Source organism: Streptomyces erythrochromogenes, assembly GCF_036170895.1.
In the GTDB taxonomy this organism is placed as follows: domain Bacteria; phylum Actinomycetota; class Actinomycetes; order Streptomycetales; family Streptomycetaceae; genus Streptomyces; species Streptomyces erythrochromogenes.
The window spans coordinates 907127-961423 of record NZ_CP108036.1 but is presented as its reverse complement, the minus strand read 5'-3'; the positions used below and the strand labels follow the sequence as shown (position 1 = coordinate 961423).

The following is a 54297-nucleotide window of genomic DNA, read 5'->3' as shown; positions in this document are numbered from 1 at the left end:
CGGAGACCACAGGCGGCCTTAAGGGCCGCTTGAACCGCCCTTAATGTTCGGCCGGACCTCATGGGCACGGCCTCTGGACACTCAGGTCGTTAGGTGCCATATTACTTGCATGGCGGAGAACGGGATCGACGGCGAAGCACCCACGCTGGACCAGGCCAGGCGGCAGGTCGAGCACTACGGCCTGGACGCCGACCCGCAGGCGGTGCTGGTCGCGGTGAGGTTGATCTCGGCGGGTGCGCGGGTCGGCCGGGCGGCCGAGGCGCACTTCGCCCGGTTCGGCCTGTCGACGGGCCGCTACCGCCTGCTCGCCGACCTCGAGGACCACGGCGGGGAGAAGTCGCCTTCGCGGCTCGCCGCCGACCTCGACGTCTCCAGGGCCACGGTCACCGGCCTGCTGGACGGCCTGGAGCGCGAAGGTCTGATCGCCCGGCGCCCGTCCGCGGAGGACGGCAGGGGTACGGTCGCCATCCTGACGGCGCGCGGTGCTCGGCGCCTGCGGGACATGGCGCCCGACCATTTCGGGCGGCTGGAGGCGATGGTGGGCGGGCTCTCCGTCGAGGAGCGTACGGTGTTCCTCGATCTGCTGGCCCGTGTGGTGCGCGGCAGTGAGGCCCTGGCCGCCGACTGATCCGCCGACTGATCCGCCGACTGATCCGCGGATCGATCCGCGGATCGATCCGACGCCCGGCCCGTCCGGCCCCGCCCCTGCGGGCAGGGCCTTTTTCTCGGGCCGATAGTTAGGTGGCTAATTATTTTGCCGGGGCAGCTTGCTCGCCCCGCCTGAGCGAGAAAGGGGCCACCATGCCCGCAACGAAGGACAGGGCCGGCCGCGGCCGTGCGACGCCCCGGCCGTTCGCCCTGTGGCGCGAGGTGCTGACCGCCTACGCCGCCCCCGCGCTGACGGCCGGCGCCGCCGCCGTCGCCACCGGGCAGCGGGATCTGGCCGTGGCCGCCGTCACCTCCATCGCCGGTACGTCCGCGGTGGTGGCGTTCCTGGTCGGCGCCTGGCTGCGGAACGGGGGCCGGCCCCGACGGTGGACCACCGACCTGCCGAGGGCCGTCGTGGCCGTCGTACTGGTGGTCGCCGCCGCCGGAGCTGCGGCGCTGCTGGGGTGGTGCGCCGCCCGGTGGCTGCCCGCGCACACCCTCGTGCCCTCCGGCGTCCGGACGGACCGCCTGCGCGTCGACCTGCCCACGTCCGCGGCGCTCGCCACCGCCGTCGTCACCCTCCGCTGGCGAAGCGCCCTCGCCCGCTAGACCGTCTCTTCCGGATCTTGCCGGGCCGACAAGATCCGGAAGTGGCGGCCCAGTGCTGTGACCCGGTGAACCCTTCCGGTCGCAGCACCAGACCACCATGCAACCCACCGGCAAGAGAGGACACCCGATGATCGTCGTCATGGGAGCGACCGGAGCGACCGGCAACGCCGTGCTCCACAGCCTCCTCGCGCTCGGCGCACCCGTCCGCGCGCTCACCCGTACCCCGCACCGGCCGATACCCGGCGTCACCGACGCGCACCGCCCGACCCTGGAGGTCCGGTACGCCGACGCCGCGGACCCCGACTCGCTGCGCACCGCCTTCGAGGGTGCGAGCCGCCTCTTCCTCGCCATGGCCAACGGCCCCGCACAGGTGGCATTCGAGACCCGCGCCATCGACATCGCCGCGCAGACCGGCATCGGACACGTCGTCAAGCTCTCCGCACCCGCGGCCGAACCCGACTCCCCGGTCGCCGTCTCCCGCGGACACCATGCCGTGGAGGAACGCCTGCGCACGCTCGGGATGCGGCACACCGTCCTGCGTCCCTACGCGTTCATGCAGAACCTCCTGCGGCTGGCCCCGGCCGTCGCCCAGGGCGTGATCCTCGGCGCGATGGGCGAGGCGCCCTGCAACTACGTCGACTGCCGCGACATCGGCGACGTCGCCGCCGCCGTGCTCACCGGGCCCGACATTGCGGGAGGCGCCCACGTCCTCACGGGGCCGGAAGCCGTCTCGCACCCCGAACTCGCCAGGCGGCTCAGCGTATTGACCGAACATCCGATCCGATATGTGGATCTCGCTCCGGACGAGCTGCGCGACCACCTCGTCCAGCGTGCGCAGATGCCCGCCTGGCTCGCCGAGCACGTGACGGAGATCCAGCAACTCGCCGTCGCCCGACCCGAATGCCCCACCGGCGACGTCGCGCGCATCCTCGGCCGCCCGCCCCGGACCCTCGATGCCTTCCTCCACGAACACCGTGACCGTTTCCGCAGGTAGACCGACGGGCCCCGGGGCAATACGGGTGAACCATGATCATGATGTTTGGAACACCACCCGGGAACGCTCGGACACCGAGATCGTCCAGCCGACCGAAGCCTCCTGGATCGACGCGCGGTCCGCACGCCGGCGCACCGAAGGGCTCCGGCCGTGTCCGTTCAGACGGGGCAGGGGCGGTATTCGAGGGCGAGCTCGCGGTCCACGGCGTAGCTGGTGCGCTTGGCGGCGTCGGTGACCTTCTGCCAGGAGCCGTACTTCGCGTAGAGCTGGTCGGCGGTGGGCCCGAGGGGGTTGCCGTACTTGGCCGTGTTGCGCTCCTCCAGGATCCGGACCTCTTCCGGGGACATGCCCGCGCGGGTGATCTCCTTCGCCTGATTGCGCATGTCGACGAGCTCCCGGGCGATCTCCTCGTCGGACGCGCCCGCTTCACGCATGTCGGCCTCGGTGCGGTGCATGGCCTCCAGCAGGTCGTGGTAGCGGATCCGGGTCCGCTGCGCCTCGACCTTTTCGTCCATGGGCATGACACGGATGCGGCACACGACCGGATCGGTGCTGGGGCAGGGATCGTCCGCCCGGACCGGCGGGGCCAGCGGTGCGGTGATGATCGAACCGCAGGCGTCCGCGGCGGTCACGGCGGCGGTGCCGCCGGTGGCCAGCAGGGTGACGGCGGCGACGAAGGGAAGGAGGACGCGGCGGGGCAGGGTCGAGGAGAGTCGCATGCGCGCATCCTCGACCTCGGCTCGGCGTCGGCAGCGCCGGGCGCGTCCCGCTCACCCGAAGGTGGGCAGGCGGAGCGTTTCACCATCCCGCCGAACGGGCCCCCGGCCCCGGACCGACGTGTCGACGGGGCCGTCGAGGAGACCGGGCCGGCCCTCGCGGCCCGTTCTACGCGCGTCGGATCGCCCGGAGCCTCGTCGGAACCGCCAAGCGGGCACGCCTGCGACTGGATCATCGGCCACACCTGCTCCCAGAGCGGAATCAATCACTCCCATCCCGGGAGATGATTCCGGCCACCGGGCCGCAGGGCACCCCCGGCAGGGTGCGCCGTGCGCGGCAACATCCAAGCGACATCAGGGGAATACGCTCGTGCGACGAAAGATCTTCGGTCCGGCCGCCGCCGCGGCCGTACTCGGCCTCCTGCCGCAACTCTCCGGATGCGGTGCTCCGGACGGCGGCGCGGGTGACAGCGGCACGCTCCGCCTGGTGGCCGCCGAGTACGGAGACACCCCGGCCACCAGTTCCAAGACCTACTGGGACAAGGTGACCGGCGCGTTCACCGACGCCAATCCCGGTATCAAGGTCGAGGTCCGGCTGTTGCCGTGGGCCGACATCGACCGTGAGGTCTCCCGCATGGTCAAGGAGGGCGAGGCACCGGACGTGGCGCTCATGGGCTCCTATTCGGACTTCGCCGCGCAGGGGAAGCTGTACTCGGCCGAGGAACTCCTCTCGGTCGGCGCCGAGGCGAACTTCCTCCAGCCGCTCGCTGACGCCGGCACCTTCGACAACCGCCTCTACGGCCTGCCCTTCGTGGCGAGCAGCCGCCTGCTCTTCTACAACGAGGCGCTGTTCACCAAGGCGGGCGTCAAGGAGGCCCCCAAGACCTGGTCCGACCTGAAATCCGCCGCCAAGGCGCTCAGGGACAAGGGCGTGAAGTACCCGTACGCCCTGCCGCTGGGGCCCGAGGAGGCGCACGCCGAGGCGCTGATCTGGGAGCTCAGCAACGGCGGCGGCTACGCCGACGGGCGGGGCAGCTACAGCCTGGACTCCGAGAAGAACATCCGGACCTGGCAGTGGGTCAGGGACAACCTGGTCACCCCCGGCCTCGTCGGGCCCACCGCACCGTCCAAGCTGAACCGCGCCGATGCGTTCGCCGCCTTCCTGCGGGGCGAGGTCGGCATGCTCAACGGCTATCCGTCGCTCGCCCACGAGGCGGCCGCGAAGGGCATCGGCGTCGGCACCGTCGCCATGCCGGTCTCGGACTCGCTGGGCAGTGGGGAGATCCCGCCCACGGTGGGCGTGGCCGACTGGATGGTTGCCTTCAAGCAGAACGGCAAGCGCGCCGAGATCGGCACGTTCCTGGAGTTCGTCTACCAGGACAAGAACCTGTCGGACTTCGTGGGCCGTTACCACCTGCTGCCGGCCACCGCCTCCGCTGCACGGACCCCGGCCGGCGGCGGGCTCAGCCGGACCGACGAGGACTTCCTGAACGCCCTGCGGACGGCCCGGCTCTACCCGGTGAACGACCCGTCCTGGGTGACCGTCAGCGACACCATCAAGCGCAACATCGGCCGCGCCGTCGAGCCGGGAGGCGACCCGAAGGCAGTCCTGGAGGACATGGCCGAGAAGGCCGAAAAGGCCGCCGCCAAGACCTGACCCCTTCGCCCCGCGACGCCTTCCCCCTCCCCAGCCATTCCGTCTTGCTAAGTACCGGTAGTCAGTAGCACTGAATAGCTGGGGGAGGAGGTGTGCGATGACCAGGCAGATGACCGAGATGCTCAAGGGCACGCTCGAGGGCATCGTCCTCGCGTCCCTGTCCGGCCGGCCCGCGTACGGCTACGAGATCACCGCGGGGCTGCGGGAGCAGGGATTTCCGACATCGCCGAGGGCACCGTCTACGCGCTGCTCGTGAGGATCGAGAAGCGCGGTCTCGTCGACGTGGAGAGGGTCCCGTCCGAGAAGGGGCCGCCGCGCAAGGTGTACTCGCTCAACTCGCAAGGGCGGGGGTACCTCGAAGAGTTCTGGGGGGCGTGGAGCTTCCTCGCGGAGCGACGGGAACAGCTCCGCGAAGGGGGCGAGCAAGCAGGTCCGATGTCGAAAGGAGCGGCTTCATCTCGAAGGTGATCGGGCCCAAGAAGCGCTGGTGGGCGTACAGGGCGCGGGTCAAGGAGCTTCCTGGGGGCCACCACGCGGCGGTCGAGGCGATCGAGCGCTACCCGATGCACTTCGTGCCGACCGACGGCGATGGCAACGCCGCGATGTTCGAGGACCTCGCCGACCTCTTCGAGCAGGCCGCGGCGGACGGGACGGCGATCCGCGCGATCGTCGGGGAGGACCCCGTGGAGTTCCTCGGAGCGTTCGCCCAGAACTACTCGGAGGGCGGCTACGTCCCCGCCCGCGCACGGAAGCAGCTGACCGAAGCCCTCGCTCGCGCCGAGGAAGCCGAGGCCTCGGCGTCATGACGGTCGCGATGGTCTGGCGCTTCGGACTGATCGCGCTCCCCGCCGCTCCGCCGAAGGCTGGAGACCCGGAAGGCCGGGCGGGCCGCGACCTCGACCTCACCGGCGAACCTGGGCGGGGTGGAAGCGGTGTGCCCGTGGCGCCGGAGCCGCGGGCCGCAGCCCCCGGCCGGTGACGCCGTAGCGGCGTGTGCGGGGCGGCCGCGGCTCCGGACGGCGCTTCGGCGCAACCAGTGCGGCGGCCGGTCGCTGTTTCCCGCCGATCCGGCCGTCTACGGTTCAGGTATGTCCTCTTCCCGTTCCACCGCAGACCGAACTCCCGGGCGCGCACCGGCCGGTGGCCCGGCCCCCTCCGGGCTGGACCGGGCGATCACCGGGTTGTCGCGGTGGTGGTGGATCGCCACCCCGCTCATCCTGTTCACCCCTGGGATCGCCCGCGCGATGGGTTTCCCGGAGGTGGGGCAGGAGTTCGGAGACAGGTTCGCACGGGCCGCCGCGGCCAGCGCGGTGGGCACCCCGGCCATCGGGTACGTGCTGGCGCACATCGGCGGTCGACGCCGGGCCCGAGGACGCTTCGCCGTCATGGCGGTGGTCTCCGCCCTCCCGGTGTTCTTCCTCTGGCTCCTCCTCGGCCCGCTCTCGGAATGCCCGGCCGGCCATCACTGCTAGGCGGTGCAGCTAAAATGGATCAAGGTGATGGCCGGTCATGCTTCGGGGGGCTGGGGGCTCACTGGCCTGGTGTCGATCCGAGGAGGCGGGCGAGTTGGCCGCTGTGGTTCTCGTTCACGGCTTGTACCACCGTCCCGAGCACTTCGCCGTGCTGGCGCAACGATTGCGGACCGCGGGAACCGAGGTCGTCGTTCCCGAACTCCACCGGGGCTCATTGACCGCTGACACAGCCGCCGTCCAGGCTGTCATCGAGGCACTGCCGGAGCCCCCCCATCGTGCTCGGTCACTCCTACGGAGGGGCAGTGATCACAGGAGTGCACGGAGCGGGGCACCTGGTATATCTGGCGGCCTTCGTACTGGATGTCGGCGAGAGCGCGGCCGGTCTGGGCGGTGCGTCCCCGCAGCTCCGCGACGCGATAGTCCCCGAGGCCGACGGCTCGACCAGTCTGCACCCCGAACGGGCCGTCCACACCCTCTACGGCGACTGCCCCGAACCCCTCGCCGCCCGGGCGGTCGGCCTCCTGCGTGCGCAGGCCCCCGGCTGCGGACGGGGAGTCCCGGAGCGCCACAGCTGGAAGCACACTCCATCCACCTACGTCGTCTGTGCACTGGACCGGGCCGTCGACCCGGGCCTCCAGCGGAGGATGGCCTCGCGCTGCACCGACGCGCGTGAGTGGCAGTCGGGCCACTCCCCGTTCGTGGGACAGCCCGATCTCATCGTGGAACTCGTGCTGGAACTGCTCGCAACCCGCACCCCGCCCAGGCGAAACGAAGGAGTCACAGCCACGCGCTGACGGCTGCGATGAGAACGATCGAACTTCGGCGGTCGGCACAGTTCTTCCGCGAGGCGTGAGCCGACGACGCAGTCGGTGCCCCGCTCGATCCGGCGGTGCGCCTCGGACAGCATCGCGTAGGTCTTGCCGACGCCCGGCACTGCGCGCCGAGGTGGATGCGGAGCTTGCCGCGCCCCATGATCCGACTCTTCTTCTCTGCCGATTGCCGATTGCCGATTGCGTTGGCCGATGGTGTTGCTGGTACCGGGCGCGGATGAGCCGCCCGATACCGGCGTGACGGCGACGCCCCGGCAGGGGACCGGCACCGGCTGACCGCACTCCAGGGCCTCGCCGCGCTCCTGGCCGTGCTCGTTGCCTCGGACCGGCAGGTGATCGCCGCCTTCCCGGACAGCGGCGGCTCGTACGCCGTCACCGTCACCCACCCGGCCCCCGAGGTCCCGGGTGGCGGCCGAAGCCCTGTGGCGTGACCGGGAGTTGTGGAAGCCGGGCGTCGCACTCCTCGAGCTCCCCTCGGACACCCGCACGCTCGGCCGGCCCGTTTCCGGCTACGGACGCGCACTGGCGCGGACCCGCCCGGACGTCCAGGTGACCGTCCTCATCCCGGAGACCGAACCCGCCCACCTGTGGCAGCGGGTGCTGCAGGACCAGCGCGGCTCCGTCGTCGCCCACGCCGTCCGCCGGGACACCGACGCGGTCATCTGCCGGGTGCGCTTCCGCCTCACCGGCGACGCCGGCTGACGCACCGGCATCAAGACGCCGACAGGAATCCAGTCGGACCCTCGCCATCGCGTGGGTCCGGCGGGATTCTCGTCACGTGACCAGCGACTGGCTTCCCGACCGCGGCATCCGCCGGACCGTGCGCGCCCTCGGGGCGGCCGGCCTGACCGTCATCGCCACCGGTGCCGCCCTCGAAGCCATGTGGCTGCTCGGCCTCGGCGTCTGGGGAATCATCGCCGCGATGGGCATCGAGATCGTCTACCGGCCCTGAGGGCGGGGCGCCGTTCAGGCCCGGCGCAGGGCGGAGCGGCCCGCGAAGCGCGCCGCGTCGCCCAGTTCCTCCTCGATCCGGATGAGCTGGTTGTACTTCGCCGTGCGGTCGGAGCGGGAGAGCGAACCGGTCTTGATCTGGCCGCAGCCGGTCGCCACCGCCAGATCCGCGATGGTGGTGTCCTCCGTCTCGCCCGAGCGGTGCGACATGACGGCCGTCCACCCCGCCCGGTGGGCCGTGGCCACCGTGGCCAGCGCCTCGGTCAGGGTCCCGATCTGGTTGACCTTGACCAGCACCGAGTTGCCGACGCCGATGCGGATACCCTCCCGCAGCAGCGCCTCGTCGGTGCAGAACACGTCGTCGCCGGTGAGCTGGCAGCGGTCGCCGACGCGGGCGGTCAGCTCGCGCCAGCCGTCCCAGTCGTTCTCCGCCATCGGGTCCTCGATCGAGACGACCGGGTAGGCGTCGATGAGCTTCGCCAGGTGGTCGGCGTGCTCGGAGGGGGTGCGGCGCACCCCCTCGCCCGCGTAGTCGTACACCCCGTCGCGGAAGAACTCCGACGACGCCGGGTCCATGACCAGGCCGATGTCCGCGCCGGGGCGGTAGCCGGTGCGCTCGATGGCCGCCACCACGAAGTCGAGCGCCTCCTCGGCGGTGCGCAGCGCGGGTGCGAAGCCGCCCTCGTCGCCGACGCCCGTGGAGTGCCCGGCAGCCAGCAGGTCGCGGCGCAGGGTGTGGAAGACCTCGCTGCCCATGCGGACGGCTTCGGCGAAGGTGTCCGCGCCCACGGGCGCGATCATGAACTCCTGGAAGTCCAGCGGATTGTCGGCGTGGGCGCCGCCGTTGACGATGTTCATCATCGGCAGCGGCAGGAGGTGGGCGCCGGCGCCGCCGAGGTAGCGGTAGAGCGGCTGGCGGTGGGCCGCCGCCGCGGCCTTGGCGGCGGCGAGGGAGACGCCGAGGATGGCGTTCGCGCCGAGTCGGGACTTCGTGGTCGTGCCGTCGAGCGCGACCAGCGCGGCGTCGAGGCCCGACTGGTCCGCCGCGTCCCGGCCGCGCACGGACGCCGCGATCTCCCCGTTGACGTGGGCCACCGCGCGGTCCACGCCCTTGCCGTGCCAGCGCGCGGGGTCCCCGTCGCGCAGTTCCACGGCCTCCCGGGCGCCGGTGGAGGCGCCGGAGGGGACGGCCGCGCGCCCCAGGGACCCGTCCGTCAGGACGACGTCGACCTCGACGGTGGGGTTGCCCCGGCTGTCGATGATCCGGCGGGCGGTGACGGTCTCGATGCGGGCGTCGCCGCTTCCGGCGGCCTGTTCGGACATGGTGGTTCCTCCCGTTGTCATGTGCCGGGGCCCCGGCTGCGACAGCGCTGGCGCCGGCCCCGACACCAAAAACCATACAGCAATGCTGTTCAGTTCTGCTGTACAGCATTGCTGCGCAGCAATGCTGTACAGGTCAGGTGCACAGCTTTGCTGACCAACGGGGTAAAGTGCCCTATGCCCACCTCGGAAGCCGCCGCCATCGCCGCCGAACTGCGCATCGCGATGGGCAGGCTCGTCCGGCGCGTCAAGGACGAGGACCGCATCCCGCTGGGCCAGGCCGCCGTGCTCGGCGCGCTCGACCGCAACGGCCCCATGACCACCAGCGACCTCGCCGCCGACCAGCGCGTGCGCCCCCAGTCGATGGCCCGGGCGGTGGGGCTGCTCATGGAGCAGGACCTGATCACGCGCCGGCCTCACCCCACGGACGGCCGCAAGTCCCTGGTCGAGCTGTCGGACGCGGGCCGGGCCGCGCTCGAAGCCGAGCGCGGCCGCAGAGCCGGCTGGCTCGCACAGGTCATCGAGGCCGAACTCACCGACGAGGAGCGGGCGTTGCTGGCACGGAGCACCGCCCTGCTGGAGCGCCTCGCCGCCCGCTGAGCCGTGTGCTGGCGTCAGTCGCCGACGTCCCGGTTGCGGAAGTCGTCCAGGGTCTCGCGCCTGACCAGCACCCGGGCCGTGCCCTCGTGTACCGCGACGACCGCGGGGCGGCCGACCAGGTTGTAGCCGGAGGCCATCGACAGCTGGTAGGCGCCGGCCACCGGTACGGCGAGCAGGTCGCCGGGGTGGACGTCGCCCGGCAGCTCCACATCGGCCGCGAGGATGTCGCCCGCCTCGCAGTGCCGGCCGACGACCGTGGCCGTACGGGGTCCGGCGGTCGAGGCGCGGCCGAGCAGGCGGGGCGCGTAGCGCACCCCGTACAGGGCGGGCCGCGGGTTGTCGCTCATGCCGCCGTCGACGGCCACGAACACCTTCTCGCCGGTGTGCTTGACGGCGAGCACGCGGTACAGGGCGACGCCGGCCGGCCCGACGACCGCTCGTCCGGGCTCGATGAGGAGCCGCGGTACGGCCAGCCGGGCCGCGCCGCAGCCCGCGACGAGCTCCGCGCGCAGCCGCCGGGCCAACGCGGTCAGGTCGAGGGCGGGTTCGCCGGGCCGGTAGGCGATGCCGTGGCCGCCGCCCATGTCCAGCTCCGGCAGGACGATGCCGTGCGCGTCGCGGATGCGCGCCATCAGCCCGACCATGCGGCGCAGGGCCACCAGGTACGGCTTCACCTCGGTGATCTGGGAGCCGATGTGGCAGTGCAGGCCGGTCAGTTCGAGCTGCGGCTGGCCCAGGATCCGCGAGACGGCGTGCTGCGCGCTCCCGTCGGTGAGGGACAGGCCGAACTTCTGGTCGTCCGTGCCCGTACGGATCTTGTCGTGGCCCCCGGCCGACACGCCCGGCACCACCCGCACCATGACCTTCTGGTGCCCCTCGGGGCCGACGGCGGCCGCGATCCGGGCGATTTCCGACGGCCCGTCGATGACGATCCGCCCGACGCCGAGGCGCAGCGCCGCCTCCAGGTCGCGCGGCGACTTGGCGTTGCCGTGCAGCACGATGCGCTCGGGCGGGAATCCGGCAGTGACGGCCAACTCCAGTTCCCCGGCCGAGCACACGTCCAGGCCGAGGCCTTCCTCCCGTACCCAGCGCACCACGGCCCGCGACAGGAACGCCTTCGCGGCGTACAGCACGTCTGCGTCGGGGAAGGCGTCCTGGTAGGTCCGGCAGCGCCCGCGCACCTCCCCCTCGTCAAGGACGTAGGCCGGCGTCTCGAACCGGTCGGCCACCTCCGCCAGCGACACCCCGCCGACGGCCAGGCCGCCGTGCGGGAGCCGCCGCGTGGACGCGGGCCAGATGGACAGATCCTCCGCGCCGGTGGCGACCTCGGAGAGAACGGCAATGGTCATCGGGACTTCCCCCTCAGAGAGCGCGGGCCGCGACGTCGGCCGTCCGCGCCGGCACCGGGGTGACGGCGGGAGCGGTGAAGGTCGGGTCGATCGTGAGCCGGCACCCGCCGAGCGGTGCGGCCAGGGCGCGCAGTGCGGACTCGGACAGCCGGATCCAGGGATGCCCCGCGCCGAGCGTCCTCGCCAGCAGATCGGGGCGGGTGAAACCGACGGCGGTGCGGTCGCCCAGAGGGGTGCGGAACATCCGGAGCACCACCTCCGCGGTACCCGGCCGGACGGGCACGTAGAGGGGTCCGGCCGGGACCCGTTCCTCGGGCTCGGGGTCGTCGTACTGGAACAGACACATGGGGCCCTCCTGGGGAACCACGAGTGGCGGATGAGGCCCCGGATGCGGGGAGGCGGTCCGGGGCACGGCAACGAAGCTATCCCCGCCTTCCCCAGCCCGGGGCCGCTCCGTAACGCGGCTCTTACGGCGACCGGCCGAGTCCATACGCATCGCTGACGGCCGGGGCGGGGGCGGGCGGCGCGGGGCGGGTCGGCGTCAGGAACCCGTCATGGTCGCGGATACCGGCGTGAGAGAGCCGTCAACAGCGCCCCGGGATCCTCCCCGGAGCCCTTTCATGTGAACCGGCACATGCAGAAGAAGGGAACGGAAGCCGTGGCGAGAGTCGTGGTCGGTGTGACGGGTACCCCGGGAAGCCCGACGGCGCTGCACAGGGCGGCGGCCGAGGCCCGCGTCCGCGGCGCGGAACTGCTGGCCGTCCTGGCCTGGCAGTCGCCCGGCGGCGGACTCGCAAGCCGCAACGGCTGCGGGCCCGCCGTCCGTGAGCCGCCGTCGCGGCCGCCCTGGGGTGCCAGCACGGTCCCACGGTCCCACCCGGGCCGCCGGGCCGGCATGCCCGGCCGCTCCGCCACCGCCTCCGCGTACACCGCCTCGCAGGCAGGCAGCGCGGACACCCGGTCGGCGTACCGCAGGCGCACCGCGTCCGCGCCGTTGCCGGGCGGTACCTCCAGCCGTAAGCGCGCCGTGTCGATGGTCGCCGACAGCTGCTGCGTGGCCATGCCGTAGCCGGACGCCCGCAGCACCTTGAAGCGGCTCCCCAGCGGCACCGGGGCCGGTGCCGCTGCCGAGGAGGTGACCGATGCATCGGGGAAGGGGTAGGCGGCCCACGGCGGGAAGCGGCCGGCGTCTGTCACACGTACGGTCCCAGACCCGGACGGCGGCTCACCGGGACCCGTGCTGCACACTTGTCGGACGTAAACGCGTCGTGCGGCTGTTCGGGGACGCCAGATCGAGGCAGGAGCACCTTGACCGACGCTACGAACCGCTGGCACCTGCGAGGGTCTGCCGGCCACACCTACTCCGGCGGGGAGGCCGGACGACTGCTGTGGCACCGGCGCGACTGGGCGACTCTGGACACCTGGTTCGAGAGCGACGCGGGACGGCTCTTGAACGTGGTCACCAACGGCCGACGGGCCATGGTCGTACTGCTGGACGGGGAGGGCGACCCGGGTGAGCACCTCGTGGATCCGCGCGCCGGGGGCACCTCCGACGGCTACCCGCTGTCCAACGGCCAGGTCGACAGCCACGCCGACCGGGACACCGTCCCCTTCGACGTGGCCGCCCGTGCCGTGGGGCACTTCATCGAGCACGACACCTGGCCCGCCGACGTGGCCGTCGAAGACGACCGCGGTGAATGACCGCCAGAGGCAGCGGCCGGCATGGCAGGATGGCGGAATGATCATCCGAAAGGCACATGCCGCGTAGGCCCCGGCCTGTCCGCAGGGGCCTGTGGGCAGGCCTGGGGCAGCTCCTGAAGGAGCGTGGTCCGGCCCCTGGCGACACCGTTCTCGCGCGTCCGCCCGCGCTGCCGAGGCGGATAGCATGGCTCCATGGGTGAGGGGACCGGGGGTGCCGGGGCGGATCTCGACAGTCAGGGCTGGAGCGCCACGCGCTCCTGGGTGGAGAAGGGGCTGTCCGGGGCGGAGCGCATCGACAGGGTCGTGCGGCTGCGCGGCGGCTGGACGTCGGAGATGCGCCGCCTGGACCTCTGCGGTCCGGACGGTCGGCGCTCACTCGTCCTGCGGTCCTTCGTCAAGCCCTTCTACGTGCGGCACGCGGAGGGCCTGCTGACCCGTGAGGCGGCCATCCTGCGCCTGCTCGCCGGCACCGACGTGCCCGCGGCCTCGCTCACGGCGGTGGACGCGACGGCGCAGTACTGCGACCACCCCTCCCTGCTGATGTCCCTGCTGCCGGGCACCGTGCGCACGGACGACCAGGGCGCCGAGGACCGCGCCGAACTGCTCGCCCGACAGCTGGTGCGCATCCACCGGCTGCCCGTGACCGCGTCACAACGGCCCCGCACCTACCAGGCCTGGGCCTCTCCGGAGCGGGTGACCCCGCCCGCGGCCACCGAGCGGCCCGAGCTCTGGCAGCGTGCGGTCGACGTCATCCGCCGGGAGCCGCCGGCCCATCAGGGCCGGTTCCTGCACCGGGACTTCCGTCCCGGCAACGTCCTCTTCACGGGCACCGGCGCCGATCTCCGGATCAGTGGCGTCGTCGACTGGGTGGAGACCTCCTGGGGCCCGGCCGACCTGGACGTGGCCCACTGCTCGACGGCCCTCGCCCTCCTGCACGGAGTCCCCGCGGGTATGGGGTTCGCCGACCGCTACGTCGCCGCGGGAGGAAGCCTGGCCGACGGCACCGCCCATCTCTACTGGCGGCTGCTGGACGCGCTGGGCTTCGCCCCGGACGCGGAGAAGGTCGCCGTCCCCTGGCGGGAACTGGGCCGCGCCGATCTCACGGCCCGCGTCCTGACGCACAGGCTGGAGGGCTACATCGAGTCCCTCTTCGAGCGCTACGCCTGAACCGTCACCGCGCGGCTCCGAGCGTCTCGTCCGCCGTCTCGAAGCGGTGCTCCGCCAGCTGCAGTTCCTCGTAGAGGTGGCCGAAGTACGCCGTCTCCGCCGTTCCCGTGAGGACCGCGAGCAGGAAAGCCACGCACCCCGTGTCGTGGTGCTCCCACATCGGGCCGCGCCCCTCGTTGTAGAGGACGGTCCACTCGTCGGGGTGCTGATCGGGCCGGGCCAGCCAGTACAGGAAGGCGCCCGTGCCCTCTTCGTGCGCCCACGGCAGGACCCGGGCCCCCGCCTCCAGCAGAGCCGCCGGCTTCTTCTCGCCCGACTCCCACAGATCGGCCAGGATCTCGTCCCGCTCCGCCCGTTGCGCGTGCAGGTCGCATTCGGCGTAGGCGGAGTCGGGGACCAGCAGCCAGAGCGTCTCGTCGAAGACGCCGTCGCCGTACGCCTCGACGAGCCGCTTGTAGTCGGCGGGCAGGGCCGTGCCGAGGGACTGCTCGGCCCGCGCCCAGTCCACCGTCGGCAACGGATTGGCGGACGGCGGCGGGCAGAGGTGGACGAGGGTGTCCAGAGCGCAAGCGGTCATGGAGCGGACGCTACCGGGACCCCGGCCGCCGCCCGCGATCGGGGCCGCCGGGCCGCCGTCCGCCCCGGCCGCCCGTCTGCCGGGCCGCCCCAACTGTTCAGCGAGATGGCGTCCTTGGCCCGGGTGACGGACTCCTCGGAGGCGGGACCACCGGGACTCTCGGTGGCCGGGGCCTGGTTGAGGGCGACGAACGGGCGCATCCGCTGCTCGTAGCGGGCGTACGCGGCGCGGTGGTCGCCGATGTCCCGGGCCAGGCAGTAGCTGGGTGCCCGGACCCTGTGGGGCCTGTACCGGAAGCACCCGTGGCTGGCCCAGGTCGGCTCCCTCACCCGCCCGTTGCTCGTGCCGAACCTGATGGTCCACGGCGACCGGATGCTGGGCGCCCTCGACGGCCGCGGCCTCGACCCGACGACGCTGTTCGACATCCACGTGCTGCTCTACAGCCATGTCCAGGGCGTGGCGGTGCACCTGGGGATGGAGGCGCACGCCGAAGCGGCGACGGGCCAGTCGGCGGAGCAATGGATGGACAGCCGGGCCCCTGCCCTCCGGGACCTGGTCGAATCCGGCCGCTTCCCGACCTTCGCCAAGGTGATCGCAACCTTCGAGGACGGCTACGACCTCCGTCTCGACGCGCTCTTCGAGTTCGGCCTCAAAGCCCTCCTCGACGGCCTGACGCCCGTGATCGAAGACAGGTGACCGGTCGCCCTTGAGCGCCTTCAAGATACTTCGCGGCCGCGTGCGCGGGCACCCGGCAGGGGAGTACGGCGCGGCGCGGGCAGCGGTCAGGCCGTGCACGTCAACCCCGACGAACGTGGGGGTGGCGGGCTGCCGTTCGGCCGGGGCACACCGCCTGCCGGGTTCCTACGGTCGGCGGCATGGATTCGATCAAGAGGTACGGGTGGGGCAGGCGGCTTCCGGTGGCGGTCGCGTCGGCCGGATCCGGGGCGGCCGCCCTGGTGTGGCTGGCGCCCGACAGGACACGGGGCACGGATGGAACGGTGCACGTCACCGGGGGCCTCTCGGCGAGGGCGTACCGGGCGGTGAACGGGGGAGTGACGGACGGGCCGGAGTGGGCCGGGACCGTCCTGGAGGCGGCGAGCGAAGCCACGTTGCTGTTCCTGGGCCTGCTGTCGGCCTGGCTCGTCTGGAGCGCGCTGCGCCGCCGTGACGCGCCCGGTCTGGCCGGAGCGGCGGTGGCGGCCGCCGCAACCGTCGTCGCCTACGGACTCAGCGAAGCCGTCAAGCTCCTCATCGCGGAGGAACGCCCGTGCCGAGCGCTGCCCGGGATCCCGGCCCTCGCATCGTGCCCGGGGCCGGGCGACTGGTCGTTCCCCAGCAACCACGCCACCCTGGCCGTCGCCCTGGCCGTCGGTGCGACCTTCATACGTCCCCGACTCGCCTTCCTGGCACTGCCGGTGGCGGCAGCGGCCGCCCTGCTGCGCGTGCTGGTCGGAGTGCACTACCCGCATGACGTCCTGGCGGGCGCGACGCTCGGCGCGACGACCGCGGTGACCGCATCGCTCCTCCTGTTGCCGATGGCCGCGCGGGCGGTGTCAGCCTTCCTCGCGACGCGGGCGGTCGGACGGCACCGGGGCCACACCGGCCTCGTGCGCGACCACGGCCGCCGCGGCCCGGTTGTCGACGCCCAGGCGCGCGAGGATCGAGCTGACGTGGGCCTTCACCGTCCCCTCCGCCAGACGCAGGCGGCGCGCGATCTGCCCGTTGGACAGACCGCTGCCGAGGAAGCCGAGCACGTCACGCTCTCGGGGCGTCAGGGCCCCGACCCGCGCCCGGGCCGCGGAGCGGCGGCCGGCCGCGGCCCCCGCACCGCCGGCGGCGAGGTGCGCGACGACCCGGGCTGCGACCTTCGGTGAGAGGTAGGCGGCGCCGTCCGCCACCGCCCGGATGCCGGCGATCAGTTCCTCCGGGTCACCGGACTTGATCAGAAATCCGGTGGCGCCTTCGCCCAGGGCCCGCAGGATGTACTCGTCCTCACCGAAGGTCGTCAGCATCACGACTCCCGTTTCGGGGACGGTCCTGCGGATCTCGGCGGCGGCCTCCATACCGCCGGTCCCCGGCATCCGGATGTCGAGCACCGCCACCTGCGGGCGGTGGCGCTGGACGAGCTCCACCGCCTGGCGGCCGTCGGACGCCTCGGCGACGACGGTGATGCCGGGGTCGGTGGCGGTGGCGACGATCGCACGGACACCCGCGCGGACCATGGGTTCGTCGTCGGCGATCAGGATGCGGATCATCGGACGGCCCCTCCGGTGTACTGGTCGGTGGAGACCAGGCGGTCGGCCCGGAAGCAGAGACGGTAGACGTCCCCCGAGCGGTCGTCGAAGGGGTCGCCGGTCTGTACGTAGAACTCGCAGACCGCACCCTGCGGTGCGGGCACGGGCGCTGCCGGGCGGCGGGTCGTCTGGCGCTCGGGCAGGTACGGCGCCACATCCGCGCGCGGCATGCCCGTGTACAGGAGGGCGTAGTCATCGGGGACGAGTACGGACTGCCGTGCCGTCACGGTGTCCCACACCCGTATCCCGCCGATGAGCAACGCGGTGGTGCACAGCGGCACCAGCACGGCCGCGGCGGCGGTACGGCCCAGCCGGCGACGGGCCCTGCGGTGCTCGGGAGGCAGTATCACGCCGGCCGGATCGCCGGCGTCGGCGCCCCGCGGCGGGGGCACGGCCCCCGGACGGTGCGGGAGCACGGCCCGGACGGCGAACCCGTCGCCCTCGGGCCCCGCCCCGAACGTGCCGCCGGCCAGCCGGACGCGTTCGTCGAGGCCGATGAGTCCGAAGCGGTGGTTCCCGTCGGGTACGGGGCGGGCCGCGGGGTGGTGGTGCGCAGCAGGGGCGCGGGGCGACGGTACCGGCTCGTTCCGCACACTGATCTCGGTCCGTCCGCCCAGGTGCCGGACGAGGACGGACGCCCGGTGTCCGGGCGCGTGCTTGGCCACGTTCGTCAGCGACTCCTGGACGACACGCTGCACGGCCCGCTCGACGGCGGGCAGCGCGACGCCGCCTGCCGGGCGGCCCTCCACGCGCAGGCGGACGTCGAGTCCCGCCGCGGCCGCCCGGTCCACCAGATCCTCGAGATCGGTGCGCCCGGCATCGGGCCCGGCCCCCGGAGCGCCCTCCGAAGGCTCGCGCAGAACGCCGATCACCTCGCCGAGCCGGTCGACGGCGGATCCCGCCCTGGCACGGATGCCCCCGGCGGTGGCCCGGTGTTCCTCGGACAGCCCGGGGGCCAGCTTCAGCGCCCCCGCGGAGAGGGCGATGAGGCTGAGGTCGTGGCCGAGGAGGTCGTGCATGTCCTGCGCGATCCGGGTCCGCTCGCGCAATCGAGCCTGCTCGGCGACCAGGTGCTGTTCCCGCTCCAGCCGGGCGGCCCGCTCCCAGCCGGCCCGCACCAGTTCGCGGTGCTGGCGCAGGAACCGGCCCGCGAACCACGGCAGCATGCCGGCCACGAGTAGCAACCCCACGAACCGGCTGGCCCAAGCCAGCCAGGCCGGCACCAGGAGCACGGCCAGGACGGCGGCCGCGAGCACTCCGGCCAGGGCCGCCGCGGTACTCCGGTTGCGCCCCGGCTGCCAACCCGCCAGGAAGGCGCAGACCGCCGCCGGTACGCCCCACCACAGGGTGACGACACCTGTTCCGACGGCCGCCACCGCCCCGACGAACAGCCCTGCGGACAGTACGGGTGCCGGCACGGCCCGGGCCTTGATGATCACTGTTCTCACGAACGGGACCCTACGGACCCGCAAGCCCCCGCGGCACTGCCGAAAGTCCCGTGCGCGGGGCTGTCACATCCGGCGGGCCCGGTCGGTCTCTGCTGCAAGGGGCGACGACGAAAGGGAAAGCCGATGAAGACTCTGCTCGTATGCACGTCCGTATCCCACGGCAATACCCGGCGCGTGGCGGAGGCGATGGCCGAGGTGCTCGGCGCGCGCGTGGTCGCGCCGCAGGAGGTGGCGGTCGCGGACGCGGCGGGCTACGACCTGGTGGGCTTCGGGTCCGGTGTGTTCTCGCAGCGGATGCACGCGGACCTGCTCGCGTTCGTGCGCGCTCTGCCGAAGTCGTCGGGGCGGGCTTTCGTGTTCGCCACGAGCGGCCTGCCGGAGCTCCCGTTCGCGCCGTTCACCCGGCCGCTCGTACGGCTTCTGGAGGGCAGGGGGCTCGCCGTCGAAGGCACCTTCACCTGCCGCGCCTTCGACACGTGGGCGCCCTTCAGGCCGGTCGGCGGCATCAACAAGCAGCGGCCGAACGCGGGCGACCTGACGGCCGCCCGCGCGTTCGCCGGGCGGCTCGCGGAATGAATCCGCGCCCCCGCCGACCGGGTGGGCCCTCAGGCGCGGCAGCGCAGCATCTCGAGCGGCGGGTTGGCGTGGAAGTCCGTCCAGAACTCCGCGTCGAACTCGCGCTCGCCGGCCTCCGACACCGTCAGCGGCACCCAGGCCAACTCGCTGAATCCGGCTGCCTGCAGGCACTTCTCGTACACGTCGCGGCGCGGCCGGTTGGCGATGAACGAGACCGGCGGGTCGAGCAGGGCCGTGGTCCGGACCTGCGGCCCGGTCTCGACTTCCACGCCCGTGAGTTCGCTGCGGAAGCCGTACCGCTCCGGAGTGGGCCCGTCGAAGCGGAAGTCGGGCGACTGGTTGAGCAGGAAGAGCTCGCCGCCGGGCTTCAGGCCGCGGTGCAGGGCGCGGCACATCCGTTCCGTGGTGGCGATGTCCTCCGCGTAGTTGAGCAGCTGGACGGCCAGGCCGATGTCGAAGCGCTGCGCGATGGGCCGCAGTTCGGCCACATCGCCCACCTCGTAGCGCACGCCCAGCGGATCGGCGTCCTCCAACTGCTCCGCCACGGCGATCATTTCACCGGAGATGTCGATGCCCAGCACCTCCGCGGCCCCGCGCCGCTTGAACTCCCGGCTGTAGAAGCCGGTTCCGGACGCCAGGTCGATGACCGACTTGCCGCGCACGTCCCCGACCAGCGCCAGGAAGCTGGGTACCACCGCGTACTGTTCCAGGGGCAGGGCCTTGAACCCCTCGTATGCCTCGCCGATCTCGTCGTACTGCTGCTGCGCGCTCATGATGGTGTCCTCCCCGTTGCGACATGCTTCGGCCACGACCCCCGTCCCAGGGGCTGCCGCGGCCTGTGCTCGGAAGTCTCTACGGGGCCGGGCGGACGCCCGTACTGGCAGAACCCACAAAGATCCGGACATGGTCCCGGCGTCGTGTACGGAGGGCCGGCCGGAGCGGATCAGTCCGTGTCGCCGTGGAGAGCGCGCAGGCGGCGCAGACGGTCGTCGGCCCGGCCGTGCGATCGGTCCTGTGCACCGTGCCGGTACACGAGCCCGAGACCGTCCGTACCCCGGCGGCGAGCGCCGCCAGGGTGGTGGCCAGGCCCAGCCCGAGGTCGGTGGGCAGGTGGGAGGCGAGCACCACCCCCGGCCCCGAGGCCGCCCCCACGCGGGAGGACATGGCGCGGCAGGCGCGGGGGAGTCGGCGTCCGTCCCCGTCTGCCAGGACCACCAGCCCCGCACCGGCCTCGGTCACGGCCCGGGCGCCGTGGGCCATGAGCGGGGCGTCGGCGCGCGAGGCGTCCGCGGGGCGCACGCCCACCCGGGCCGGCGCGGTTACCGGTTACCGAGCGCCGTGCCGACCGTCGTTCCGGCCACCGGTTCAGCCGCCGGGGCGTGCGCAACGGCGGCCGCCGGGTCCGGGACGGACCAGCGGCGGTCCTGCTCGAAGGTGCGGAGCAGGTCCGCCGCCACGCTCACCGCGATGGCGGCGGGTTCCTTGCCGGTGATCCCGGGGATCCCGATCGGGGTCTTGATCCGGTCGATGGCGGCCGGGGCATGGCCGCCCTCCGCGGCCAGGCGTTGCCGGAACCGCGCCCATTTCGCCGACGAGCCGATCAGGCCGATCGAGCCGAGACCGGCGGTGCGCAGGGCGGCGTCGCACAGCGCGGCGTCCTCGGCGTGATCATGGGTCATGATCAGGACGTGGGCGCCGGGCGGCAGCTCCGCGAGCACCTCCTCCGGGAGCAGCGGCGTGTGGTGCACCCGGATCTGCGCCACCGCGTCCCCGAGCACGCCGAGCCGTTCGTCGGTGAGCATGTCCGGGCGGGTGTCGATCAGGTGCAGATCGAGGTGGTGGCGGGCCAGGATGCGTGCCAGTTCCAGTCCGACGTGCCCGACGCCGAAGACGGCCACCGCCTCGACCACCGGCAGCGGTTCGAGCAGCACGGTGACGGAGCCGCCGCAGCACTGCACCCCGTGCGGGCCGGTGACCTTGTCGTTGAGGGCGAACTCCATCAGTTCCGGCTCCGGATCGGTCGCGCCGCTCAGCTCGCGCGCCCGGTCGATGGCGACGGCCTCGATGTTGCCGCCGCCGATCGACCCCCAGGTCTCGGTGCGTCCCACGACGAGCTTGGCACCGGCCCGGCGGGGCGCGTGGCCGCGTACGGTCGCGACGGTCACGAGCACGCCGGGTTCCCGGCGTGCACGCAACCGCGCGACCGCGGCCACCCAGCCCATGTCAGGCATTGCTCAACACACTTGCCTCGGCGGGGACCCCGCTGCCGCCGGGCGTCCGCCCGCCGTACGGTGTGCCGCCCGCGCGGGCCGACTCGACCGCCCAGTACACGGCCTCGGGCGTCGCCGGGGAGGCGAGTTCCACGCTGACCCCGTCGGGTCCGAAGGCCGCGGCGGCCTGCCGCAGCGCCTCCCGTACCGAGAAGGCCAGCATCAGCGGAGGCTCGCCCACAGCCTTGGACCCGTAGACCGCGCCCTCCTCCGTGGCGTTCTCCAGCAGCCTGACGTTGAACTCCTCGGGCATCTCCGAGAAGCTCGGCAGCTTGTACGTGCTGGCCGCCTGGGTCAGCAGCCGGCCGCGGTTCGGGCCGTCGCCGGCGTCCCACCGCAGGTCCTCCAGCGTCAGCCAGCCCGCGCCTTGGACGAAGCCCCCCTCGACCTGGCCGATGTCGATCATGGGGGAGAGGCTGTCGCCGACATCGTGCACGATGTCCACCCGCCGGATCCGGTACGAGCCGGTGAACCCGTCCACCTCCACCTCGGCCGCGGCGGCGCCGTAGGAGAAGTACTTGAACGGCGAGCCCTGGAACACCTTCGCGTCCCAGTGCAGGCCCTCGGTCCGGTAGAAACCGGCCGCCGACAGCTGGACCCGCTGGAAGTACGCGGTGCGCACCAGGTCGTCCCAGGCCAGTTCCCCGTCGCTGCCGACGACCCGCGCGACGCCGTCGACGATGCGCACGTCCGAGGCGTTCGCACCCAGTTGGGTCCCGGCGACCTGGAGCAGCCGCTCGCGGATCTGCTCGCAGGCGTTCTTCACCGCGGCGCCGTTGAGGTCCGCTCCGGCGCTGGCGGCGGTGGCGGAGGTGTTGGGCACCTTGTCCGTGCGGGTCGGCGCCAGCCGTACCTTGTGCAGCGGGATGCCCAGCGTCGTCGCGGCCACCTGCAGCATCTTGGTGTGCAGGCCCTGCCCCATCTCGGTGCCGCCGTGGTTGATCAGGACGGAGCCGTCCTTGTAGACCAGCACCAGCGCGCCGGCCTGGTTGAAGGCGGTGAGGTTGAAGGAGATCCCGAACTTGATCCCGGTCATCGCGAGCGCCCGCTTGGTGTGCGGGTGCGCGGCGTTGAAGGCCGCGATCTCGGCCCGGCGGTCGCCGATGCGGGCGTCGTCCTGGACCTGGCGCCAGACGGTGGAGATCCGTTCGGGGTGCAGGACCCGCTGCCCGTACGGCGTCGAGTGGCCCTGCCGGTAGAAGTTGCGTTCGCGCAGCTCCATGGGATCGAGGCCGAGCAGCGGCGCGCACCGGCCCATGATGTCCTCGATCACCAGCATGCCCTGCGGTCCGCCGAAGCCGCGGAAGGCGGTGTTGGAGACCTTGTTGGTCTTGGCGATGCGGCCGGTGACCCGTGCGTTGGGGATCCAGTAGGTGTTGTCGATGTGGCACAGCGCGCGGGCCACGACGGGCTCGGACAGGTCCAGGCTCCAGCCGCCGTCGGCGGTCAGGGTGGCGTCGAGGGCCTGGATGCGGCCCGCGGCGTCGAAGCCGATCCTCCACGTGGCGTGGAAGCCGTGGCGCTTGCCGGACATGGTCAGGTCCTGGGTCCGGTTGAGCCGTACCCGGACCGGTCGGCCGGTCAGCCTGGCGCCGAGCGCGGCGATGGCCGCGAACCCGTGGGGCTGCATCTCCTTGCCACCGAAGCCGCCGCCCATGCGCAGGCACTGCACGGTCACCTCGTGGCTGTGCAGGCCGAGCACGTGCGCGACGATCTCCTGCGTCTCCGAGGGGTGCTGGGTGCTGCTCTGGACGAACATCTGCCCGTTCTCGTCGACGTGGGCCAGGGCCGCGTGCGTCTCGAGATAGAAGTGTTCCTGGTCGGAGAACTGGAACTCGCCCGTGAACACGTGCGCGGAGTCCTCGAAGCCGGCGTCGACGTCGCCGGACTCCATCACGGGCCGGGCGCCGTGGAAGCTCCCGGCCGCCATCGCCTCCCGCAACGTGATCACGGAGGGCTTCTCGTCGAGCTCCACCTCGACGGCCGCCGCACCGAGCCGGGCCGCCTCCAGGGTCTCGGCGAGCACCCAGGCGACGGCGTGGCCGTGGAACATGACAGTGTCGGGGAACAGGGGTTCGTCGTGCTTCATGCCGGCGTCGTTGACGCCGGGCACGTCGGCCCCGGTCAGTACGCGGACCACACCGGGCACGGCGAGCGCGGGCCCGGTGCGCAGCGCGGTGATCGTGCCGTGGGCCTTCATGACCTGGACCGGGTGGGCGTGCAGGACGTCCTTGGTGCGGTGGACCAGGTCGTCGGTGTAGAGAGCGGCGCCGGTGACGTGCAGGCCGGCGCTCTCGTGCGGCAGGGGGAGGCCGACGACGGGCTTCTCGGGACGTTCGGACAGATGGCTCATGACGGCACCGCCTCGGTGGTTCGCGCGTACAGCTTCAGCAGGCTCTGGCCCAGCATCGCGGTGCGGTACCCGGCGCTGGCGCGGTGGTCGTCCATCGGCGTGCCCTCGGCCCGCAGCACCCGGGCCGCGGCCTCGGCGGTCCGCTCCGTCCAGGGCTCGCCCTCCAGGGCGGCCTCGGTGGCGAGGGCGCGGATCGGGGTGGCGGCGATGCCGCCCAGGCCGATGCGCGCCTTGCGGACGGTCCCGTCCTCGATGTCGAGCGCGAAGGCGACCGCGACGCTGGAGATGTCGTCGAACCGCCGTTTGGCGATCTTGTGGAAGGCCGTGACCGGTGACAACGGCAGGGGGACGCGCACCGCTCGGATCAGCTCGCCGGGGCGGCGCACGCTCTGCCGGTAGCCGGTGAAGTAGTCGCAGAGGGGGACCTCGCGTTCGCCGTCGGCGTCGGCGAGCACCAACGACGCCTCCAGTGCGAGCAGTACGGGCGGGCTGTCGCCGATGGGGGACCCGGTACCCAGGTTGCCGCCGAGGGTGGCGCTGTTGCGGATCAGACGGGAGGCGAACTGCGGGAACAGCTCCGCCAGCAGTGGGACGGCGCCGTCGAGACGGCGTTCGATCTCCGTGAGGGTCTGCGCCGCCCCGATCTCGATGTGGTCGGATCCGACGTGCAGGGCGCGGAGTTCGGGCAGCCGGTCGACCGCCACCACGCAATGCGCCCGGCGGGAGCGGATGTTGACTTCGACGCCCCAGTCGGTGCTGCCGGCGACGACCACCGCGTCGGGCCGCTCGCGCAGCAGCCGCACCGCGTCGGCCAGGGTGCCCGGCCGCAGGAACGCGCTGTCGTCCTGCGTGTACGCGGTGGCGGCCGGTTCGGGCGGGGACTGCTCGCGGCGCCGTGCCAGGGGGTCGTCCTCGGCGGGCATGCCGACGGCGTACGCGGCGTCGCGGATCGGGCGGTAGCCGGTGCAGCGGCACAGGTTCCCGCTCAGCGCGTGCAGGTCGAAACCGTTCGGACCGTGCTCGGAGCCGGAGCCGGAGCCGGAGCCGTCGGCCGGGTCGGCGTGCGCGCAGCGGTCGGGCCGGTAGTACTCGGAGGCCATGCTGCAGATGAACCCCGGTGTGCAGAAGCCGCATTGGGAGCCGCCGCGGACGGCCATCTCCTCCTGTACGGGGTGCAGCACGGCCGGCGTGCCGGACGCATCGGCGCCGGCGAGGCCTTCGGAGGTGACGACCTCCTGGCCGTCGAGCGCCGCTACCGGGACCAGACAGGCGTTGACCGCCACCCAGTCGGTGGGCTTGTCCACCCCGGGACGGGCCACCAGGACGGAGCAGGCGCCGCACTCACCCTCGGCACAGCCCTCCTTGGTACCGGTCAGACCCCGCTCGCGGAGGAAATCGAGCACCGTGGTGTGGGCCGGTGCCGGTGAGATCCGTGTTTCTTTCCCATTGACCGTGATCCGCGCCGCTACCATCGCACGTCCTCATTTCGGCGCGCGGTCGATCGGACTGTCCAAGTCGCCATTTCAGGAGCTTTCTCTTCCGGTGGTCGCAGCCCGGGACACCGCAGTACCGCAGCGCGACACATCGGCACGCGACGGCGTGCCGTAAGGGGTGACATAGATGAGAAGGTGCCGGGGCCGCAAACGGGCACGCCGACGAGGGGGCTGCTCAGCAGCCGTGTGCTACACGACCCGGAGCCCAGGCGATCTGGTGTGCGAGGCGAATCAGCGCGGAGACGGTCGACATCCGGTTTCGCCTCCTTCCAGCAGCTCACGAGCGGGGTGCGGTCGAAGTTACGTTGCCACGGGTTCCTGGGTCAAGCACGGGTCGGTGGATTCCACGAAGGCCGGCCGCCGCGACCGGCGGATATTCGTAGGGGAAGCCAGGGGCGGGCCCGCCCCGCGATCCGGCGGAGGCCTCCTCGCACCCCGGCAGGGACGGCCGGTCCTTGGTCCGTACGGCGGGGAGCCATGCCGCCGAGGGCGCGGAGCCGGCCGGGAGGCGGATGCGGAACCAGCGGGTGGACCGCCTGTCCTCCTCGTCGACGATGGGCCGCCCGTCGGCGAGCTCGCAGACGGCGGCGAGGACGTCGCCGTGCCACACCCGGGTCGGTACGACGTTGTCCGGGGCGTACGGCTTCCGGGGATCGACCGCCAGGCCCAGACTGCACTGCGCGTCCCTGTCGGCCCGCTCCTGACAACCCCGTTCCGCGTTGAACACGCGTACCGCGCCGGTCGGCACGCCCGTAGGACCGGACGGTGCGTACGGGCCCGCGCGCACCGCGTCCGCGCACAGGGCAGCCCCGGCGATCCCGCAGAGCGCGGTGGCCAGGACGGCCGCACGGGCCCGGCCCGGCCGCCTCCCCGCACCCGCACCGGCACCCGCACCGGCCGCCTGCTGCGCGGAGATGCGGGCGAGCAGGCTGTCGGCGGTGTGCGGGGCCCGCGCCGCGTGCGTCGGGGCGAGGCAGTCGGCGGCCAGAGCACGCCAGAACGGCGGCAGGGCGTGGTCCATGCGCAGCGGGGCGCGCCCCGCGCCGTACTCCTGGACCGCCGCGCCCCGCGCCACGGGGGTGGCGCCGGAGAACGGCGAGCCCCCGGACGAGAACACCTCGTGGATGACGATGCCCAGGGCCCAGATGTCGGCCGTCGGCCGGACCAGTACGCCGAGTTCCCCGAGGGGCGCCCGCCAGCGCTCGGGCGGGAGGTAGTCCAGGGTGCCCATGGGGGGCGCGTAGCCGTGCGTCCCCGTCAGCTCGGTGGCGAGTCCGAAGTCCGAGAGCCGCACGGAGCGGTCCGCGCCCAGCAGTACGTTCTCCGGCTTGAGATCGGCGTGGACCCAGCCCGAGCGGTGGAGATGGGCGAGCCCCTCACAGATCTCCGCGATCAGTCGGCCGCGGTCGGCCTCGGGCACCCCGGCGTCGACGAGCTCCCGCAGGCTGGCCGCAGCCCTCTCCATGACCAGCACGATCGCGCCGTCCAGGGCGGGCCGGTCCGGTGCGCAGAGCACGAAGGTCTCCAGGAACCCGATCAGCCGAGGATGCCCCAGCCTGCGCCCGAGTTCGACCTCGCGGCGGGCGGACTCCACGATCCTGCGCGCTTGGCGCGGTGCGAGGGCGGCGGTCGGCATGATCTTGAGCGCGACGTCGGGGCGTCCCTCCTCCGGGCCGCCACCGGCCGGCCGCGCCGCGTAGACCGTGGCCCAGCCTCCGGACCCGATCACCTCGGCGACCACCCAGCCTCCCACCCGGTAGCCGGGCGGCAGCAGGTCCGAGCGGTCGCACTCCGTCGTACCGCCCAGGCCGAGCGGCGGTGTCATCGCCCGGCCTGCCGCTCCCGCCCGCGAGCCCCCGTCAGGGGCGGCAGCAGCGCGAGGTGCTCCTCCCGTACGAGGCCGAACCGCAGGGCGAGTCCGACGATCTCCTCCCGCTTGCCGTTGCGGCGCTCGGCCCTGCCGTGTTCCCGGGCCTCCGGGACTCCGATGCGCAGCTTCTCCTCGGCGAGGTAGTCGATGTGCGAGCTGACCGCCCGCGCGGTGGGCGTGCCGCAGCCGGCGCCCTGGCCGAGCCGTTCGACGATCTGGGGAGTGGTGGGGACCGCCACGGGGGACTGGTCGCGCAGGCGCGGTTCGCAGAGCGCGACGAGGACGAGGAAGTAGGTGGCCGTCTCGTCCAGGGAGTACGCGGTGACCGTGCGGTTGCCCCAGGGGGCGCCCATGGCGTCCGGGTCGAGGTAGACGTGGTCGGGCGCGAACACCTGGAAGGAGACGGGGAGTTCACCGCGGGTGGGCAGTACCACGCGCGAGAACTCGAACGGGATGGGCGTCCCGACCCGTCGCGGCGGAACCCTCAGGTATTCCCCCGCTCCCTCCGGGTTCTCCACGAGATAGCTGTGGGTGGTGCTGTGGTTCGTCAGCTGCCAGTGGTCGTCGGTCACGCGGATCTCCCCCGCGAGCCGGGAGATCGCCGCGTCGGCGAGCCGCAGTTCGACGGGTACCGTCGTGGAGCCCCGTCCGAAGCGGGCGGCTTCGCCGGGGCCGAGCCGCAACGTCACCGGGGCGACGCCCGGTTCACCGCCCGCGGCGCCGCCGCTCCCCGACGGCAGATGGACCACTACGCCGCTCACCGTTCCCCCTGTTCCACGCGTCGTGCCGGTCGGACGAGCGGAACGATACTCATCCCTCAGGGGAGTTCACCGGCGTACTTCGGCCAGTTCGGCGGGGGACGCGGGGGCGGGGCGGCGCCGTAGGCCGGGGACGGGGGACACACCCCGCCGTGGCGGGGCCGGGCGCCCCGCCGAGAACCGCTCGCAGTGGGCAAAGTCACCGTGCTCCGGGGCCCGGAAGGGTGCCTCGGGAGGCTCGGGGACGCTCCCGCGCCGTCGTTCTCCCTGTTCGGTTGGCGAGATCCGGACTCCGCGCTCGCAGGGCGGGGCCGCCCACTCCTCCCCCTTGGCGGTCCGGGCCGTGCGAACGGTCTGGAAGGTAGCAACGCAGAGGGGACCGGGGGACCCCCGGAAGGTTACGGACTGACAGGCCGACCCCGTCGGTCAGGAGGCGGGCGGGCGGTCGGAAGGGGCGGTCAGGAGGGCCTCGGCCACGGACGTGCGGGCGTACAGCACGCAGCGTCCGGCCCGGTGGGCGCTGACCAGACCCGCGCCGCGCAGCGCCGTGAGGAACTGGGACACCCCGGCCGCCGACAGCCCCGTGCGGCCGGCGAGTTCGGTCGTGGTGGCGGGTGAGCCCAGCTCGGCCAGCAGCAGGGAACGCGAGCGGCCGAGTACGGCGGCCAGGGCGCCGCCCCCGCCCCGAACAACCGGACGGGGCTCCCACAGTGCGCCGATACCACGGGCCGGATAGGCCAGTTGGGGAGGATCCGGCGGCGCCAGGCGGGTGAACGGGACCGGCCCGGTGAACACCGAGGGGATCAGCAGCAGGCCGGCGCCGACCGCCTGCCGGGACAGCGGCGCGTGCCGGTCGGCCAGCCGGAGGGCGCTGTCGTCCCAGCTCACCGAGGAGTGCAGCTCGCCCAGGAGGCGGCCCGCGCCGTGCTCGGCGACCTGCCGGGCCCGGTGGAAGACATCGGCGTCGAGCACCGCCCGGATCCGCACCCAGTAGGGCGCCAGGGCCACTTCCCAGTAAGCCTCGATCTCCTCCACCACCCGCTCCAGCAGGCGCGGCACGTCGTCGTACAGGTCGCGGAGCCCCGGGCCGAGACGTCCCTGCTGGTCCCGCAGCCGGTCGAGCTCCCCGCGGACCCGGCCGGCGGGTGAGGCCCGGATCGCGGCGAGCTCCTCCCCGAAGGTGGGGGAGGGACCGGGGGGCGCGGGATTGAGGAAGTCGGGAACGTACCCCGAGGGCGGCACCAGTTCGGCGAGCCGGCCCCGGTCGAGCCCCGCGGCCGCCAGACGCGGCCGCACCTGCGCCGTCCAGGCCCGGTGCACGGGGTGTTCGTGCCCCGACCGGAGCAGTCGCATGCTGGGCCCGACCTCCCACATCGGCGAGACGGCGAACCTCATCCGCGCCAGATCGCCCACCGACAACGCCAGTTCCGCCCGCACCGCCACTCCGAGGATTCACACATGCCTTAACCAATGGCCCGGCAGCCTACCCGCCACCGATCATCCGGTACATGACCTCACAGACGATCACGGCAGCAGGCACCTGGAAGCTCGGCGACCGCACGGTCAACCGGATCGGCTTCGGCGCGATGCGCCTGGCCCAGAACGGCGAGGCCCTCGTCAGCGGCGCCGTCCCGCGCGACCGCGGCCAGGCGGTCGAGGTGCTGCGCCGCGCGGTGGACCTCGGGGTGAACCACATCGACACCGCGGCGTTCTACTTCTCCCCGCTGCGCTCCGCCAACGAGCTGATCAACCGGGCTCTGGCCCCGTACCCCGATGACCTGGTGATCGCCACCAAGGTCGGGCCCGGCCGGGACCCGTCCGGTGAATGGCTGCCCCACGCCCGACCCGAACAGCTGCGCGGCCAGGTGGAGGAGAACCTCCGCCAGCTCGGCCGCGACCACCTCGACGTGGTGAACCTGCGGATCGTCGGCACCGGCTCGATAGCCGAACGCTTCGGAGTGCTGGCCGAGCTCCGGCAGGCCGGCCTCGTCCGCCACCTGGGGCTGTCGAACGTCCGGCCCCACCACCTGGACGAGGCCCTGGCCATCGCACCGGTGGTGTGCGTGCAGAACATGTACGGCATCGGCGTACAGCCCGAGCAGGACGAGTTCCTGCGCAGCTGCGGCGAACGGGGCGTCGCCTTCGTGCCGTTCTACTCGATCGCCGGCACCGGACGGCAGGCCGGCGCCGGCGGGGACGACAGCGCCGAGGTGCTGGAGGTCGCGCGGGCGCACGGGGCGAGCGCCGCCCAGGTCCGGCTGGCCTGGACCCTGCACCGGGGACCGCACGTACTGGCGATCCCCGGTACGGGGGACCCGGAGCACCTCGCCGCCAACGTGGCCGCCGGCGCCCTGCGGCTCACGGCGGCCGAACTGGCCGCTCTGGAGTCCCTGCACCGCGGCGAGGGGGCGTCCTGAGTCGTACGCCGGGGCCCCTGTCGGCGGGCCCCGGGCGGCGGGGCCCGGCGGTGGACAGAGGGGGGTGAGGCCGGCTGGTTGACCGCGGGGCCCGAACCGTTCAGCCAGCTCCATTGCGACCAGGTGGCGAATCCGGTCTGCCGCCGGTGGTGGACGCCGGCCCCGCTGGTTCCGAAGATCTCGATGCGGCCGTCCGCGTTGCTGCCCGCGCCGATCGCGGTGCCGCCGCCGAAGGTCTCCCACTGCGAGGCAGGGCCCAGACGCCGGCCAGGACGGCGAGTCCGGTGAACACGCCGCGGCACGAGCCGGTTCTTCTCATGGTGTGCCTCTCCGTCGCGAGGTGGAGTGTGCGGCGCGGCCGACCGCTGCTCTCCGGTCGTCGGCGGCCGACGGTAGGAGACGTCGATGAGATGCCGATGGAACGGGTTTCATCGGGATGTCATCGGCCGCTGCCACTGTCGTCCGGTGACCTCGGCCGACCGCGTCCCGAACGGGCAGGCGGACGCGTGGGCCGACTACTTGGGGAGGAACGAATGCGGGCACGAAGGATCGCGGCGGCATCGGCCGGACTTCTGCTGACGGCCGGGCTTTCGGTGGTGCAGGCGCCCACGGCGCAGGCGGCGGCTCCGTGCGAGGGCACCTACACGATCGTCGTCGGCGGCACGGGCAGCTCGTGGAACAACGACGGCTTCTACGGCAACATCCAGCAGCACGTGGGGTACCCCACCCAGATCCCCAACGGGGCGAGCGCCCGGGCCGGTGTGAACGAGCTGAACCGGCTGGTCCGCGACCAGCGCGCCGCGTGCCCCGGCCAGCACGTCAAGATGGGCGGGTACTCCCTGGGCGCCGCGGTCGTGCACATCTGGGTCACCGAGAACTGGCAGACCTTCGACAACGTCAACGCCGTCCTCATCTCGGACCCCAAGCGCCAGGGCCCGCCCGGAGCCAACGGCGGAGCCGTGCCGTTCGGCGGCTTCGTCGGTGCTCCGCTCGCCGGCGCCGACAAGTTCTTCGGCAACATCCCGGTCAAGACGATCTGTCACTGGGACTACGTCTGCGACGAGTCCGCGGGCATCTGGACCTACCCGGACAACCACGTCAAGAACTACCCTGCGGACTTCAACATGGACCACCACAACGACAATGCCAACGAGGTCTGGTACAACGGCGCCTGGTATCCCGCGTAGTCACCGCAGGCGTGGCGACCGCGCCCGTCCGGCCGTGGGGGTCAGGCCGTGGGGGTGAGGCCGAGGCCGGCCTCGTCGCCGCGCAGGATCATCTGGCGGGTCCGCCGCAGCATGCGGCTCGGCGGCACCCCCAGGTCGTCGGCGAGGCGGGCGCGGGCCCGCTCGAACACGGTCAGCGCGGCGGCCTGCCGACCGTCCCGGTACAGCGCCCGCATCAGCATCGCGGCCAGCGGCTCGTCCAGGGGGTGTGCCGTGGACAGGGCGAACAGCTCGGCGATCGCCTCCGACTCCTGGCCCAGCCGCAGCTGCCCCTCCAGTTTCCGCCGCGCGATGGCGATCCTGCGCTCGCCGAGCCTCATCCGCTCCAGTTCGGCGAGCGGTCCCGGCAGTCCGGCCAGGAGCTCCCCGCGGAAGAGCTCCAGCGCCCGGGCACACAGGCGGACCGCCTCGGCCGGCTCGCCCGCCCGATCGGCCGCGCCGATGGCGGAGACCAGTTCCTCCATGCGCGCCACGTCCACGTCGACCGCGCCGGGGACCAGCCGGTACCCGTGCCGGGCGTGCTCGATCACCGCATCCGGACCGTCGCCCGCCCGCAGGGCCTTGCGCAACCGGTAGACGTACACCGGGACCACGTTCGCCGCCGGCTGCTCCGTCCCCCAGACGTCGTCGAGCAGTTCCTGCCGGCTGAGGGGCCGCCCCGCGCCCAGTGCCAGCGCCGCCAGTACGGCCTGCCGGCGCAGGTGCCCCAGGTCGAGGGGCCGCCCGTCCAGCGTCGCCCGCAGGGGGCCGAGCAGGGAGATCCGTACCTGCGGTCCGGCCTCCCGGCCGGCGGTGGTCCGCGGTACCGGGCCCGCGGGCCGGGTACGGGGGCCGTCTCCGGGGACGACCAGGCCGCAGTCGAAGGCGTGCACGATGGCGGCGGAGCGGTCGCGCAGCCCGAGCTTCACGAGGATCCGCGCGAGGTGCCCGGCCACGGCGTCCTCGGGGATGGCGAGGGCGGCGGCGACCTCGTCGTCCCGCAGCCCGCAACCGATCGCGGAGAGGACGCGGCGCTCCTGCTGCCCGAGCACGGTCGCGCTGGGGCGGTCGGTGGTGGCGGTCGTCGGCATCGGCATCGGCATCGGCATCGCGGCTCCCCGGGCTCCGGACGGGTCGGTCTGACGGGCGCCGACAAGCTAGTCGGGGGAGCGTCGGGCACGGCATCCGGAACGTTCCGGAGTGACAGACGGGGCGCTGCCCGCCGGGGTCGCCCGGTCAGCCGGTCACCGGGTCAGCCGGTGGAGGACGACGTCGCGCAGGGCGCCCTCCTCCGCGGTGAGGGTCAGGTACGTGTGGTGGGGCTGGCGCCTGCGGTCGGTCGGGGAGCCGGGGTTCAGCAGGCGCAGCCCGCCCGGGGCCGTGGAGTCCCAGGGGATGTGGCTGTGGCCGAAGACCAGGACGTCCGTGTCGGGGAAGAGCGCGGCGCAGCGCCGCTCGCGACCGGCGGCCGGGCCGGTCTCGTGGACGACGGCGAACCTCAGCCCGCCGAGTTCCGCACGGGCGGTCTCGGGCAGCCTGCGCCGCAGGGCGGGTCCGTCGTTGTTCCCGTACACGGCGACCAGACGCCGCGACCTCGACTCCAGCAGGTCGAGGGTGGCCTCGTCGGTCCAGTCCCCGGCGTGGATCACCACATCCACCTCGCCGAGGGCCGCCAACAGCGCCTCGGGCAGGCGCTTGGCCCGCGCGGGCACGTGGGTGTCCGAGGTCAGCAGCAGGCGCATGGCCCCACCGTAGACGCCCCGCCCCGCGCGGGTCCGGCGGCACACCACAGGGCGGCCGGCGCGTGACCATGCGCGAGCCGGACCCGAAAGAGGCTTCGGCGGCACCCGACTGGGCCCCGAGGACACCCGGTGGCCTCAGCTCCAGGACCCCGCTGTGAGATGCTCGAAGCGTCCGCCCGCGCCCCCTCCCGCCTCACGGAGAAACGCATGCCGGTGAACCGGATGCCGCGCCCGCCCCGCGGACTGCCCGTCGGCCGGGCCATCACCCTGGCCTTCGACTGCCTGGCCACGAACCTGGCGGCCCTCGTGCTGTGTGCCACCGGCCTGCTGCTGCCCGGGATCACTGAGGACTACGGCCCCGCCACCGAGCCCACGTCACCCAGGGCCCTGGCCCTCTTCCTGGCCGCCCTCCTGCTGGTCTCGTCACTGGCCGGGACGGCGGTCCTCCTCTCGCGGGCCGGGACCGAGCGCTCGCGCGCCCTCGCCCTGCGGCTCTCGGCCGTTCGGCTCGCTCTTGTCGTGCTCCTGGCCGCCGCCTTCGTCGTGTACGGCGTCGTCGCCATCGAGCACGCCTGACGCGACCCCGGCGCTACACCGCCGGTGCCGGGTCGCGCGCGGTGCCGGTCCGCTCGTACGCGTGCCCCGCGCGCAGCACCGTCGCCTCGTCGAAGGGCCTCCCCATGAGCTGCATGCCGATCGGGAGGCCCTGGGGGTCCAGGCCGACGGGGACGGTCAGCGCGGGGACGCCCGTGACGTTGGCCGGGGCCGACAGCCGTACGTAGGCGTCGGAGACGCTTTCCACGGTGCCGTCGCCCCAGGTCACGGTGGTCCGCCCGGAGTCGACGGCGGTCATGGGCACGGTGGGGGCGGCGATCACGTCGACCGTGGCGGCCATGTCCAGCCACGCCTGCCGCACGAGCGTGCGGGCGCGCTGCGCGCGCAGGTAGTCCCCGGCGGTCATCAGCTCACCGGCCTCCAGCAGGACGCGTACGTCCGCCGAGTAGAGGTCGGGCACCGCGCGCAGGGTCCGCTCGTGGTAGGCCGACGCCTCGGGCACCATCAGCCCCCAGTGGGTCGCCCGGATGTAGCGCGCCATCGGGATCTCGACGTCGACGAGCCGCGCGCCGAGCTCCTCCAGCCGGGCGATCGCCCGCCGTACCGCGGCTTCCACGTGAGGGTCCACATGGTCGAAGTAGTAGTTGGCCGGTACGCCCACCCGAAGCCCCGTCAGGTCCGTTCCGGGCCCCGGCCGGTGGCCGGCGGGCGGTGCCGCGACGGACGCGGGGTCGCGCGGGTCGTGGCCGGCCAGGGCGCCCAGGACCAGCGCGGCGTCCTCCACGGTCCGGGTGATGGGTCCGACGTGGTCGAGCGACCAGGACAGCGCGGTCACGCCGTGCCGGGGGACCAGCCCGTACGTGGGCTTCAGGCCGACCACGCCGTTCAGCGCGGCGGGGACCCGGATCGACCCGCCGGTGTCGGTCCCCAGCGCGAAGGTGGCCGCTCGCGCGGCCACGGCGACGGCCGATCCGCCGCTGGAGCCGCCGGCCACCCGGCCGCGGTCCCAGGCGTTCGCGGTCTGGGGTGTGGTCAGACCGTAGGCGAACTCATGGGTGTGGGTCTTGCCGACGAACACCGCGCCGGCCGCTGAGAGCCGCGCGGCGACCGTGCTGTCGGCCGTCGCCCGGTGTCCCTCGCGTACCCGCGAGCTCGCCGATGTGGCCGTCCCGGCCACGTCGATCAGGTCCTTCAGGCCCGCGGGGATCCCGTGGAGGGGGCCCCTGGCGCCGGCGCCGGCGATCTCGTCCGCCGCGCGTCGTGCCGCGTCCCGCGCACGGTCCGCCGTCACCGAGGCGTAGGCGCCCAGGCGCGGCTGCACCTGCTCGATGCGCTCCAGCACCGAGTCCACCAGCTCGACCGGGGAGACCCGGCGGGTCCGTACCGCCTCGGCGGCGTCGGCCACGGTCAGTTCATACGGCTGCATGGTCCTGCTCCTCTCCCGCGCGGTACGCGGCGGACGGCGGTGTGTCCCCGAAGTCCAGTTCCCTCAGGAGGGATACGACGGAGTGGATGTGGTCGGCGGTGGCCGCCACTCCCGCGTGGCGTTCGGGCGCCAGGGGGAGGCCGGAGCGTGCGGCCCAGCGGGCCGCCTCCGGAGGGGTGAGGGCGTCGGCGGACATGGGTGTCCTTCCTGCAACGGGCTGAGGGGGAGGGGGCGGTGGACGTCCACCGCCCCTAAAAGCTAACAGGTTGCGTTAGCTGGCGGCAGGGCCTAGCGTACCTAAAAGCAAATCAATCGCGTTTAGGTGGGCCCTCGCCCTCCGCAGACGAAGGAAGGCTTCCCCCGTGCACACAGCACCGCCCGCCGCCGCCCCGTCCTGGACGGTCGGCTCCGTCGTCGTCCGGCGCATCGACGAGGTCCCCCTGCCGCCGCAGACCGGCCCGTGGCTGCTGCCGGCCGCCACCGCCGACGTCGTCACCGAACAGGACTGGCTGCGGCCCGACTTCGCGGACCGGGGCGGTGTCCTGCGCCTGGACAGCCACAGCTTCGCGCTGGTCGTGGACGGGCTGCGCGTCGTCGTGGACACCGGGATCGGCAACGGCAAGACGCGCGCCAACCCGGCGTGGCACGACCTGCGTACCGACTACCTCGAACGCCTCGCGCAGGCGGGGTTCCCGCCGGAATCCGTCGACCTGGTCCTGTTGACCCACCTGCACACCGACCACGTCGGCTGGAACACGCGCGAGCTCGACGGCACTTGGGTCCCGACCTTCCCCAACGCCCGCTACCTCGCCTCGAAGGCGGAGTACGACTTCTGGGCCGCCTACGACATGGACGAGGCCCGGGCGGCCATGTTCCGCGACTCCGTGCACCCGGTCGACGAGGCGGGGCTGCTCGAAGCGGTCGACGTGCCGGCCGTCGGCGTCACCGTGGCGGCCGGTCTGGAACTGGTGCCGGCTCCTGGTCACACTCCCGGTCATGTGGCCGTACGGGTGACCAGTGGCGACGCCACGGCCCTGATCACCGGGGACTGCATCCACCACCCCGTGCAGCTGGCGCGTCCGGAGATCGGCAGCTGCGTCGACATCGACCCCGGGCGGGCCGAGGCGACCCGCCGCTCACTGCTCGCCTCGCTCGCCGACACGGGCGCGCTCCTGCTCGGTACGCACTTCCCCCCGCCGACCGCCGGCCGCGTGGTCACCGACGGCGACGCCTACCGGCTCGCCCCCGTCCCCGGCCGGACCGCGGACACCGCGGGCTGACGGGGTCAGTGCGGCGCGCCGAAGCCGTCCAGGAGGTCCTGCACGAGCCCCCGCGCGTACTCGGCGGTGAGACTTCCGGGTGCTCCGGGTGCTCCGGGTGCTGCGGGGTCTCCGGGACGGAAGAGGATGCGGTACATCATGGGCGCCACGACCCGGTCGAGGACCAGCTCGACCCCCGGGGCGTCCTCGCCGCGCTCCGCCGCCCTGGCGAGCACGACGTCGATCTGCTCCGCCGCGTACTGCGAGCACCGCGCCGCGTTGTCGCCGTCGGGGGCCCCGAGCAGGGCGTCGCGGATGTAGGCGCGGCCGATCGGAGACGCCATCTCCTCAATGAACTGCTCGGCCCAGTTCCGCAGGTCCGCAGCCAGGTCGCCGTGGTCCTGCGGCGGCGTGTCCGGCCGCAGGTTCTCCACGGCGACGTCGGACAGCAGCTCCTGCAGGTCGCCCCAGCGCCGGTAGACCGTCGACGGGGTGACGCCGGCACGTGCCGCCACCAGCGGAATGGTCAACTCGGGGCGGCCCACCTCCGCCTGGAGTTCGCGCACCGCGGTGTGGACAGCCTCCTGGACCCGTGCGCTGCGGCCGCCGGGGCGGACCATCGGTTTGCGACTCATGCCAGCAGCTTAAAGCAAAGTTCTTGCTTCACGGGGTCCGCGTGACGCCTTAAAGCGAACAGTTTGCTTTAATGCCCAGCCGATCGATAGACTGCTTAAAGCTAATCATCCGCTTTAAGTGAGGAGCTGCTGATGCCGCCGACGGGGAAACGCCCGCCGTTCGCCCTCAACGCATCCGTCCTGATCACGCTGTTGGCCGCCTCCAGCGCACCCACGCCCCTCTACCCCGTCTACCAGGACCGGTGGGGCCTGTCCGCCCTGTCCGTGACGGTGGTCTTCAGCGCCTACACCCTGGCCCTCCTGACCGCACTGCTCACCACCGGCGCCCTGTCGGACCACCTCGGACGGCGCCCCGTCCTCGTCGGCTCGCTCGCTCTGGAAGCCGTCGCCATGGCGGTGCTCGCGAGCGCCGACTGCGCCGACACCCTCATCGCGGCCCGCGTACTCCAGGGACTCGCCACCGGCGCCGCGACCAGCGCGGCCGGAGCCGCCCTCGTCGACCTCGACCCACCGGGACGCCCCGGCCGGTCCGCCCTCACCAACAGCATCGCGCCGGCGGCCGGCATGGCGGCCGGAGTCCTGGTGGCCACCCTGCTCATCCGCCACGCCCCCGGACCCACCGTCACCGTCTACCTCGTCCTGGCCCTCGTCTTCCTCCTCCAAGCCGCCGCCATCGCCCTTTCGCCCGAGACGATCCGGCCGTACGCCGGAGCGTGGCGTTCCCTGCGTCCGCGCGTCGCCGTCTCCCCGAACGCCCGCCGGGCCTTCCTGATCAGCGGGGCCGGCGTCGTCGCCGTCTGGGCACTCGGCGGCTTCTACTCCTCCCTCGGCCCGGCCTTCGTCCACCTCGTGGCCCCGGGCGCCCCGCAGGCGGCCGGCGGCATGGTCTTCTTCGCCCTGAGCCTTTCCGCGGCCGTCACGGTCTGGACGACCCGCGTCCTGCGCCCCCTCACCGCCACCCTCCTCGGCTGCGCCGCGGTCCCCGCCGCCGCGGCCCTCTCCCTGGCCGGCATGCACCTGGTCAGCCTGCCCGCCGTCTTCGCCGCGGCCCTGCTGGCCGGCGTCGCCTTCGGAGCGGTGGCGCAGGGCTCGATGCGCATGGTGCTCGCCCGGGTCCCGCAGGCGGACCGGAGCACGACCCTGGCCGCGTACTACGTGCTCTCCTACGTCGCGATGAGCCTGCCGGCCGTCGGCGCGGGCGTCCTGACGCAGTCCTACGGGCTGCGGACGGCGGCCCACCTGTACGCCGGCCTCGTCGCCCTCCTCGCGACGGCCGCGTTGCTCACCCTCGCTCTCACCCGCACCCGCACCCCCGCTCGCACGAGAACTCCCGCAGATGCCGCCGGCCCGGCCGCAGGGACGAGCGGACGTCGCGTCAGGTCCCGGCAGGCGGTGGTGGGTACCGCACGATGCGGTGACACCCTGGAGCCATGGCATCAAGCAATGAATGGTTCGCGGGCGACGCGGACGCGGGCGCGCACGCGAGCGCGGGCATGAACGGTGGCACCGCAGGCGCGGCGGGCCGCGTCCTGGTGGTGGACGACGACCCCACGGTCTCGGAGGTCGTAGCCGGCTATCTGGAGCGGGCCGGATTCACCGTGCACCGTGCCGATGACGGTCCGTCCGCCCTGGAGGCCGCCGCCCGGTACCGGCCCGACCTGGTCGTCCTCGACCTGATGCTGCCGGGCATGGACGGTCTGGAGGGGTGCCGCCGGCTGCGTGCCCACGGAGCGGGAACTCCTCACCTGCCGGTCGTGATGCTCACCGCGCGGGGCGACGAGGAGGACCGGATCCTGGGCCTGGAGGTCGGCGCGGACGACTACGTGACCAAGCCCTTCAGCCCGCGTGAACTGGTCCTGCGCGTACGGTCGGTGCTGCGCCGCGCGTCCGCGGCCGTCCCGGCGGGCGAGCCCCTGCTCTCGGCCGCCGGCCTGACCGTGGACCCCGTCGCCCGCCGGGCCACCCGGGACGGCGTCGAACCTGCTGGTCAACGCCATCCGCCACACCCCGGCCGAAGGCACCGTGGCGATCGCCGCGGAACGCCGAGCCGACGCGGTGGTGTTGTCCGTCACCGACGCCTGCGGCGGGATCCCGGATGAGGACCTGCCCCGTGTCTTCGACACCGGCTGGCGGGGGTCGCGGGCCCGTACGCCTCCCTCGGGTGCGGGCCTGGGCCTGGCGATCGTCCGGGGCATCGTCGAGGCCCATTCCGGGCACGCCGACGTCCACAACGTGCCCGGGGGCTGCCGCTTCGAACTGACCCTCCCGGCCCCCGCCTGACCCGACGTACGGCGGGCCGGTCAGGAGGCGGCGACGCGTACCGCGAACAGGACGGCGTCGTCCCGCGCGTCCCGCGGACCGACGGAGCCCAGGAGGGACCGCAGCAACGCGTCCAGCGGAACCCCCGGGGGAGCCGTGGTGAGCTGCTGGGAGAGCCGGTCGACGTTGTCCTCGATGTCCCCTCCCCGCTCCTCGACCAGCCCGTCGGTGTACAGCAGCAGGGTGCTGCCCGGGGGCAGCGAACGGCTGTCGCAGGTGCGGGGCCCCGGTGTCAGGGCGTGGTGCAGCAGCACGTCGTGCCGCGCGAGGGTCTCCACGGCGCCGTCCGCGGTGACCACGAGCGGCGCCGGGTGGCCCGCGTTGCTCCACCTCAGCCGCCAGTGGCCGTCGGCCGCCGGAGTGAGGTGGGCGTGGACGGCGGTGCCGCTGGCCGGGAGGTTCAGACGGCGGCAGGCCCGTTCCAGTGCGCAGAGCGCCTGGTCCGGGCCTTCGCCCGCATGGTCGTGATCGGCCTGGCGCAGCATGCTGCGGACCTGGCCCATCAGCGCGGCCGCCCGCATGTCGTGCCCGGTGATGTCGCCGACGGTGAGCGACAGCGCGCCCGTGGCGGCCCCGCCCGGTGCCACCGGCAGCGGGTAGGCGTCGTACCAGTCACCGCCGACCATGTCGTCGCGGGCGGCCGGCCGGTACAGGGCGGACAGCTCCAGGCCTGGTACGTCGGGCAGTTCGGTGAGCATGGCCCGCTGGAGCTGGCGGGCGACGGTGACTCGTTCGTCGAGGTGGAGGGCGCGTTCGAGGGCCTGGGCGGTGTAGCCGGCGAGCGTGGTCAGTACCGCACGCTCGTCCACGCCGATCTCGTACGGGGCGTCCCACCCCAGGACCAGGGCCCCGAGGGTGTCGTGGGTACCGCGCAGGGGCAGGCAGGCGGCGGTCGCGAGGTGCAGGCCGTCGAAGGCCGGGGTGGCCGGGTGGCCGGGAGCGGCATCGGTCCCGCCCGCCACCGACGGCCCGTCGACCACGATCAACCGGTGCTCGCGCACCGCCCGCGCGACCGGCCAGTGCGAACCGAGGCCGAAGGGCTCGGCGAGTCTCCCGGGCGGAGGGCCGAAGACATCGTCGTCGACGGGACCCGTCACATGGTGGAGCATCCCCTGCCGCACCAGCACCAGGTCGATACCGGCCGGTTTGAGGTCCCCGCCGACGAGGTCCCCGACCCGCCGGCGGACGTCGTCCAGTCCGCTGGTGTCGGCGAGGTCCTCGGAAGCCCGCAGGAGCAGCTCGGAACGGTTGAGCAGCCCGTGCACGCGGGTCGCCTCCCCCTCCGCCGCCTCGCGGGCCTGGCGGACGGTCTCGGAGCGCGTCCGCATCCGCATCTGCGCACTGCAAGCGGCGGCGAGGTCCGACAGGTCCCGTACGTCGTCCTCGCTCCACTTCCGGGGGGCGCGGTCCGTGACGGCGAGGACGCCCAGGAGCTCGCCCGAACCGCCGACGAGGGGGACGCCTGCGAACGCGAAGGACGCGCCGCCGTCGTAGCCGTCGCCGTCGTCGGAACCGTCCCCGACATGCGACAGGAAGCGGGGCATTCCGTCCTCCGCGACCAGCCGGCAGCACGCCGGCACGGCCGGGTCGGATTCCGCCCCGACCGGCCAGCACTCGGGTGCCGCGCCCGCGGCCTCCCCCGCCGGCTCCAGCCAGACGAGTCCCAGTGGCACCGCCAGCAGCCGCGTGGCGAGCCGGGCGAAACGATTCAAGCCGCTTCCTCTCCTGCCGGGCCCCCACCTGCGCATTCGACGCCTCCCATCCTAGGCTCGCGCCCACCGCCGAGCCCTCCCCCTGCCCCGCCCTGCCGCCGTGGCGCGGCGCCGGGCCCCGGCGCCCCGCCACGGCCGCCGTGAGGGCGCGGGCGCCCGGCTCCCGCCGGCTGCCCTACAGTGGGCGGTCCGTGATCCCGCAGGAGACCGACATGCGAGCCCAGCAGACCGGGGGCGGGCCGGACGACGGCGCAGACGCCCTGTTCGGCCTGGAGGACATCGACCCGGGGCGGGCGCCCCGCCCGCAGGGGAACGCCGGCCCGCTGTTCCGGGACGGTCCCGCCGCGCGCCGGCTGCTTTCCGTAGGCACGATCTTCGCCGAACCCGCGGCCGCGGCCTCCCCGCGCGGCAGGCAGGTCCTCGCCCGGTACCCCGACGCCGAGGTCGTCCCCGTCGACTCCCACTGGCGGATCCCCGACCTCCACGGGAACGAGCAGAACGTCGACCGCTGGGTCCGGATCAAGACGGAGACGCTGGTCCTGGGGGAGAAGAAGACGCTCACCACCCGGCCCAACGGCCGCTCCGCGGACTGGATCGCCCCCGGGCCGGCCAACGGCTGCGCCATGGCCTGCGCCTACTGCTACGTCCCGCGCCGCAAGGGCTACGCCAACCCGGTCACCGTCTTCACCAACATCGAGCGCACCATCGCCCACCTCTCCCGGCACATCGCGCGCCTCGGCCCCAAGCCCGAGGCCAACCAGTGCGATCCGCTCGCCTGGGTCTACGACATCGGCGAGAACAGCGACTGCTGCGTCGACGCCCTGATCAGCGACAACGTGGCCGACCTGGTGCACGCCTTCGCGCGGTGGCCCGCCGCCAAGGCGTCCTTCGCCACCAAGTTCGTCAACCCGGACCTGCTCCTCCTGGAGCCCCGAGGCCGCACCCGCGTGCGGTTCTCCCTCATGCCGCCGAGCGACTCCAGGCTGCTCGACATCCGCACCAGCCCGGTGGAGAGCCGCATCGCCGCCGCCGGGGACTTCCTGGACGCGGGCTACGAGGTCCACTTCAACCTCTCGCCCGTCGTCCTGCGCCCCGGCTGGGAGCGCGACTGGTCCCTGCTGCTCCGGCACATGGACGACGTGCTGCCCGCCCGGGTGAAGGACCAGGCGGCCGCCGAGGTCATCATGCTGACGCACAACAAGGACCTGCACGAGCTCAATCTCGGCTGGCACCCCCGCGCGGAGGACGTCCTGTGGCAGCCCCGCCTCCAGGAGCCGAAGCGTTCGCAGAACGGCAGCTGGAACGTCCGCTACCGCAGTGACGTCAAGGCCGGGGCCGTCGCGGCGGTGCGTGAGCTCGTCGCCGCCCACGCGCCGTGGCTGCGGATCCGATACGCCTTCTGAACAGGCGGCTGTGTCAAGAGCATTGACAGAAGTTGAACACAATCAGACTCTGAGAGCGCTCTCACATTTCAATTAATCCATCCCTGCCTAGCCCACCGCTCCATCGGCAGGTCCCCCCACGCAAGGAGGAAGAGAGTGTTCCGCTTGTCGAGAGTGCTGGCGTTCGGCGTCGCGGCCCTGTCGGTCGGCGCCGGCGTGCTGTTCTTCGGCCCGCCGCCGTCCGCGGAGGCCGTGCCGGCCACCATCCCGCTCACCATCAAGAACAACTCGGGGCGCAGCGAGCCCGTCTACATCTACAACCTGGGCACCCAGCTCACGACGGGCCGGCAGGGCTGGGCCGACGCCAGTGGTGCTTTCCACCCCTGGCCGGCGGGAGGAAACCCGCCCACCCCCGCCCCGGACGCGTCGATCGCCGGCCCGGCCAACGGGCAGACCAAGACGATCCGCATGCCCAAGTTCTCCGGACGCGTCTACTTCTCCGTCGGACGCAAGCTCGTCTTCAGGCTCACCACCGGCGGCCTGGTGCAGCCCGCCGTGCAGAACCCCACAGACCCCAACCACGACATCCTGTTCAACTGGTCCGAGTACACGCTCAACGACGCCGGCCTGTGGATCAACAGCACCCAGGTCGACATGTTCTCGGCCCCGTACGCGGTGGGCGCGAAGGCGGCCGACGGCTCGGTCAAGAACACCGGCCGTCTCAAGGCCGGCGGGTACGGCGCCGTCTTCGGCGGGCTGCGTTCGGCCGGCTGGGGAGGCCTGATCCAGAGCCGCCCCGACGGTACCCCGCTGCGGGCGCTGTCCCCCGGCCACGGCATCGAGGCGGGCGGCATCCCGGCCGGCGCGATGAACGACTACATCAACCGCGTCTGGAGCAAGTACAGCTCCTCCACCCTCACGGTGACGCCGTTCGCGAACGAACCCGGCACCAAGTACTACGGCCGGGTCTCGGGCAACGTCATGAACTTCACCAACGGCTCGGGTGCGGTGGTCACCAGCTTCCAGAAGCCCGACTCCGACAGCGTCTTCGGCTGCTACAAGCTCCTCGACGCCCCCAACGACACCGTCCGCGGCCCGATCTCCCGCACTCTGTGCGCGGGCTTCAACCGCTCGACGCTCCTGACCAATCCGAACCAGCCCGACGCGAACGGCGCCGGCTTCTACCGCGATGCCGTCACCAACCACTACTCCCGCATCATCCACGCGCAGATGGCCGACGGCAAGGCGTACGGCTTCGCCTTCGACGACGTGGGCGCCCACGAGTCGCTGGTGCACGAGGGCAACCCCCAGGAGGCCTTCATGACGCTGGAACCCTTCAACTGATCCCGGGCCGGGGCCGGTCGGGCCGCCGGCGTCGCGTCAGTGGTTGTGGCGCGCTCCGTGCTCCAGCCACCGGGCGCCGGCGGAGCCGTCCTCGCCGGCCGTGCCGTCCGCACCGGCCTCGTGGCCGAAGAGGGGCAGGGGGGCCTGTTCACCGGGCCCCGTCGCGGTCAGGGGGATGCCGAGGCTCTGGCACATCCGCCGCGCGCGGGCCAGCGCGCTGAAGGTCATGGGAGAGGGGGAGCGGCTCGGCAGCTCGACGGTGACCCGCGCCGGGCGGTGGGCGTGGACGAGGGATTCGATCTGCAGCGCGGCCGCGGCCCGATCGGTGACGTGCAGCTCGTGCAGGATCCGCACGTGCAGCGTTCCGTCGGCGATGTGGTGACTGATGACCATGCCGCGCCTCCCCGCACCCGCCGGAATCCGGGCACCCCGCCGTCGGGGGTGTCCGGAACCCAGTGTGCGGCAGCGGGCCCGCCCGGACGAGTCGGGCCGGTCAGGCCTTGAGGGCCCGCCCTGCCACCGTCAGGGCCAGGCGGCGCGGAGCCAGCGTGGAGGCCGTCGCAGAGAGCCGGTTTCCGAGGCCGACGACGATGCTGGGCGGCGTCCTGTCGCGTTCCAGTGCCCGGCGGGTCGCCGTGACGACCTGCTCGGGGGTGGCCATCCGCCCGACGGCGGCGTCCTGGCTGCCGACGACGTCGAAGAACTCGGTACGGACCGGGCCGGGCGAGACGGCGAGCACCCGCAGCGAGGAGGAGCGCGTCTCGTAGGCGACGGCCTCGGTGAAGTTCAGGACGAACGCCTTGGTGGCCCCGTACACCGCCATCGCCGGGGTCGGCTGGTAGGCGGCGGCGCTGGCGACGGTGACGAGGGCGCCCCGGCCGTCGGCCGTCAGGTCCGGCAGGAACTGCCGGGTCAGCTCCGTCAGGGCCGTCACGTTGAGCTGGATCATCTCGCTGATCCGGGTGGGGTCCTGGTCGGCGAACGGGCCGTGGCTGCCGAAGCCCGCGTTGTTGATCAGGGTCTGCATGCGCAGTCCGAGCCCGTCGAGCTCCGCGTGCAGCGCGGCCGCGGCGCCCGGCCGGGCCAGGTCGACGGCGACGGGGTGCGCCTTCACCCCGTACCGGCGCCGAAGGTCCGCCGCGATCTCCTCCAGCCGCTCGACGCGGCGGGCGACGAGTACGACGTCCGCTCCGCGCTCGGCCCACTGCCGGGCGAACTCGACGCCGAGGCCGGCGCTGGCCCCGGTGATCAGGGCTGTGGTTCCGCGGTATGTCATAGACATGGTCGGCGCTCCGTTCCGGTGTTCCGGCCGATGGACGATAATTTGAATGTAGACAGAGCAAACATTGTTGTCAATGACAACATCGAGTGAGGGGAGGCCGCCTTGGCCGACGCCGATTCGCCCTACCACCACGGCAACCTCCGCGAGGCCCTGCTGGCGCGCGCGGAGGAGGTCCTCGCGACGACGGGGGCGGACAGCCTGTCCCTCCGCGCCCTCGCCCGGGACCTCGGTGTCAGCCACGCCGCGCCGGGGCGCCACTTCCGCGACCGGCAGGCGCTGCTCGACGCGCTCGCCGTGCGCGGCTTCACCCGCCTCAACGAGGGTCTGCGGGCCGCCGTCGACGCGCCCGGCCCCGTCACCGCCCGGCTCGCCGGCATGGGGCGCGCCTACATCGCCTTCGCCGTGGCGAACGCCCCCTTGCTGAGCCTGATGTTCACGGCCAAGCACGCCGACGACTCCAGTGCCGAACTGCGCGAGCTCGGCCACCAGAGCCTGCACATCGCCGCCGGACTCGTCGCCCTCGCGCAGCAGGAGGGCGTCGTGCGCGCGGGCGAGCCGGACCGCCTCGCCCAGGTCGCCTTCTCCACCGTGCACGGCCTCGCGGCCCTGGCGGTCGGCTCCCTCCTGGAGGACACCCCGCTGTCCGAGGCCACCGACCTCGCCCTCGACGTCCTGCTCGCCGGCCTCGCGGCCCCCCGCGGTGACGCGGCACCGCCGGGTGCCTGACCACTCGAAACGGTGACTCCTCCGGCGCCGCCCCCCGCCTAGCGCATTTGGGTCCGCGGCGCCACCTCGCGACCGCGCGGCGCGGTCGGCGCCGGAGGGGATTCAGGGGTGAAGGCCCGTGCTGCCCAGGCGCCGGCGGGCGGTCGACCTCCCCTTACGTCGCCTCCCCCCGTGGGCCGTCCACCGCCGGGGCCGGAATTCGTCGCCATCGTTGGCGCATAACGGTTCCTCCGGTCCGATGAACTCCAACGAAAGCGCGCGTGCGGGCAGTTGGGCGTCGTTATGCTCCCGCCCACCGGTCAGAAGGTCACCCTTTTCCGATAATTCGAGGACGCCGATGGAGCAAAGAGACATTCCACCCGAAACGGCTCACCCGGAAGCGGGAGCAAGCCGGGCGCTGCCCGCGATCGGGTCCCTGGCCGCCGTCTGTCTGGTCGGGGCGCTTGTTTCCTCCTCCGGGCCGGTCGGCACCATCCTGATCGCCGCGGGCGGCCTGTGCACCGCCGCGGTGTTCGTCGAAGCCCTACGGCGCGGCCGCGCCCTCGCCGCCCGGGGCTCCGAGATCGCCGCGCTCCGGCACACCCTGGCCCGGCAGGAGACCGAGGCGACCCGCCTGTCCGCGGTGGTGCTCCCCGAGGCCATCGAGCGACTGCGCCGGGGCGAGGTGGCCGAGGAGGTGCTCACCTCCCTGGGCGGCCGCGCCGGACACGGCAACCGCTGGGGCAACGACGCCGCCCTCACGCCGCGCTTCAGAGCCGCGCTGCAGGCCGTACTGGCCCACGTCATCGACGCCGTCGACAACGAGGAGAGCCTGCGCGACTCGGCGCAGCGGGCCTTCGTGAACGTCGCCCGCCGCGTGCAGGCGATCGTCCACCAGCAGGCGCACGAGATGCGCGAGATGGAGGACCGGCACGGCCGCAACCCGGACGTGTTCGGAGACCTCCTGCGCCTGGACCACGGCACCGCCCTCATCGGCAGGCTCGCCGACTCCATCTCCGTCCTCGGCGGTGCGCGCCCCGGCCGGCAGTGGAGCAGGGCCGTCACCCTCTACAGCGTCATGCGCGGCGCCATGTCGAGGATCATCGACTACCAGCGGGTCGAGCTCCACTCGGTCACCGAGGTCGCCGTCGTCGGCCCGGTCGTCGAGCCGCTGATCCACACCCTCGCCGAGCTGCTGGACAACGCCACCCGCTACTCCCCGCCGCACACCCGGGTCCACCTCACCGCCGTCGAGGTGCAGTCGGGCATCGCCGTGGAGATCGAGGACGGCGGACTGAGCATGAGCGAGGAGGCCCGCGCACGCGCCGAGAAGATGCTCGCGCAGGCGCAGTCCGGCATCGACCTCAACGACCTGGGCGAGACGCCGAGGCTCGGCCTGGCCGTGGTCGGCCGGCTCGCGCAGGCGTACGGGTTCCAGGTGTCCCTGCGCTCGTCCGCGTACGGCGGTGTCCGGGCCGTCGTCATCGTGCCGCAGCACCTGATCACCACCGCGTCGGCGGCGACCGGTCTCGCCCACGGCATCGGCTCCTCCTCGGGGCCCAGGGCGGTGTCCGCCACACCGCGGGAGCACCCCGTCGACGCGATGTCGGCCGGCGTCCCCGTGCCCCGGCCGACGCCGGCTCCGTCGCCCGGGCCGATGCCGGGCCCGATGCCCGGCCCGATGCCCGCCAGTGGCGGGCCGACCGCCGAACGTACCGCGACCGGCCTGCCGCAACGGCGCCGGAAGGACCGTGTCGCCACCTCCGAAGTCCGGCCGGCCGCGAGGCCGCAGCCGGCCGACGACAACGGCCCCGGAATGTGGCTGGAGGCGTTCCACAGCGGACTGTCGGGTGAGCCCGGCCAGGACGCGCCGGGCGCCCAGGATGCGTCGGGTTCAGCGACCAAAGGGGCGTAAACAGTGATGACTCAGCGAAGCAGTATGGACTGGATGCTCAAGGACCTGGCCGCCGGCGTGCCGCAGACGCGGCACGTGATCGTGCTGTCCGCGGACGGCCTCTGCGTGGCCCAGTACGGGGCCGAGACGGACACGGCCGACCGCCTGGCGGCCGCGTGCGCCGGCCTGCAGAGCCTTGCCGGAGCGGTGGCCGCCGAACTGCCCAGCTCCGAGGGCAGAATGCGGCTGGTCGTGATCGAGATGGACGGCGGCTTCTTCTACCTCATGGCCGCCGGGGACGGCTCCTACCTCGCGGTCCTCGCCGACGAGGGCGTCGACGCGGGCCTGATGGGCGCGCAGATGCGCAACCTGGTGACCCGAATGGGGGACCACCTGAGCAGCCCGCCCCGGCACGACGGGCAGCCCGCGTGAAAGAGCCGCCCTCAAGCTGGGAGGACGGCAGTCCCGAACGGCTCTACGTCATCACCGGCGGACGCAGTGGACCCTCCACCTCCGTCCAGCTCGACCTCGTGACCTTAGTGGTGGCCAAAGGGCCTCCCCGACCCGAGACGCAGCCCGAGCAGGCCTCCATCCTGCGGATGTGCCAGTCACCGCTGTCGGTGGCCGAGATCGCCGCGTACGTCGGCCTGCCCGTGAGCGTCGTCACCGTGCTGGTCGGAGACCTGATGGCCGCCCAACGCGTGCACGTCCGCCCGCCCATTCCCGCCGCGCAGCTACCCGACCTTGCTCTGATCGAGGCAGTGATCGATGGACTTCAGAAGCTCTGACCCGCCCGCCGGGCCGCGCGAGGCGGACGTACTCCCGCAGTCGGCCGCGGCGGCCGTGAAGGTCGTGGTCGTCGGCGGATTCGGCGTGGGCAAGACGACGATGGTCGGTGCCGTCAGCGAGATCAAACCGCTGACGACCGAGGAGACGATGACCAGGGCCGGCGTCGGTGTCGACGACACCTGGGGCGTCTCCCACAAGATCACCACCACCGTGGCCATGGACTTCGGCCGCATCAGCATCAACGACGAACTCGTCCTGTACCTGTTCGGAACACCCGGCCAGGAACGCTTCTGGTTCCTGTGGCGCGGGCTCTTCGAGGGCGCCCTCGGGGCCGTCGTACTCCTCGACACCCGGCGGCTGGAGATCAGCTTCGACGTCATCGGGCGGCTGGAGGAGCGCGGCGTCCCCTTCGTCGTGGCCGTCAACTCCTTCCCCGGCGCGCCCGACCACCCCCTGGAGGAGCTGCGCGAGGCCCTCGACCTGCCCCCCGCCGTCCCGATCCTCGTCTGCGACGCCAGAAGGCGGGACTCGTCCCGCGATGTCCTGCTGACCCTCATGCGCTACCTGCACTCCCAGGCAGCCACCCAGGAGGCAATGTGAGCACCACCCCCACCCCACCGCCCGGGTGCCCCGCCCACGCCGCGGCGACCGCGGGCGGCCTGTACCGCCTGCACGGAGCGGAAGCCCAGGCGGACCCCCTCGCCCTGTACGAGAAGCTGCGGGCCGAGCACGGCCCGGTGGCCCCGGTGCTCGTGAGCGGGGACCTCCCGGCGTGGCTCGTCCTCGGCCACCGGGAGAACCTGGACGTCGCCCGCACCTCGTCGCGGTTCGCCCGCGACCCACGGGGCTGGCGCGACATGAGAGAGGGCCGCGTGCCGGCCGACACCCCGCTCGGCCCCATGGTCTCCTGGGTGCCGGTGTGCAACTTCACCGACGGCCCCGTCCACGAGCGGCTGCGCTCGGCCGTCGTGGAGTCCCTGGAGCGGTTCGACAAGCGCGGCATCCGCCGCTACGTGACGCGCTTCGCCAACCAGCTCGTCGACCAGATCGCCGCAGAGGGATACGCCGACCTGGTGCCGGCCTTCTCCGACCAGCTCCCCATGCTGGTCATGACGCAGCTCATCGGGGCACCCGACGAACACGGGCCGCTGCTCGTCAACGCGGCGCGCGACATGCTCCAGGGGACGGAGACGGCACTCCAGAGCGACCGCTACGTCACGACCACGCTGGAGAACCTGGTCGTCGAGCGCAAGGCCAAGCCCGCCCGCGACCTGGCCTCCTGGCTGATCGAGCACCCCGCGGACCTGACCGACACCGAAGTGCTCATGCACCTGCGCGTCGTGCTGATCGCGGCCTACGAGACCACGGCCAACCTGATCGCCAACACGCTGCGCACCGTCCTGACCGACCCGCGCTTCCGGGCGAGCCTCTCCGGAGGCCACATGACCCTGCCCGACGCACTGGAGCAGGTCCTCTGGGACGACCCGCCGATCAACACGATCATCGGGCGCTGGGCCACCGGGGACACCGTGCTCGGCGGCCAGCAGGTGAAGGCCGGGGACATGATCCTGCTCGGCCTTGCCGCGGGGAACGCCGACCCCCAGATCCGCCCCGACCCCTCCGTGTCCGTCCACGGCAACCGCTCGCACCTGGCGTTCAGCAGCGGCCCGCACGAGTGCCCCGGCCAGGACATCGGGCGCGCCATCGCGGACACCGGCATCGAGGTCCTGCTGGACCGGCTGCCCGACCTCCAGCTGGCGGTCGACGCGAGCGAGCTCCAGTGGCGCGGCACCCTGATGTCGCGTCACCTGCTGTCGCTGCCGGTGCGGTTCGCCCCGCGTTCCGCGCCCGCCCCGGCCCCGCAGCTCCCGGTGGAGCATCCGGCCGGGCATCCCGTCCACCCGGTGATCCCGCCGCAGCCGACGGCGCCGCCCCCGGTCGCCGGCGGCCGCAGGCGCCGTGGCGTCAGCTGGTGGCGCCGACTGCTCGGCCGCCGCTGAGCACAACGTCCGTACCGAGGTCCCCGGCCGCACCGGCCGGGGACCTCGGTCTTTCCGCTCAGCCGTGCAGGTGCCGCCACCAGGCCGCCAGGGCCGGCAGATCCGGCGGCTCCGTCCCGGCGGCGCTGGGCTCCTCGGCATACCGGACCATGAACTCCGCTTCCGGGACAGGCAGTTCGAACCGGTTGCGCGGACTGGCGTACCGGGGTGCTCGGTTCTGCCAGGCGATGGAGCCGGCCACGTAGTGGCCCAACGCCGCCAGATGGCGGCGCAGTTCGACACCCCCGTGCTCCCCGCCGTCCGCGCCGTCCTCCAGCCGCGCGCGCAGCCCGGTGAACAGGACCATCACCCGGTCGCGCAGCGCCACGGCGAGCGGGACCGCCTCGGCCGGGGAGCAGCCCTCCTGATGGGCGAGCACGTTGACGAGGTTCACCTCGCGCGGCTCCAGGTGGTCGTCCTTGTCGTAGGAGAACAGGTCGTTGTCCGCGCTGACGACGAAACCGGCCGCGTCCGTCAGGACCGTCAGGGCGGGGGAGCAGAGGACGTCCGCCGGCAGCCGGTCCCCGCGGGCGACGTCCGACCAGGTCAGTGAGAACCGTGTGCCGTTCGCCAGCGGCCCCATGGCGACGAAGTCGTTCAGCCCCGGCATCGACCCCGCCTCCGCCCGGGCGGCCCGCCAGGCCGCCCCGAGCAGCCAGTCCCGCGTCCCTTCGACGAATCTGCGCAGCTCGTAGGGGGTGAGCATGGCGTGGGTGCGGTTCACCAGGTCCAGCAGTGCGCGGGTCATGGGCCCGTCGGGCAGTACGGACGCTTCGGGATCCTCGATGGTCCGCAGCAGCCGCACCCCGTGTTCGACGACCGCGGCCGTCCCCACCTCGTCGGAGCCCGAATCCTGCCAGTCGTCCACGGCGTTGGCCCAGTAGTTCCACCGGGTGAACAGGAGGACGGCCTCCACGTCCCCGTCGGGGATGATGCGGCAGGAGAAGTCCGCACTGTGGGTGGCGAGCCCCCATGCGCGCTCGACCGGATCGGGGTACAGGCCGAAGGCGTCCAGCCACTCGACCGCCCGGGACTCCACCTCCTTGGCCTCGGGATGGACGAGGTCGCGCGGCAGGGGGCAGTAGAAGGGCGGCAGGCCCGTACCGAGGAGCGAGGGCCGGGGCGGCGCGGTCATCGGCCACCGCCGATCCGGAAGCGCAGCAGTCGCGTCTCCACCGCGTGCTCCCGCCAGAGCCGGAAGAACTTGCTGTGCGCGATCGTCGACTGTTCGAGCCGGTCGCCGGTCCAGGCGCCGGGTTCGGCACGGGAGTCCGCCCGGAGCCGGTCGAGTTCGGCGGTGTTCCACGCCATGGACTGCACCCAGAACTCCGCCACCGAGTCCGTCACGTCCTCGTCCTCCACCAGCTCGAAGCCGGCTGCCTCGGCTGCGGCCAGGTACTCCCCGTGCCGGCCGAGCCGGGTTCTGTAGTAGCCGTCCATGAACTCCCGCCATTCGGAGTCGCCCACGAAATGCTCCTGGATCCCGAACCAGCCACCGGGTTCGAGGGCCTTGGCGACGACCTCGAACAGCCGGGTCCGGTCGGTGTAGCCGCTGCTCTCGTTGGCGTAGACGGCGTCGTACGCGCGCGTCTCGTCGAGGTCGTGCACATCGGCCAGTACGGGCGTCACGCGCTCCGCGACCCCGGCGTGACGGGCGAAATGGTTGACGATCGGGAGGTGTTCCGGCGTGACGGTGAGGCTGGTGACCGACGCCCCGTGCTCCTGCGCCCAGTAGAGCGAGGTGCCGCCCAGTCCGCAGCCGATGTCGAGCAGGCGCCGGGGAGGTGTCTCGTACGCGCCCCACGTGCGGGCCGCGTGGTCGACTATCCGCTCCTGCGAGTCGAACAGGCTCTGCTGCAGCGTGCTCTGGGGAACGGTGGTGTCCGGTGGGCCGTCCGGGTACAGCCCCACGTGGAAGTGGACGCGCGGGCCCGGACCGTACTTGTGCAGGATCTCCTGTGTCTTGCGGCTGTAGTAGAGCCGCACCTGGTCCTCCGCGGCCGAGCCGCGGCCGCCGCCTAAGGGCCATACGAAGGGTATAACGCGCATGGGGTGTCCGCCCTTTCGTGGGGTAGGGCTGCCCTCCGGGAGGCGCCGGCGCCGCTCTCGTAGCGTCCCGAAAAGGCACACTGTTGAAGCCCGGACCATCGTGGCACTTCGTAGGCACCACGTCAGCCCGCTGGAGCAGCACGGTACCGCCAAGATCCTTGCTCTGTGCCCTGGTTGACGGCGATGACGGGCTTGCCCCCGACGTGCCCGCCGGTGGTCCCGGCGACCCGCAGATCGCGCCCGCCGACGAGGCCGGCAAGGCGCGGGCATCGACGAGGAGACGCCCCCCGCGCGACGCCCGTCCCGTGGTTCCGGCCACGGGACGGACCAGAGGATGCGCCCGTCAGGTCAGCGCCGCCGCCAGGGCCTCGGCCGCCCTCGCGACCAGTGCGTCCTCGCGCGGCGCCGCGGCGTCCGGCTTGGTGGTCAGCACGGCCAGCTCCACGGGCGGCCGCCCGGGAGGCCAGGCGACGCCCACGTTGTTGTTGGTCCCGTACGACCCGGCGCCCGTCTTGTCCCCGATCACCCAGTCGCGCGGCAGGCCGGCGCGGAACCGGTCGCCGCTCGTCGTGTTGGACACGAGCCACCGCGTCAGGAGTTCCCGGTGCCGCGGGGCGAGCGCGTCGCCGAGCACGAGGCGCCCGTACGTGCGCGCGATGGCCCGGGGGCTGGTCGTGTCGGTCACCCGCGAGGGCTCGGCCGAGTTCAACTCCGGCTCCCAGCGGTCGAGCCGTGTCGTGCGGTCCCCGACGGAACGGCAGAACCGGGTGATCGCCGTGGGCCCGCCCAACTCGCGGAGCAGCAGGTTCGCGGCGCCGTTGTCGCTCTGCGCGATGGCCGCCGAGCACAGCTCGGCCACCGTCAGCCCGCCGGCGACGTTCTCCGGCCGCCCGGTCACCGAGCCGCCGCCCGCGGAGGTGACGTCCTCCTGCGTGTAGTGGATCCGCCGGGCGAGAAACTCACCGTCGCGGTCCAGGTCCCGCATCACGGCCGCCGCGGCCGGCGTCTTGAACACCGAGCACATGGGGAACAGTTCGTCGGCCCGGTACAGCACCGTCCGGCCCGTGCCGGTGTCCCGGGCGTACGCCCCCACCCGCGCGCCGTACTCGCGCTCCAGCGCACGCAGTCGCCGGACGGCCTCGCCGCCTCCGCCGGGCTTGCCGGGCGCGGCTGGTGTCGCCGCACGGGCCGCGCCCGCCGGCAGCGCCGCGGTCAGCGCCACCCCCGCTCCCAGAGTCAGTACGGCACGACGGGTCTGCTCCACGTCGCCTCTCCTCTCCCTCGACGGTCACGTGGTGACAATGACGTCAAAGGAGATCATTTCGGTTCCACGGGTCGGTCCGGTCAGTGGCCCGGGGCGGCGGCGGGACCCTGTTCGCGGACGGCCCAGGGGGAGCCGTACGCCGTCAGCAGGTCGAGGAAGGGGAGCGGCGGCAGCGCCTCGGGACCCAGGACGCCGGCCCCGGACCACACGCCGGTCGCGAGCAGTTCGAGGGCCACCACCGGGTTGACGGCGGTCTGCCAGACGACGGCCTGGGAGCCGTACTCGCGCATCGACCACTGGTTGTCGACCACGTGGTAGAGGTAGACCTCGCGCGGCCGGCCGTCCTTGGTGCCCTTGACCCAGGTGCCGGCACAGGTCTTCCCCGTCATCCGGTCCCCGAGCGTCGCAGGGTCGGGCAGGCAGGCCGCGACCACGTCGCGCGGCGAGACCCGGACCTCGGCGCCGTCCTCGCCGCGGACCGGGACCCGGACCGTGGAGTCCAGGCCCAGCGCGTGCAGGGTCTTGAGCTTGCCGATGAAGTCGTCGCCGAGGCCGTACTTGAACGTCACGCGCCGGGCACCGACCCAGCGCGGCACCAGGAGGACCTCCTCGTGCTCGACGTTGAC

General features: G+C 73.0%; 57 protein-coding genes and 6 pseudogenes (1 of these 63 running past the window's edge). 32 read left to right on the top strand and 31 right to left on the bottom strand.

The genetic code is table 11. The annotated features are described in order from the left end of the window. The first annotated feature begins 109 nt into the window (after positions 1-109). The 3 genes from OHA91_RS04635 to OHA91_RS04625 all read left to right on the top strand — a co-directional run bounded on the left by OHA91_RS04635 (position 110) and on the right by OHA91_RS04625 (position 2251). Entirely contained in the window at positions 110-628 is a 519-nt protein-coding gene (locus OHA91_RS04635) for a MarR family winged helix-turn-helix transcriptional regulator (protein ID WP_328738655.1), read from the top strand. A gap of 173 nt (positions 629-801) precedes the next feature. After that, positions 802-1257, top strand: coding sequence for a hypothetical protein (locus OHA91_RS04630; protein WP_328738654.1), 456 nt, complete (start codon positions 802-804; stop codon positions 1255-1257). Between the two features lie 139 nt (positions 1258-1396). Continuing rightward, positions 1397-2251 (top strand): NmrA family NAD(P)-binding protein, encoded by an 855-nt coding sequence (locus OHA91_RS04625; RefSeq protein ID WP_328738653.1) that lies wholly within the window; start codon positions 1397-1399, stop codon positions 2249-2251. Between the two features lie 158 nt (positions 2252-2409). On the opposite strand, the gene OHA91_RS04620 is transcribed toward OHA91_RS04625, so the two are convergent. Continuing rightward, positions 2410-2970, bottom strand: a complete 561-nt coding sequence (locus OHA91_RS04620) for a hypothetical protein (RefSeq protein ID WP_266494998.1) — start codon at positions 2968-2970, stop codon at positions 2410-2412. A 367-nt stretch (positions 2971-3337) separates the two neighbouring features. Between OHA91_RS04620 and OHA91_RS04615 the strand changes: the two genes are divergently transcribed. From OHA91_RS04615 to OHA91_RS04590, 6 genes and pseudogenes are all read left to right on the top strand, one after another. Further along, positions 3338-4624, top strand: a complete 1287-nt coding sequence (locus tag OHA91_RS04615) for an extracellular solute-binding protein (protein WP_266495001.1) — start codon at positions 3338-3340, stop codon at positions 4622-4624. A 97-nt stretch (positions 4625-4721) separates the two neighbouring features. Then, positions 4722-5092, top strand: a pseudogene (locus tag OHA91_RS04610) (PadR family transcriptional regulator). Then, positions 5089-5430: a DUF1048 domain-containing protein gene (locus OHA91_RS04605; RefSeq protein ID WP_266495004.1), complete on the top strand. Its 342-nt coding sequence runs from the start codon at positions 5089-5091 to the stop codon at positions 5428-5430. The pseudogene OHA91_RS04610 and the gene OHA91_RS04605 overlap by 4 nt, the downstream one beginning before the upstream one ends. Then, complete coding sequence (locus OHA91_RS04600; RefSeq protein WP_328738652.1) at positions 5427-5603, top strand: hypothetical protein; 177 nt, start codon at positions 5427-5429, stop codon at positions 5601-5603. Before OHA91_RS04605 ends, OHA91_RS04600 begins: the two co-directional genes overlap by 4 nt. A gap of 109 nt (positions 5604-5712) precedes the next feature. Next, entirely contained in the window at positions 5713-6096 is a 384-nt protein-coding gene (locus OHA91_RS04595) for a hypothetical protein (RefSeq protein WP_266495006.1), read from the top strand. 94 nt (positions 6097-6190) lie between these two features. Beyond that, positions 6191-6890 (top strand): annotated as a pseudogene (locus OHA91_RS04590) (alpha/beta hydrolase). 59 nt (positions 6891-6949) lie between these two features. Here OHA91_RS04590 and OHA91_RS39825 read toward each other — a convergent pair. Next, positions 6950-7068, bottom strand: a pseudogene (locus OHA91_RS39825) (sensor histidine kinase KdpD); the annotation flags it as partial. A 226-nt stretch (positions 7069-7294) separates the two neighbouring features. Here OHA91_RS39825 and OHA91_RS04585 point away from each other — a divergent pair. Together OHA91_RS04585 and OHA91_RS04580 are read left to right on the top strand one after the other, a co-directional pair. Continuing rightward, a pseudogene (locus OHA91_RS04585) lies at positions 7295-7628 on the top strand (amino acid permease); the annotation flags it as partial. A gap of 76 nt (positions 7629-7704) precedes the next feature. Beyond that, positions 7705-7878: a hypothetical protein gene (locus OHA91_RS04580; protein WP_266495013.1), complete on the top strand. Its 174-nt coding sequence runs from the start codon at positions 7705-7707 to the stop codon at positions 7876-7878. A 14-nt stretch (positions 7879-7892) separates the two neighbouring features. Here the strand turns inward: OHA91_RS04580 and eno are convergent, their stop codons facing one another. Next, the gene (gene eno / locus OHA91_RS04575) at positions 7893-9200 is read right to left on the bottom strand and encodes a phosphopyruvate hydratase (RefSeq protein ID WP_328738651.1); all 1308 of its coding nucleotides are present in this window, start codon (positions 9198-9200) and stop codon (positions 7893-7895) included. A 174-nt stretch (positions 9201-9374) separates the two neighbouring features. Between eno and OHA91_RS04570 the strand changes: the two genes are divergently transcribed. Then, positions 9375-9797, top strand: a complete 423-nt coding sequence (locus tag OHA91_RS04570) for a MarR family winged helix-turn-helix transcriptional regulator (RefSeq protein WP_266495018.1) — start codon at positions 9375-9377, stop codon at positions 9795-9797. 14 nt (positions 9798-9811) lie between these two features. Here the strand turns inward: OHA91_RS04570 and lysA are convergent, their stop codons facing one another. From lysA to OHA91_RS39820, 3 genes are all read right to left on the bottom strand, one after another. Further along, positions 9812-11146: a diaminopimelate decarboxylase gene (gene lysA, locus OHA91_RS04565; RefSeq protein ID WP_328738649.1), complete on the bottom strand. Its 1335-nt coding sequence runs from the start codon at positions 11144-11146 to the stop codon at positions 9812-9814. A 13-nt stretch (positions 11147-11159) separates the two neighbouring features. After that, positions 11160-11492: an SAV_915 family protein gene (locus OHA91_RS04560; RefSeq protein WP_266495023.1), complete on the bottom strand. Its 333-nt coding sequence runs from the start codon at positions 11490-11492 to the stop codon at positions 11160-11162. Positions 11493-11764: 272 nt separating this feature from the next. Continuing rightward, positions 11765-12343 (bottom strand): hypothetical protein, encoded by a 579-nt coding sequence (locus OHA91_RS39820; RefSeq protein ID WP_408059151.1) that lies wholly within the window; start codon positions 12341-12343, stop codon positions 11765-11767. Positions 12344-12454: 111 nt separating this feature from the next. Between OHA91_RS39820 and OHA91_RS04545 the strand changes: the two genes are divergently transcribed. Then, on the top strand, positions 12455-12847 hold the full coding sequence (locus tag OHA91_RS04545) for a hypothetical protein (RefSeq protein ID WP_328738648.1): 393 nt from the start codon (positions 12455-12457) through the stop codon (positions 12845-12847). Between the two features lie 192 nt (positions 12848-13039). Continuing rightward, positions 13040-14014 (top strand): phosphotransferase family protein, encoded by a 975-nt coding sequence (locus tag OHA91_RS04540; protein ID WP_328738647.1) that lies wholly within the window; start codon positions 13040-13042, stop codon positions 14012-14014. A 4-nt stretch (positions 14015-14018) separates the two neighbouring features. Here OHA91_RS04540 and OHA91_RS04535 read toward each other — a convergent pair whose 3' ends face one another. Further along, positions 14019-14591 (bottom strand): SMI1/KNR4 family protein, encoded by a 573-nt coding sequence (locus tag OHA91_RS04535; RefSeq protein WP_328738646.1) that lies wholly within the window; start codon positions 14589-14591, stop codon positions 14019-14021. Continuing rightward, positions 14588-14920: a hypothetical protein gene (locus tag OHA91_RS04530; protein ID WP_328738645.1), complete on the bottom strand. Its 333-nt coding sequence runs from the start codon at positions 14918-14920 to the stop codon at positions 14588-14590. The genes OHA91_RS04535 and OHA91_RS04530 overlap by 4 nt, the downstream gene beginning before the upstream one ends. Between OHA91_RS04530 and OHA91_RS04525 the strand changes: the two genes are divergently transcribed. Next, a complete protein-coding gene (locus tag OHA91_RS04525; protein ID WP_328741078.1) occupies positions 14853-15287 on the top strand; it encodes a TetR/AcrR family transcriptional regulator C-terminal domain-containing protein in 435 nt (144 codons plus the stop codon). The genes OHA91_RS04530 and OHA91_RS04525 overlap by 68 nt on opposite strands. A 179-nt stretch (positions 15288-15466) precedes the next feature. Next, positions 15467-16048 (top strand): annotated as a pseudogene (locus OHA91_RS04520) (phosphatase PAP2 family protein); the annotation flags it as partial. A 96-nt stretch (positions 16049-16144) separates the two neighbouring features. Here the strand turns inward: OHA91_RS04520 and OHA91_RS04515 are convergent. Both OHA91_RS04515 and OHA91_RS04510 read right to left on the bottom strand, forming a co-directional pair. Beyond that, entirely contained in the window at positions 16145-16846 is a 702-nt protein-coding gene (locus OHA91_RS04515; protein WP_328738644.1) for a response regulator transcription factor, read from the bottom strand. Beyond that, entirely contained in the window at positions 16843-18333 is a 1491-nt protein-coding gene (locus OHA91_RS04510; protein ID WP_328738643.1) for a sensor histidine kinase, read from the bottom strand. Before OHA91_RS04510 ends, OHA91_RS04515 begins: the two co-directional genes overlap by 4 nt. A gap of 123 nt (positions 18334-18456) precedes the next feature. Between OHA91_RS04510 and OHA91_RS04505 the strand changes: the two genes are divergently transcribed. Further along, positions 18457-18909, top strand: a complete 453-nt coding sequence (locus OHA91_RS04505) for a flavodoxin family protein (protein WP_328738642.1) — start codon at positions 18457-18459, stop codon at positions 18907-18909. A 29-nt stretch (positions 18910-18938) separates the two neighbouring features. On the opposite strand, the gene OHA91_RS04500 is transcribed toward OHA91_RS04505, so the two are convergent. From OHA91_RS04500 to OHA91_RS04465, 8 genes are all read right to left on the bottom strand, one after another. Next, positions 18939-19682, bottom strand: a complete 744-nt coding sequence (locus tag OHA91_RS04500; protein WP_266496884.1) for a class I SAM-dependent methyltransferase — start codon at positions 19680-19682, stop codon at positions 18939-18941. Positions 19683-19761: 79 nt separating this feature from the next. Continuing rightward, on the bottom strand, positions 19762-20208 hold the full coding sequence (locus OHA91_RS04495; protein ID WP_328738641.1) for a hypothetical protein: 447 nt from the start codon (positions 20206-20208) through the stop codon (positions 19762-19764). A 20-nt stretch (positions 20209-20228) separates the two neighbouring features. Continuing rightward, positions 20229-21131 carry a xanthine dehydrogenase accessory protein XdhC gene (gene xdhC / locus OHA91_RS04490; RefSeq protein ID WP_266496887.1) on the bottom strand — a complete coding sequence of 301 codons (903 nt, stop codon included), beginning with the start codon at positions 21129-21131 and terminating at the stop codon, positions 20229-20231. Position 21132: 1 nt separating this feature from the next. Beyond that, the gene (gene xdhB / locus OHA91_RS04485) at positions 21133-23532 is read right to left on the bottom strand and encodes a xanthine dehydrogenase molybdopterin binding subunit (protein WP_328738640.1); all 2400 of its coding nucleotides are present in this window, start codon (positions 23530-23532) and stop codon (positions 21133-21135) included. Then, positions 23529-25004, bottom strand: a complete 1476-nt coding sequence (locus OHA91_RS04480; RefSeq protein WP_328738639.1) for a xanthine dehydrogenase small subunit — start codon at positions 25002-25004, stop codon at positions 23529-23531. Before OHA91_RS04480 ends, xdhB begins: the two co-directional genes overlap by 4 nt. Before the next feature lie 298 nt (positions 25005-25302). Beyond that, positions 25303-26850, bottom strand: coding sequence for a serine/threonine-protein kinase (locus OHA91_RS04475; RefSeq protein WP_328738638.1), 1548 nt, complete (start codon positions 26848-26850; stop codon positions 25303-25305). Further along, a complete protein-coding gene (locus tag OHA91_RS04470) occupies positions 26847-27656 on the bottom strand; it encodes a serine/threonine protein kinase (protein WP_328738637.1) in 810 nt (269 codons plus the stop codon). Before OHA91_RS04470 ends, OHA91_RS04475 begins: the two co-directional genes overlap by 4 nt. 423 nt (positions 27657-28079) lie before the next feature. Then, the gene (locus OHA91_RS04465) at positions 28080-29090 is read right to left on the bottom strand and encodes an ArsR/SmtB family transcription factor (protein WP_266495046.1); all 1011 of its coding nucleotides are present in this window, start codon (positions 29088-29090) and stop codon (positions 28080-28082) included. A 71-nt stretch (positions 29091-29161) separates the two neighbouring features. On the opposite strand from OHA91_RS04465, the gene OHA91_RS04460 reads away from it, so the two are divergent. After that, entirely contained in the window at positions 29162-30070 is a 909-nt protein-coding gene (locus OHA91_RS04460; RefSeq protein ID WP_328738635.1) for an oxidoreductase, read from the top strand. Between the two features lie 77 nt (positions 30071-30147). Here the strand turns inward: OHA91_RS04460 and OHA91_RS04455 are convergent. Continuing rightward, positions 30148-30318, bottom strand: a pseudogene (locus tag OHA91_RS04455) (peptidase M23); the annotation flags it as partial. A gap of 285 nt (positions 30319-30603) precedes the next feature. Here OHA91_RS04455 and OHA91_RS04450 point away from each other — a divergent pair. Beyond that, the gene (locus tag OHA91_RS04450) at positions 30604-31257 is read left to right on the top strand and encodes a cutinase family protein (RefSeq protein ID WP_328738634.1); all 654 of its coding nucleotides are present in this window, start codon (positions 30604-30606) and stop codon (positions 31255-31257) included. Between the two features lie 41 nt (positions 31258-31298). On the opposite strand, the gene OHA91_RS04445 is transcribed toward OHA91_RS04450, so the two are convergent. Together OHA91_RS04445 and OHA91_RS04440 are read right to left on the bottom strand one after the other, a co-directional pair. Continuing rightward, on the bottom strand, positions 31299-32366 hold the full coding sequence (locus tag OHA91_RS04445; protein ID WP_328741077.1) for an AfsR/SARP family transcriptional regulator: 1068 nt from the start codon (positions 32364-32366) through the stop codon (positions 31299-31301). 153 nt (positions 32367-32519) lie between these two features. Beyond that, on the bottom strand, positions 32520-33017 hold the full coding sequence (locus OHA91_RS04440) for a metallophosphoesterase family protein (protein WP_328738633.1): 498 nt from the start codon (positions 33015-33017) through the stop codon (positions 32520-32522). Between the two features lie 207 nt (positions 33018-33224). Between OHA91_RS04440 and OHA91_RS04435 the strand changes: the two genes are divergently transcribed. Beyond that, complete coding sequence (locus tag OHA91_RS04435; protein WP_266495058.1) at positions 33225-33593, top strand: hypothetical protein; 369 nt, start codon at positions 33225-33227, stop codon at positions 33591-33593. Positions 33594-33606: 13 nt separating this feature from the next. Here OHA91_RS04435 and OHA91_RS04430 read toward each other — a convergent pair whose 3' ends face one another. Together OHA91_RS04430 and OHA91_RS04425 are read right to left on the bottom strand one after the other, a co-directional pair. Continuing rightward, positions 33607-34998, bottom strand: coding sequence for an amidase (locus OHA91_RS04430; protein ID WP_328738632.1), 1392 nt, complete (start codon positions 34996-34998; stop codon positions 33607-33609). Then, a complete protein-coding gene (locus OHA91_RS04425; protein WP_266495064.1) occupies positions 34985-35194 on the bottom strand; it encodes a hypothetical protein in 210 nt (69 codons plus the stop codon). Before OHA91_RS04425 ends, OHA91_RS04430 begins: the two co-directional genes overlap by 14 nt. A 166-nt stretch (positions 35195-35360) precedes the next feature. On the opposite strand from OHA91_RS04425, the gene OHA91_RS04420 reads away from it, so the two are divergent. Continuing rightward, positions 35361-36278, top strand: coding sequence for an MBL fold metallo-hydrolase (locus OHA91_RS04420; protein WP_328738631.1), 918 nt, complete (start codon positions 35361-35363; stop codon positions 36276-36278). Between the two features lie 5 nt (positions 36279-36283). Here the strand turns inward: OHA91_RS04420 and OHA91_RS04415 are convergent, their stop codons facing one another. Further along, entirely contained in the window at positions 36284-36892 is a 609-nt protein-coding gene (locus OHA91_RS04415) for a TetR/AcrR family transcriptional regulator (RefSeq protein ID WP_328738630.1), read from the bottom strand. Positions 36893-37024: 132 nt separating this feature from the next. On the opposite strand from OHA91_RS04415, the gene OHA91_RS04410 reads away from it, so the two are divergent. The 3 genes from OHA91_RS04410 to OHA91_RS04400 are packed head-to-tail and all read left to right on the top strand — an operon-like array spanning position 37025 to position 39172. Continuing rightward, positions 37025-38389: an MFS transporter gene (locus OHA91_RS04410; RefSeq protein WP_328738629.1), complete on the top strand. Its 1365-nt coding sequence runs from the start codon at positions 37025-37027 to the stop codon at positions 38387-38389. Further along, positions 38386-38991 carry a response regulator transcription factor gene (locus OHA91_RS04405; RefSeq protein WP_328741075.1) on the top strand — a complete coding sequence of 202 codons (606 nt, stop codon included), beginning with the start codon at positions 38386-38388 and terminating at the stop codon, positions 38989-38991. Before OHA91_RS04410 ends, OHA91_RS04405 begins: the two co-directional genes overlap by 4 nt. Next, positions 38915-39172, top strand: a complete 258-nt coding sequence (locus OHA91_RS04400) for a sensor histidine kinase (protein ID WP_328738628.1) — start codon at positions 38915-38917, stop codon at positions 39170-39172. The genes OHA91_RS04405 and OHA91_RS04400 overlap by 77 nt, the downstream gene beginning before the upstream one ends. Before the next feature lie 20 nt (positions 39173-39192). On the opposite strand, the gene OHA91_RS04395 is transcribed toward OHA91_RS04400, so the two are convergent. Next, positions 39193-40923, bottom strand: a complete 1731-nt coding sequence (locus OHA91_RS04395; RefSeq protein ID WP_328738627.1) for a SpoIIE family protein phosphatase — start codon at positions 40921-40923, stop codon at positions 39193-39195. Positions 40924-41135: 212 nt separating this feature from the next. Here OHA91_RS04395 and OHA91_RS04390 point away from each other — a divergent pair, with 212 nt between their 5' ends. Next, positions 41136-42326, top strand: coding sequence for a spore photoproduct lyase family protein (locus OHA91_RS04390; RefSeq protein WP_266495075.1), 1191 nt, complete (start codon positions 41136-41138; stop codon positions 42324-42326). 135 nt (positions 42327-42461) lie between these two features. Next, complete coding sequence (locus OHA91_RS04385; RefSeq protein ID WP_381621083.1) at positions 42462-43649, top strand: glycoside hydrolase family 64 protein; 1188 nt, start codon at positions 42462-42464, stop codon at positions 43647-43649. Positions 43650-43685: 36 nt separating this feature from the next. Here OHA91_RS04385 and OHA91_RS04380 read toward each other — a convergent pair whose 3' ends face one another. Both OHA91_RS04380 and OHA91_RS04375 read right to left on the bottom strand, forming a co-directional pair. After that, positions 43686-44042 (bottom strand): hypothetical protein, encoded by a 357-nt coding sequence (locus tag OHA91_RS04380; protein WP_266495078.1) that lies wholly within the window; start codon positions 44040-44042, stop codon positions 43686-43688. 100 nt (positions 44043-44142) lie between these two features. After that, on the bottom strand, positions 44143-44931 hold the full coding sequence (locus OHA91_RS04375) for an SDR family NAD(P)-dependent oxidoreductase (RefSeq protein ID WP_266495081.1): 789 nt from the start codon (positions 44929-44931) through the stop codon (positions 44143-44145). Positions 44932-45033: 102 nt separating this feature from the next. On the opposite strand from OHA91_RS04375, the gene OHA91_RS04370 reads away from it, so the two are divergent. From OHA91_RS04370 to OHA91_RS04345, 6 genes are all read left to right on the top strand, one after another. After that, positions 45034-45657 (top strand): TetR/AcrR family transcriptional regulator, encoded by a 624-nt coding sequence (locus OHA91_RS04370; protein WP_266495083.1) that lies wholly within the window; start codon positions 45034-45036, stop codon positions 45655-45657. A 337-nt stretch (positions 45658-45994) separates the two neighbouring features. Next, entirely contained in the window at positions 45995-47551 is a 1557-nt protein-coding gene (locus OHA91_RS04365; RefSeq protein ID WP_266495086.1) for a sensor histidine kinase, read from the top strand. A 6-nt stretch (positions 47552-47557) separates the two neighbouring features. Next, a complete protein-coding gene (locus OHA91_RS04360; protein WP_030031532.1) occupies positions 47558-47962 on the top strand; it encodes a roadblock/LC7 domain-containing protein in 405 nt (134 codons plus the stop codon). Next, complete coding sequence (locus tag OHA91_RS04355) at positions 47959-48318, top strand: DUF742 domain-containing protein (RefSeq protein ID WP_266495090.1); 360 nt, start codon at positions 47959-47961, stop codon at positions 48316-48318. Before OHA91_RS04360 ends, OHA91_RS04355 begins: the two co-directional genes overlap by 4 nt. Beyond that, entirely contained in the window at positions 48299-48919 is a 621-nt protein-coding gene (locus tag OHA91_RS04350) for a GTP-binding protein (protein WP_328738626.1), read from the top strand. Before OHA91_RS04355 ends, OHA91_RS04350 begins: the two co-directional genes overlap by 20 nt. Next, positions 48916-50319, top strand: a complete 1404-nt coding sequence (locus OHA91_RS04345) for a cytochrome P450 (protein WP_266495094.1) — start codon at positions 48916-48918, stop codon at positions 50317-50319. Before OHA91_RS04350 ends, OHA91_RS04345 begins: the two co-directional genes overlap by 4 nt. A gap of 58 nt (positions 50320-50377) precedes the next feature. Here OHA91_RS04345 and OHA91_RS04340 read toward each other — a convergent pair whose 3' ends face one another. The 4 genes from OHA91_RS04340 to OHA91_RS04325 all read right to left on the bottom strand — a co-directional run. After that, positions 50378-51493, bottom strand: coding sequence for a terpene synthase family protein (locus tag OHA91_RS04340; protein WP_328738625.1), 1116 nt, complete (start codon positions 51491-51493; stop codon positions 50378-50380). Further along, entirely contained in the window at positions 51490-52407 is a 918-nt protein-coding gene (locus tag OHA91_RS04335) for a methyltransferase domain-containing protein (RefSeq protein WP_266495098.1), read from the bottom strand. Before OHA91_RS04335 ends, OHA91_RS04340 begins: the two co-directional genes overlap by 4 nt. Before the next feature lie 343 nt (positions 52408-52750). Continuing rightward, positions 52751-53671, bottom strand: a complete 921-nt coding sequence (gene bla / locus OHA91_RS04330) for a class A beta-lactamase (RefSeq protein ID WP_328738624.1) — start codon at positions 53669-53671, stop codon at positions 52751-52753. A gap of 80 nt (positions 53672-53751) precedes the next feature. Continuing rightward, positions 53752-54297: the final stretch of a saccharopine dehydrogenase family protein gene (locus OHA91_RS04325; RefSeq protein ID WP_328738623.1), read on the bottom strand. Its footprint extends 702 nt past the window's final position; 546 of the gene's 1248 nt are visible here — the last part of the coding sequence; its start codon lies beyond the right edge, outside the window; it ends in the stop codon at positions 53752-53754.

Bases quoted from the DNA above. Each gene is read 5' to 3' on its own strand.
- OHA91_RS04635 (WP_328738655.1), top strand. From the start codon at position 110: ATGGCGGAGAACGGGATCGACGGCGAAGCACCCACGCTGGACCAGGCC.
- OHA91_RS04630 (WP_328738654.1), top strand. From the start codon at position 802: ATGCCCGCAACGAAGGACAGGGCCGGCCGCGGCCGTGCGACGCCCCGG.
- OHA91_RS04625 (WP_328738653.1), top strand. From the start codon at position 1,397: ATGGGAGCGACCGGAGCGACCGGCAACGCCGTGCTCCACAGCCTCCTC.
- OHA91_RS04620 (WP_266494998.1), bottom strand. From the start codon at position 2,970: ATGCGACTCTCCTCGACCCTGCCCCGCCGCGTCCTCCTTCCCTTCGTC.
- OHA91_RS04600 (WP_328738652.1), top strand. From the start codon at position 5,427: ATGACGGTCGCGATGGTCTGGCGCTTCGGACTGATCGCGCTCCCCGCC.
- OHA91_RS04595 (WP_266495006.1), top strand. From the start codon at position 5,713: ATGTCCTCTTCCCGTTCCACCGCAGACCGAACTCCCGGGCGCGCACCG.
- eno (WP_328738651.1), bottom strand. From the start codon at position 9,200: ATGTCCGAACAGGCCGCCGGAAGCGGCGACGCCCGCATCGAGACCGTC.
- OHA91_RS04570 (WP_266495018.1), top strand. From the start codon at position 9,375: ATGCCCACCTCGGAAGCCGCCGCCATCGCCGCCGAACTGCGCATCGCG.
- lysA (WP_328738649.1), bottom strand. From the start codon at position 11,146: ATGACCATTGCCGTTCTCTCCGAGGTCGCCACCGGCGCGGAGGATCTG.
- OHA91_RS04560 (WP_266495023.1), bottom strand. From the start codon at position 11,492: ATGTGTCTGTTCCAGTACGACGACCCCGAGCCCGAGGAACGGGTCCCG.
- OHA91_RS04540 (WP_328738647.1), top strand. From the start codon at position 13,040: ATGGGTGAGGGGACCGGGGGTGCCGGGGCGGATCTCGACAGTCAGGGC.
- OHA91_RS04535 (WP_328738646.1), bottom strand. From the start codon at position 14,591: ATGACCGCTTGCGCTCTGGACACCCTCGTCCACCTCTGCCCGCCGCCG.
- OHA91_RS04515 (WP_328738644.1), bottom strand. From the start codon at position 16,846: ATGATCCGCATCCTGATCGCCGACGACGAACCCATGGTCCGCGCGGGT.
- OHA91_RS04505 (WP_328738642.1), top strand. From the start codon at position 18,457: ATGAAGACTCTGCTCGTATGCACGTCCGTATCCCACGGCAATACCCGG.
- OHA91_RS04500 (WP_266496884.1), bottom strand. From the start codon at position 19,682: ATGAGCGCGCAGCAGCAGTACGACGAGATCGGCGAGGCATACGAGGGG.
- xdhC (WP_266496887.1), bottom strand. From the start codon at position 21,131: ATGGGCTGGGTGGCCGCGGTCGCGCGGTTGCGTGCACGCCGGGAACCC.
- xdhB (WP_328738640.1), bottom strand. From the start codon at position 23,532: ATGAGCCATCTGTCCGAACGTCCCGAGAAGCCCGTCGTCGGCCTCCCC.
- OHA91_RS04480 (WP_328738639.1), bottom strand. From the start codon at position 25,004: ATGGTAGCGGCGCGGATCACGGTCAATGGGAAAGAAACACGGATCTCA.
- OHA91_RS04475 (WP_328738638.1), bottom strand. From the start codon at position 26,850: ATGACACCGCCGCTCGGCCTGGGCGGTACGACGGAGTGCGACCGCTCG.
- OHA91_RS04460 (WP_328738635.1), top strand. From the start codon at position 29,162: ATGACCTCACAGACGATCACGGCAGCAGGCACCTGGAAGCTCGGCGAC.
- OHA91_RS04450 (WP_328738634.1), top strand. From the start codon at position 30,604: ATGCGGGCACGAAGGATCGCGGCGGCATCGGCCGGACTTCTGCTGACG.
- OHA91_RS04445 (WP_328741077.1), bottom strand. From the start codon at position 32,366: ATGCCGACGACCGCCACCACCGACCGCCCCAGCGCGACCGTGCTCGGG.
- OHA91_RS04440 (WP_328738633.1), bottom strand. From the start codon at position 33,017: ATGCGCCTGCTGCTGACCTCGGACACCCACGTGCCCGCGCGGGCCAAG.
- OHA91_RS04435 (WP_266495058.1), top strand. From the start codon at position 33,225: ATGCCGGTGAACCGGATGCCGCGCCCGCCCCGCGGACTGCCCGTCGGC.
- OHA91_RS04430 (WP_328738632.1), bottom strand. From the start codon at position 34,998: ATGCAGCCGTATGAACTGACCGTGGCCGACGCCGCCGAGGCGGTACGG.
- OHA91_RS04425 (WP_266495064.1), bottom strand. From the start codon at position 35,194: ATGTCCGCCGACGCCCTCACCCCTCCGGAGGCGGCCCGCTGGGCCGCA.
- OHA91_RS04415 (WP_328738630.1), bottom strand. From the start codon at position 36,892: ATGAGTCGCAAACCGATGGTCCGCCCCGGCGGCCGCAGCGCACGGGTC.
- OHA91_RS04410 (WP_328738629.1), top strand. From the start codon at position 37,025: ATGCCGCCGACGGGGAAACGCCCGCCGTTCGCCCTCAACGCATCCGTC.
- OHA91_RS04405 (WP_328741075.1), top strand. From the start codon at position 38,386: ATGAACGGTGGCACCGCAGGCGCGGCGGGCCGCGTCCTGGTGGTGGAC.
- OHA91_RS04390 (WP_266495075.1), top strand. From the start codon at position 41,136: ATGCGAGCCCAGCAGACCGGGGGCGGGCCGGACGACGGCGCAGACGCC.
- OHA91_RS04380 (WP_266495078.1), bottom strand. From the start codon at position 44,042: ATGGTCATCAGTCACCACATCGCCGACGGAACGCTGCACGTGCGGATC.
- OHA91_RS04375 (WP_266495081.1), bottom strand. From the start codon at position 44,931: ATGTCTATGACATACCGCGGAACCACAGCCCTGATCACCGGGGCCAGC.
- OHA91_RS04365 (WP_266495086.1), top strand. From the start codon at position 45,995: ATGGAGCAAAGAGACATTCCACCCGAAACGGCTCACCCGGAAGCGGGA.
- OHA91_RS04360 (WP_030031532.1), top strand. From the start codon at position 47,558: ATGACTCAGCGAAGCAGTATGGACTGGATGCTCAAGGACCTGGCCGCC.
- OHA91_RS04350 (WP_328738626.1), top strand. From the start codon at position 48,299: ATGGACTTCAGAAGCTCTGACCCGCCCGCCGGGCCGCGCGAGGCGGAC.
- OHA91_RS04340 (WP_328738625.1), bottom strand. From the start codon at position 51,493: ATGACCGCGCCGCCCCGGCCCTCGCTCCTCGGTACGGGCCTGCCGCCC.
- OHA91_RS04335 (WP_266495098.1), bottom strand. From the start codon at position 52,407: ATGCGCGTTATACCCTTCGTATGGCCCTTAGGCGGCGGCCGCGGCTCG.